The organism is Pseudomonas sp. BTN1, assembly GCF_001907715.1.
GTDB lineage: Bacteria > Pseudomonadota > Gammaproteobacteria > Pseudomonadales > Pseudomonadaceae > Aquipseudomonas > Aquipseudomonas paracarnis.
The window spans coordinates 56,499-108,812 of the sequence record NZ_MPBM01000002.1 but is presented as its reverse complement, the minus strand read 5'-3'; the positions used below and the strand labels follow the sequence as shown (position 1 = coordinate 108,812).

68 protein-coding genes and 5 tRNA genes (2 of these 73 running past the window's edge) are annotated in these 52,314 nt (G+C 59.3%); 37 read left to right on the top strand and 36 right to left on the bottom strand.

The features are described from left to right. The 14 genes from BMH52_RS01160 to BMH52_RS01090 form a co-directional block, all read left to right on the top strand. Positions 1–117, top strand: the 3' portion of a protein-coding gene (locus tag BMH52_RS01160; protein ID WP_069557328.1) for a hypothetical protein. The gene continues 102 nt to the left of window position 1, outside the view; 117 of the gene's 219 nt are visible here — the last part of the coding sequence; its start codon lies beyond the left edge, outside the window; its stop codon occupies positions 115–117. 697 nt (positions 118–814) lie between these two features. After that, complete coding sequence (locus tag BMH52_RS01150) at positions 815–1,018, top strand: hypothetical protein (RefSeq protein ID WP_073842614.1); 204 nt, start codon at positions 815–817, stop codon at positions 1,016–1,018. Between the two features lie 64 nt (positions 1,019–1,082). After that, positions 1,083–1,379, top strand: coding sequence for a hypothetical protein (locus tag BMH52_RS01145; protein WP_073842612.1), 297 nt, complete (start codon positions 1,083–1,085; stop codon positions 1,377–1,379). Positions 1,380–1,910: 531 nt separating this feature from the next. Next, positions 1,911–2,141 (top strand): hypothetical protein, encoded by a 231-nt coding sequence (locus tag BMH52_RS01140; RefSeq protein ID WP_073842610.1) that lies wholly within the window; start codon positions 1,911–1,913, stop codon positions 2,139–2,141. Between the two features lie 21 nt (positions 2,142–2,162). Next, entirely contained in the window at positions 2,163–2,423 is a 261-nt protein-coding gene (locus BMH52_RS01135) for a hypothetical protein (RefSeq protein WP_073842608.1), read from the top strand. A 21-nt stretch (positions 2,424–2,444) separates the two neighbouring features. Further along, a complete protein-coding gene (locus BMH52_RS01130; RefSeq protein ID WP_073842606.1) occupies positions 2,445–2,867 on the top strand; it encodes a hypothetical protein in 423 nt (140 codons plus the stop codon). Next, complete coding sequence (locus BMH52_RS01125; RefSeq protein ID WP_073842603.1) at positions 2,864–3,079, top strand: hypothetical protein; 216 nt, start codon at positions 2,864–2,866, stop codon at positions 3,077–3,079. The genes BMH52_RS01130 and BMH52_RS01125 overlap by 4 nt, the downstream gene beginning before the upstream one ends. Continuing rightward, positions 3,076–3,270 (top strand): hypothetical protein, encoded by a 195-nt coding sequence (locus tag BMH52_RS01120; RefSeq protein WP_073842601.1) that lies wholly within the window; start codon positions 3,076–3,078, stop codon positions 3,268–3,270. Before BMH52_RS01125 ends, BMH52_RS01120 begins: the two co-directional genes overlap by 4 nt. Before the next feature lie 156 nt (positions 3,271–3,426). Continuing rightward, positions 3,427–3,750, top strand: a complete 324-nt coding sequence (locus BMH52_RS01115; RefSeq protein ID WP_073842599.1) for a hypothetical protein — start codon at positions 3,427–3,429, stop codon at positions 3,748–3,750. After that, complete coding sequence (locus BMH52_RS01110) at positions 3,750–4,037, top strand: hypothetical protein (RefSeq protein ID WP_073842596.1); 288 nt, start codon at positions 3,750–3,752, stop codon at positions 4,035–4,037. Before BMH52_RS01115 ends, BMH52_RS01110 begins: the two co-directional genes overlap by 1 nt. A 43-nt stretch (positions 4,038–4,080) precedes the next feature. Then, positions 4,081–4,812 (top strand): hypothetical protein, encoded by a 732-nt coding sequence (locus BMH52_RS01105; RefSeq protein ID WP_073842594.1) that lies wholly within the window; start codon positions 4,081–4,083, stop codon positions 4,810–4,812. After that, positions 4,809–5,306 carry a siphovirus Gp157 family protein gene (locus tag BMH52_RS01100; protein ID WP_073842592.1) on the top strand — a complete coding sequence of 166 codons (498 nt, stop codon included), beginning with the start codon at positions 4,809–4,811 and terminating at the stop codon, positions 5,304–5,306. Before BMH52_RS01105 ends, BMH52_RS01100 begins: the two co-directional genes overlap by 4 nt. A 7-nt stretch (positions 5,307–5,313) precedes the next feature. Continuing rightward, positions 5,314–5,904 (top strand): hypothetical protein, encoded by a 591-nt coding sequence (locus tag BMH52_RS01095; RefSeq protein ID WP_073842589.1) that lies wholly within the window; start codon positions 5,314–5,316, stop codon positions 5,902–5,904. Positions 5,905–5,973: 69 nt separating this feature from the next. Next, positions 5,974–6,285 carry a hypothetical protein gene (locus BMH52_RS01090; protein WP_073842586.1) on the top strand — a complete coding sequence of 104 codons (312 nt, stop codon included), beginning with the start codon at positions 5,974–5,976 and terminating at the stop codon, positions 6,283–6,285. A 46-nt stretch (positions 6,286–6,331) separates the two neighbouring features. Here BMH52_RS01090 and BMH52_RS01085 read toward each other — a convergent pair whose 3' ends face one another. Further along, complete coding sequence (locus BMH52_RS01085; protein WP_073842584.1) at positions 6,332–6,529, bottom strand: hypothetical protein; 198 nt, start codon at positions 6,527–6,529, stop codon at positions 6,332–6,334. 82 nt (positions 6,530–6,611) lie between these two features. On the opposite strand from BMH52_RS01085, the gene BMH52_RS01080 reads away from it, so the two are divergent. The 10 genes from BMH52_RS01080 (at position 6,612) to BMH52_RS01035 (ending at position 13,174) form a co-directional block, all read left to right on the top strand. Further along, a complete protein-coding gene (locus BMH52_RS01080; RefSeq protein ID WP_073842582.1) occupies positions 6,612–8,417 on the top strand; it encodes a DNA cytosine methyltransferase in 1,806 nt (601 codons plus the stop codon). A 44-nt stretch (positions 8,418–8,461) separates the two neighbouring features. Next, positions 8,462–8,737: a hypothetical protein gene (locus BMH52_RS01075; RefSeq protein ID WP_050549412.1), complete on the top strand. Its 276-nt coding sequence runs from the start codon at positions 8,462–8,464 to the stop codon at positions 8,735–8,737. Next, positions 8,734–9,045: a DUF4406 domain-containing protein gene (locus BMH52_RS01070; protein WP_073842580.1), complete on the top strand. Its 312-nt coding sequence runs from the start codon at positions 8,734–8,736 to the stop codon at positions 9,043–9,045. The genes BMH52_RS01075 and BMH52_RS01070 overlap by 4 nt, the downstream gene beginning before the upstream one ends. Then, entirely contained in the window at positions 9,042–9,467 is a 426-nt protein-coding gene (locus BMH52_RS01065) for a hypothetical protein (RefSeq protein ID WP_073842578.1), read from the top strand. The genes BMH52_RS01070 and BMH52_RS01065 overlap by 4 nt, the downstream gene beginning before the upstream one ends. 45 nt (positions 9,468–9,512) lie before the next feature. After that, positions 9,513–10,148, top strand: coding sequence for a hypothetical protein (locus BMH52_RS01060; RefSeq protein WP_073842576.1), 636 nt, complete (start codon positions 9,513–9,515; stop codon positions 10,146–10,148). Next, a complete protein-coding gene (locus BMH52_RS01055; protein WP_073842574.1) occupies positions 10,145–10,357 on the top strand; it encodes a hypothetical protein in 213 nt (70 codons plus the stop codon). The genes BMH52_RS01060 and BMH52_RS01055 overlap by 4 nt, the downstream gene beginning before the upstream one ends. 369 nt (positions 10,358–10,726) lie before the next feature. Beyond that, positions 10,727–11,050, top strand: coding sequence for a hypothetical protein (locus BMH52_RS01050; protein WP_073842572.1), 324 nt, complete (start codon positions 10,727–10,729; stop codon positions 11,048–11,050). Between the two features lie 50 nt (positions 11,051–11,100). Beyond that, positions 11,101–11,481 (top strand): hypothetical protein, encoded by a 381-nt coding sequence (locus BMH52_RS01045; protein WP_073842570.1) that lies wholly within the window; start codon positions 11,101–11,103, stop codon positions 11,479–11,481. A 36-nt stretch (positions 11,482–11,517) separates the two neighbouring features. Beyond that, positions 11,518–11,736 carry a hypothetical protein gene (locus BMH52_RS01040; RefSeq protein WP_073842568.1) on the top strand — a complete coding sequence of 73 codons (219 nt, stop codon included), beginning with the start codon at positions 11,518–11,520 and terminating at the stop codon, positions 11,734–11,736. 259 nt (positions 11,737–11,995) lie between these two features. Then, on the top strand, positions 11,996–13,174 hold the full coding sequence (locus BMH52_RS01035) for a tyrosine-type recombinase/integrase (RefSeq protein WP_032903929.1): 1,179 nt from the start codon (positions 11,996–11,998) through the stop codon (positions 13,172–13,174). 79 nt (positions 13,175–13,253) lie between these two features. Here the strand turns inward: BMH52_RS01035 and BMH52_RS01030 are convergent. The 9 genes from BMH52_RS01030 to thrS all read right to left on the bottom strand — a co-directional run bounded on the left by BMH52_RS01030 (position 13,254) and on the right by thrS (position 20,708). Continuing rightward, positions 13,254–13,330 (bottom strand) — tRNA-Pro (locus tag BMH52_RS01030). A gap of 90 nt (positions 13,331–13,420) precedes the next feature. Then, positions 13,421–13,777 (bottom strand): MerR family transcriptional regulator, encoded by a 357-nt coding sequence (locus BMH52_RS01025; protein WP_003174972.1) that lies wholly within the window; start codon positions 13,775–13,777, stop codon positions 13,421–13,423. After that, complete coding sequence (gene ihfA, locus BMH52_RS01020; RefSeq protein WP_002553164.1) at positions 13,758–14,060, bottom strand: integration host factor subunit alpha; 303 nt, start codon at positions 14,058–14,060, stop codon at positions 13,758–13,760. The genes BMH52_RS01025 and ihfA overlap by 20 nt, the downstream gene beginning before the upstream one ends. Before the next feature lie 3 nt (positions 14,061–14,063). Then, positions 14,064–16,442 (bottom strand): phenylalanine--tRNA ligase subunit beta, encoded by a 2,379-nt coding sequence (gene pheT / locus BMH52_RS01015; RefSeq protein WP_072433806.1) that lies wholly within the window; start codon positions 16,440–16,442, stop codon positions 14,064–14,066. A 26-nt stretch (positions 16,443–16,468) separates the two neighbouring features. After that, complete coding sequence (gene pheS, locus BMH52_RS01010; protein WP_003192486.1) at positions 16,469–17,485, bottom strand: phenylalanine--tRNA ligase subunit alpha; 1,017 nt, start codon at positions 17,483–17,485, stop codon at positions 16,469–16,471. Positions 17,486–17,594: 109 nt separating this feature from the next. Then, a complete protein-coding gene (gene rplT / locus BMH52_RS01005; protein ID WP_003192488.1) occupies positions 17,595–17,951 on the bottom strand; it encodes a 50S ribosomal protein L20 in 357 nt (118 codons plus the stop codon). 29 nt (positions 17,952–17,980) lie between these two features. Further along, on the bottom strand, positions 17,981–18,175 hold the full coding sequence (rpmI, locus tag BMH52_RS01000) for a 50S ribosomal protein L35 (protein ID WP_002553160.1): 195 nt from the start codon (positions 18,173–18,175) through the stop codon (positions 17,981–17,983). Between the two features lie 59 nt (positions 18,176–18,234). Then, complete coding sequence (gene infC / locus BMH52_RS00995) at positions 18,235–18,786, bottom strand: translation initiation factor IF-3 (protein ID WP_015884933.1); 552 nt, start codon at positions 18,784–18,786, stop codon at positions 18,235–18,237. Continuing rightward, a complete protein-coding gene (gene thrS, locus BMH52_RS00990; protein ID WP_073842566.1) occupies positions 18,786–20,708 on the bottom strand; it encodes a threonine--tRNA ligase in 1,923 nt (640 codons plus the stop codon). Before thrS ends, infC begins: the two co-directional genes overlap by 1 nt. Positions 20,709–21,072: 364 nt before the next feature. Between thrS and BMH52_RS00985 the strand changes: the two genes are divergently transcribed. Beyond that, positions 21,073–21,387, top strand: coding sequence for a hypothetical protein (locus tag BMH52_RS00985; RefSeq protein ID WP_019820908.1), 315 nt, complete (start codon positions 21,073–21,075; stop codon positions 21,385–21,387). Positions 21,388–21,676: 289 nt separating this feature from the next. After that, positions 21,677–21,889, top strand: a complete 213-nt coding sequence (locus BMH52_RS00980; RefSeq protein ID WP_003192493.1) for a cold-shock protein — start codon at positions 21,677–21,679, stop codon at positions 21,887–21,889. 67 nt (positions 21,890–21,956) lie between these two features. On the opposite strand, the gene BMH52_RS00975 is transcribed toward BMH52_RS00980, so the two are convergent. Both BMH52_RS00975 and BMH52_RS00970 read right to left on the bottom strand, forming a co-directional pair. Then, positions 21,957–22,277 (bottom strand): I78 family peptidase inhibitor, encoded by a 321-nt coding sequence (locus BMH52_RS00975; protein ID WP_003192494.1) that lies wholly within the window; start codon positions 22,275–22,277, stop codon positions 21,957–21,959. A gap of 144 nt (positions 22,278–22,421) precedes the next feature. Beyond that, positions 22,422–22,727 carry a hypothetical protein gene (locus BMH52_RS00970; protein ID WP_014719123.1) on the bottom strand — a complete coding sequence of 102 codons (306 nt, stop codon included), beginning with the start codon at positions 22,725–22,727 and terminating at the stop codon, positions 22,422–22,424. A gap of 156 nt (positions 22,728–22,883) precedes the next feature. Between BMH52_RS00970 and BMH52_RS00965 the strand changes: the two genes are divergently transcribed. Continuing rightward, positions 22,884–23,090, top strand: a complete 207-nt coding sequence (locus BMH52_RS00965; protein ID WP_014719124.1) for a hypothetical protein — start codon at positions 22,884–22,886, stop codon at positions 23,088–23,090. 29 nt (positions 23,091–23,119) lie between these two features. Here BMH52_RS00965 and BMH52_RS00960 read toward each other — a convergent pair whose 3' ends face one another. From BMH52_RS00960 to BMH52_RS00930, 7 genes are read right to left on the bottom strand one after another with little or no spacing between them, the layout of a single operon-like run. Then, on the bottom strand, positions 23,120–24,148 hold the full coding sequence (locus BMH52_RS00960; RefSeq protein WP_019820906.1) for a nucleoside hydrolase: 1,029 nt from the start codon (positions 24,146–24,148) through the stop codon (positions 23,120–23,122). A 27-nt stretch (positions 24,149–24,175) separates the two neighbouring features. Then, positions 24,176–24,580, bottom strand: a complete 405-nt coding sequence (gene rbsD / locus BMH52_RS00955; protein ID WP_019820905.1) for a D-ribose pyranase — start codon at positions 24,578–24,580, stop codon at positions 24,176–24,178. After that, the gene (gene rbsK, locus BMH52_RS00950) at positions 24,577–25,494 is read right to left on the bottom strand and encodes a ribokinase (RefSeq protein WP_073842564.1); all 918 of its coding nucleotides are present in this window, start codon (positions 25,492–25,494) and stop codon (positions 24,577–24,579) included. The genes rbsD and rbsK overlap by 4 nt, the downstream gene beginning before the upstream one ends. Positions 25,495–25,517: 23 nt before the next feature. Then, positions 25,518–26,540 carry a LacI family DNA-binding transcriptional regulator gene (locus tag BMH52_RS00945; protein WP_073842562.1) on the bottom strand — a complete coding sequence of 341 codons (1,023 nt, stop codon included), beginning with the start codon at positions 26,538–26,540 and terminating at the stop codon, positions 25,518–25,520. Positions 26,541–26,543: 3 nt separating this feature from the next. Then, on the bottom strand, positions 26,544–27,521 hold the full coding sequence (locus BMH52_RS00940; protein ID WP_044275169.1) for an ABC transporter permease: 978 nt from the start codon (positions 27,519–27,521) through the stop codon (positions 26,544–26,546). After that, positions 27,518–29,071: a sugar ABC transporter ATP-binding protein gene (locus BMH52_RS00935; protein ID WP_073842560.1), complete on the bottom strand. Its 1,554-nt coding sequence runs from the start codon at positions 29,069–29,071 to the stop codon at positions 27,518–27,520. The genes BMH52_RS00940 and BMH52_RS00935 overlap by 4 nt, the downstream gene beginning before the upstream one ends. A gap of 57 nt (positions 29,072–29,128) precedes the next feature. Beyond that, positions 29,129–30,088, bottom strand: a complete 960-nt coding sequence (locus BMH52_RS00930; RefSeq protein ID WP_014719130.1) for a sugar ABC transporter substrate-binding protein — start codon at positions 30,086–30,088, stop codon at positions 29,129–29,131. 565 nt (positions 30,089–30,653) lie between these two features. Between BMH52_RS00930 and BMH52_RS00925 the strand changes: the two genes are divergently transcribed. From BMH52_RS00925 to BMH52_RS00915, 3 genes are all read left to right on the top strand, one after another. Further along, positions 30,654–31,742, top strand: a complete 1,089-nt coding sequence (locus tag BMH52_RS00925; protein ID WP_019820900.1) for an asparaginase — start codon at positions 30,654–30,656, stop codon at positions 31,740–31,742. A gap of 192 nt (positions 31,743–31,934) precedes the next feature. Next, positions 31,935–32,186 (top strand): DUF1654 domain-containing protein, encoded by a 252-nt coding sequence (locus tag BMH52_RS00920; protein ID WP_014719132.1) that lies wholly within the window; start codon positions 31,935–31,937, stop codon positions 32,184–32,186. A 4-nt stretch (positions 32,187–32,190) separates the two neighbouring features. Beyond that, positions 32,191–32,880, top strand: coding sequence for an endonuclease (locus tag BMH52_RS00915; RefSeq protein WP_019820898.1), 690 nt, complete (start codon positions 32,191–32,193; stop codon positions 32,878–32,880). A gap of 35 nt (positions 32,881–32,915) precedes the next feature. On the opposite strand, the gene BMH52_RS00910 is transcribed toward BMH52_RS00915, so the two are convergent. Next, the gene (locus BMH52_RS00910) at positions 32,916–33,281 is read right to left on the bottom strand and encodes an SPOR domain-containing protein (protein WP_019820896.1); all 366 of its coding nucleotides are present in this window, start codon (positions 33,279–33,281) and stop codon (positions 32,916–32,918) included. Between the two features lie 264 nt (positions 33,282–33,545). Here BMH52_RS00910 and csrA point away from each other — a divergent pair, with 264 nt between their 5' ends. The 3 genes from csrA to BMH52_RS00895 all read left to right on the top strand — a co-directional run bounded on the left by csrA (position 33,546) and on the right by BMH52_RS00895 (position 34,606). Then, on the top strand, positions 33,546–33,740 hold the full coding sequence (csrA, locus tag BMH52_RS00905; protein ID WP_003192511.1) for a carbon storage regulator CsrA: 195 nt from the start codon (positions 33,546–33,548) through the stop codon (positions 33,738–33,740). A 210-nt stretch (positions 33,741–33,950) separates the two neighbouring features. After that, entirely contained in the window at positions 33,951–34,211 is a 261-nt protein-coding gene (locus tag BMH52_RS00900) for a hypothetical protein (RefSeq protein WP_019820895.1), read from the top strand. Positions 34,212–34,309: 98 nt separating this feature from the next. Beyond that, positions 34,310–34,606, top strand: coding sequence for a hypothetical protein (locus tag BMH52_RS00895; protein ID WP_014719136.1), 297 nt, complete (start codon positions 34,310–34,312; stop codon positions 34,604–34,606). Here the strand turns inward: BMH52_RS00895 and BMH52_RS00890 are convergent. Next, positions 34,568–35,272: an HAD family hydrolase gene (locus BMH52_RS00890; RefSeq protein WP_014719137.1), complete on the bottom strand. Its 705-nt coding sequence runs from the start codon at positions 35,270–35,272 to the stop codon at positions 34,568–34,570. The two genes, BMH52_RS00895 and BMH52_RS00890, sit on opposite strands and share 39 nt — an antisense overlap. A gap of 184 nt (positions 35,273–35,456) precedes the next feature. Here BMH52_RS00890 and BMH52_RS00885 point away from each other — a divergent pair, with 184 nt between their 5' ends. Genes BMH52_RS00885 through BMH52_RS00875 form a run of 3 tightly spaced genes read left to right on the top strand, consistent with a single transcriptional unit; the run spans position 35,457 to position 37,828 of the window. Further along, positions 35,457–35,717 carry a DUF2790 domain-containing protein gene (locus tag BMH52_RS00885; protein WP_014719138.1) on the top strand — a complete coding sequence of 87 codons (261 nt, stop codon included), beginning with the start codon at positions 35,457–35,459 and terminating at the stop codon, positions 35,715–35,717. A gap of 42 nt (positions 35,718–35,759) precedes the next feature. Further along, complete coding sequence (locus tag BMH52_RS00880) at positions 35,760–36,431, top strand: heavy metal response regulator transcription factor (protein WP_003192516.1); 672 nt, start codon at positions 35,760–35,762, stop codon at positions 36,429–36,431. Continuing rightward, positions 36,428–37,828 (top strand): heavy metal sensor histidine kinase, encoded by a 1,401-nt coding sequence (locus BMH52_RS00875; RefSeq protein WP_072433803.1) that lies wholly within the window; start codon positions 36,428–36,430, stop codon positions 37,826–37,828. The genes BMH52_RS00880 and BMH52_RS00875 overlap by 4 nt, the downstream gene beginning before the upstream one ends. 12 nt (positions 37,829–37,840) lie before the next feature. On the opposite strand, the gene BMH52_RS00870 is transcribed toward BMH52_RS00875, so the two are convergent. From BMH52_RS00870 to BMH52_RS00845, 5 genes are all read right to left on the bottom strand, one after another. Next, the gene (locus BMH52_RS00870; protein ID WP_014719140.1) at positions 37,841–38,332 is read right to left on the bottom strand and encodes an anti-virulence regulator CigR family protein; all 492 of its coding nucleotides are present in this window, start codon (positions 38,330–38,332) and stop codon (positions 37,841–37,843) included. A gap of 64 nt (positions 38,333–38,396) precedes the next feature. After that, positions 38,397–39,026 (bottom strand): pyroglutamyl-peptidase I, encoded by a 630-nt coding sequence (gene pcp / locus BMH52_RS00865; protein ID WP_073842558.1) that lies wholly within the window; start codon positions 39,024–39,026, stop codon positions 38,397–38,399. 7 nt (positions 39,027–39,033) lie between these two features. Then, positions 39,034–39,984 carry a DUF979 domain-containing protein gene (locus BMH52_RS00860; protein WP_056785791.1) on the bottom strand — a complete coding sequence of 317 codons (951 nt, stop codon included), beginning with the start codon at positions 39,982–39,984 and terminating at the stop codon, positions 39,034–39,036. Further along, positions 39,981–40,697 (bottom strand): DUF969 domain-containing protein, encoded by a 717-nt coding sequence (locus BMH52_RS00855; RefSeq protein WP_014719143.1) that lies wholly within the window; start codon positions 40,695–40,697, stop codon positions 39,981–39,983. Before BMH52_RS00855 ends, BMH52_RS00860 begins: the two co-directional genes overlap by 4 nt. Before the next feature lie 622 nt (positions 40,698–41,319). Beyond that, positions 41,320–41,396 (bottom strand) — tRNA-Val (locus tag BMH52_RS00845). Positions 41,397–41,580: 184 nt separating this feature from the next. Here BMH52_RS00845 and BMH52_RS00840 point away from each other — a divergent pair. Continuing rightward, positions 41,581–42,864 (top strand): FAD-binding oxidoreductase, encoded by a 1,284-nt coding sequence (locus BMH52_RS00840; RefSeq protein WP_032903795.1) that lies wholly within the window; start codon positions 41,581–41,583, stop codon positions 42,862–42,864. Positions 42,865–42,906: 42 nt separating this feature from the next. On the opposite strand, the gene BMH52_RS00835 is transcribed toward BMH52_RS00840, so the two are convergent. The 10 genes from BMH52_RS00835 to purF form a co-directional block, all read right to left on the bottom strand. Continuing rightward, complete coding sequence (locus BMH52_RS00835; RefSeq protein ID WP_014719145.1) at positions 42,907–43,878, bottom strand: XdhC family protein; 972 nt, start codon at positions 43,876–43,878, stop codon at positions 42,907–42,909. A 1-nt stretch (position 43,879) separates the two neighbouring features. Continuing rightward, positions 43,880–45,115: a cytochrome c gene (locus BMH52_RS00830; RefSeq protein ID WP_073842556.1), complete on the bottom strand. Its 1,236-nt coding sequence runs from the start codon at positions 45,113–45,115 to the stop codon at positions 43,880–43,882. A 2-nt stretch (positions 45,116–45,117) separates the two neighbouring features. After that, positions 45,118–45,657, bottom strand: coding sequence for a (2Fe-2S)-binding protein (locus BMH52_RS00825; RefSeq protein WP_014719147.1), 540 nt, complete (start codon positions 45,655–45,657; stop codon positions 45,118–45,120). Then, positions 45,650–48,481, bottom strand: coding sequence for a xanthine dehydrogenase family protein molybdopterin-binding subunit (locus tag BMH52_RS00820; RefSeq protein ID WP_072433790.1), 2,832 nt, complete (start codon positions 48,479–48,481; stop codon positions 45,650–45,652). The genes BMH52_RS00825 and BMH52_RS00820 overlap by 8 nt, the downstream gene beginning before the upstream one ends. Positions 48,482–48,869: 388 nt before the next feature. Further along, positions 48,870–48,946: transfer RNA gene (locus tag BMH52_RS00815), tRNA-Asp, on the bottom strand. A gap of 105 nt (positions 48,947–49,051) precedes the next feature. Further along, positions 49,052–49,128 (bottom strand) — tRNA-Asp (locus BMH52_RS00810). Positions 49,129–49,184: 56 nt separating this feature from the next. Next, a tRNA-Val gene (locus tag BMH52_RS00805) sits at positions 49,185–49,260 on the bottom strand. Between the two features lie 107 nt (positions 49,261–49,367). After that, positions 49,368–50,132, bottom strand: coding sequence for an SDR family oxidoreductase (locus tag BMH52_RS00800; RefSeq protein WP_072433789.1), 765 nt, complete (start codon positions 50,130–50,132; stop codon positions 49,368–49,370). A gap of 11 nt (positions 50,133–50,143) precedes the next feature. Next, a complete protein-coding gene (locus tag BMH52_RS00795; protein ID WP_014719150.1) occupies positions 50,144–51,355 on the bottom strand; it encodes an O-succinylhomoserine sulfhydrylase in 1,212 nt (403 codons plus the stop codon). Positions 51,356–51,420: 65 nt separating this feature from the next. Then, a protein-coding gene (purF, locus tag BMH52_RS00790; RefSeq protein ID WP_003192537.1) for an amidophosphoribosyltransferase crosses the window boundary here: on the bottom strand, positions 51,421–52,314 show its 3' portion. 612 nt of this gene lie beyond the right edge of the window; the window shows 894 of its 1,506 coding nt (coding positions 613–1,506); the start codon falls outside the window, past its right edge; it ends in the stop codon at positions 51,421–51,423.

Below are 52,314 nucleotides of genomic sequence, written 5' to 3'. Positions count from 1 at the left end.
CAGTGCTTGATCTGCGCCTACGAATGCGCGACCGACATCAAGCAAGCCGACCTGGCGGAGATCGAGAGGCTTCTGGACGATGTCGCAAGGACGCTGTTCTCTCCCGTGCCGCACTGACCTCCCCAAGCCCGGCTGTATCTGTCCTCTCCCGTCTGAATCCGCAGCCCGCCACTGAGCGGGCTTTTTTATGGGTGCCACAATTTAATTACCAATCGGTATTGACTTGATTTATTACCTTACGGTAATGTTCATCCATCGCAGCGACACACAGCCACTGCGAAGCGCTCTTTAACAGCTCAGGACCTTCGCAGATCGATCCCCGGCAACGGGCACAGCGCGAACAATAAATTCGATCTCCACGCCAGCTCTGGAACTGGCCGTACTCACCAGATGTGAGTACGCGAAACCACGCAAGCCAGCCAGGAAGAACACCGGACACGAAATGTGTGACCTGGCCAGAGATATGAATCGGGCGATGCGCGTGGTGGAGATAACAGATTTCCTCGATGACCTTGGCGACAGGGTCATCCGGAAAATCGGACGGAGTAGACGAAATGCCAACGAAGCGCGGAAGCGAAATTCAAATAGGTGACGTGATCTACCTAGGCCTGGGCGATCGCACTGGCAGGGTCGCCGACTTCAAGGCGCACCCAAGGCTTGCGGAGCTGCACCCAGGCTTGACGGCCAGGGTCGCGGTAACTGATCGAGGCTCAATCACGATCATCGACCAGGAGCCGATCAGGGTGCCGGAGTGAAGATTTCACTGGCAGGCCTTCGCAAGAGGGCCTGACGGGAAATCAAACGAGGACGGGCTATGAAATTTACTGCTGTACAGAAACAGTTCTGGGTCCCGCTGGCGACTTTTGTTGTTTCGGCAGGCCTTTACGCATACCTGATCGGAAGTATTTGGGTGCTTCTTGCGGTGCCTCCATTGGCGCTTTCGGTGGGCATTTTCGGTTTTTACAACTTTGATCGCCTGACCAAGCGCTTTCGCGACTGGATGGGCAGAGACGATTGACAGACCTTTTCACTGATGCACCTGGTGACCCGGGTGCATTGGGAAAACAACCGAGGGCAAGACGATGGAAGTTGTATTTCTCGCAGACAGCGCTTCAGTCGAAGCGTGGAAGCTGGACAAGATCCGGGTAGTGGTTGAGGTGGAGCCGCAAGCGTTGCTCGAAGATCTTGATGTTGAAGACCGAATCAAAGGTCTCGACGAGCGCGAAGTAATCACCGCAATGGGGATTAACAAGACGCTCAGCTTGCTCGACGAATCGGAGCTGGCGGATTGGATCAAGAGTAACGACATCGACACTATCGATCTTCTCAACGCAATTGGCGAAGAGTCCATTTACGAATGGATCAACTCGCAAGAGTGACAACCAGCGCCACGACAGCCTGTCGTTAACTGCCCGATCCTCTCTATGAGAGCGCATCGGGGTGTGATCCGAGAGCGACGGAAACCAACTGCGATTGAGAAATCGCGACCCGTTAAATCGGATCACACCCCGATGCGGACGAAACTGCGGCCTATAACCGCCCACCTGCATCAACCGGCGAATAGCTCAACCCGCATTGCGCAGGGTCAGCGCCAACCTGGTATTGGCGAGCTACCTTGATCTGGCACAAGCGCCGTGACAGCCGGGAAAGACCGGCAACCCATTCTCATAGGTGGCAACTGCCTTCCCAGTGAGCGAACAGCGGAGGGTAACCATCATGGACTAATTGATCAGCTGCCCGACGCCACATGCGCCCGGCAGGCTTGTACGTAAAGAGGGAAAAGCCCGGTTTCGACTGGGCTTTTTTGCGCGCCTCTACCCGTCAGCACTCCTCCCCCGCGCCCATCGGCAACCAGTGGGAGGCATGAGTGTTGAACGAATACAGGTGAACCAACCACTGAGGAATCAGAAATGCGCCCAGTAATGACGATGGCCCCTATCTGGGAAGCCAACAAAAAAGTCGGCAATAAAGACCTCCGCGAAGCTCGCTTTCATCAGTGGGGATGCGAGTACGAGGAATTTGAATCCGGGCCCGGCAACTACACCGTTGCAGTGGTTGAGTTTGCTGATGGCTCCATCGGGACGGTGATGCCCGAGTGCATCCGCTTTCTTGATTCAGAGCAGGCCACTGATTCCGCCTAACCCCAAACACTGGAGGTCGCCATGGCCCGCACTTACGAATATTGGACGGTCAAGGACGGCGAAGACGTTGCCATCACCCTGAGCGTCGTTTCCTTTTCCCAGTCGAAAGGGAATTTCAGCTGCCGGGCTGCTGACCCTGAAGAGTACTTCGGTCATTGCGAAATCGAGTGGGAGTCGAAGGACGACACCAGCTTTATGACTGAGTCCGATATCGCCTCGATGGAGGAATGGCTTGTAAGCGAGCATTCCGAGTATCTGGCCGACCAAGACTATTACGACTGACCCGCCACCCTGGAGGCGACCATGAACGCAGCATTGAAGATATGCCAGGAGCGTTACGACGCTCAGTTGCCGCCTCCAGTGAGCGAGTCGGCGGTGGAGATTGCCCGCAAGGAGTGGATAGATAACGCGGTGGAAACGCTAGTGGATCGGCGCAGCGACGTGCAGTTCAAGCGCCGACTGCATTCAGCGCAGGGTGTGACGTTCAAAGCCTTCGCTGCCGAGGTCGAGCAGTTCGCAATTAACAGTGACAGCAAGAGCCCATGCGCCATTGGCGAAATGGTAATTGCTGGGCTGCTTGGTGACCGCTTTCTGGCCCGCGATGGCGCAGAGGGCCTACTGGCGGTAGCCGATCCCAAAGAACAGCTCAGGATCATCGCTCAGGCTCTTGTCGAGCCATTGGCAAATGACGCACTGGCTGCCCAGGCCGAGGACGAAGAACTATGAACACCCCTACCGCCCTCGCCCGCCTGGGCCTGGAAATCGCCAAGATGAAGAAGTCGTGCACGCCGGTACCGGACCGGACCTTCGTGATGGGCATGATCGAAATGGCCGAGTTCGCCGATCTGGTCGACTCCCCTACCGCCAACCGTTACCGCGATGCGCTGGACGCCAAGTTCGTCGAGCGCAATGCAGAGCTTAAGAGGGCAGCAGCATGACTACCGCGCCGGTTAAATCACTGATCGACAGCCAGCTCGACGACATCGAGTCGAAAATCGCAATGCTGGGCTTCGGCATTCCCTTCAATGAACTGATCGGTCGAAAGCGTGAAGACCTGGTGCGGGACCTGCCACAGCGCCTGGCGCCGACAATGAAGGGCGGTCGGATCGCGGTGAGGGTTCGGCCGTGACATCTAGCCAGCGCACCCGGCGCCTACTCATCTGGCGCGGCTCCTTCTCAGCCCTCTCCGTCTGTACCTTTCTGATGTTGCTCGGCGCCCTCGCTGATCGAATCACTCAATAACCAACCCCTTCAATCGCTGCGAGCATCGCGGCAAGGAATCCCCATGACCATTCAAAACGAAGCAGTCGAAGTAATCGTGGCTGAAGGCTTCAAGGTTCAGCTCACGCCAGAAATTCTGGCAAAGGCATTCTGGTCGCTCGGATCGGATGGGCAGGCTGACTTCCTTGACGCGCTCGGAGCAGTGATCGAAGAGGACTTCAAGACCAACCGCAATGCCTACCAATACGGCGAGTTGCAGTGGTGCCACCTCAAAGAGGAACTTCGCCAGCCTGGTCGTGAGCGCGCCAACAACGTTCACATGAGCCTGTCTGCATTCGCCTACGACTACTGGCCGCAAAAGCCTGACGGCGCACGGGAGGGCTTGTGATGAATAAGCACACTCCCGCACCGTGGACCATCCGCGAGGTGCAGCACAGCAACGTTCCCGGCCAGCGCGCTTTCGCCATCGACTTCAACGAGGACCAGGATCAGGTTGTCGACTGGGTTTACGAAGAGGCTGACGCCAAGTTGATCGCCGCTGCGCCTGATCTGCTTGCAGCCCTCCAGCTTGCACTGGAAGCGTTAGCGCACTGTGCGGCTGACAAGGGTTATCAGACCCTCCAGAACAAAGCCGCCCACGTAGCAAGTCGCGCAATCGAGAAAGCCACCCAATAACCCCCTTCACAGCGCCCCTCTCCGGTGGCGCGGAGAGATAGTCATGTCCGATAAAAACATGCAGATCTGGAATCGCGTCGAGAAGACGGATACCCGGTACACCAAAGACGCGAAGGTCGGTGGCCAGCAGATCACCAGCCTGAACGGTACGGCGATGATCATGAAGGCCACCGAGATATTCGGGCCGGTCGGCATTGGGTTTGGCTGGACTGTGCTGGAAGAGCGCTTCGACAAGGGCGCCGAGATCTTCGTCGGCGAGGGCGATAAGCGCGTCACGCTGGGTTTTGAGCTGAACCACACCGTAAAGATCCGCTTCTGGATCAAGCAGGACGGCGAACGCGGCGAGTTCGAACAGTACGGCTGCACACCGTACCTCTACAAGAGCAAGTACGGCACAACGACCGACGGCGAGGCCCCGAAGAAGTCGCTTACCGACGCCATCAAGAAGTCCCTTTCGATGCTTGGTTTCAGCGCTGACGTGTTCCTGGGGATGTTCGACGACAAGGACTACGTAAACGCCTTGGCGGATGAACAGGCCATCGAGCAGGCCGAAGACAAGGTCGCCGAGGAAGAACGCCAAAGGCTGGAGCGCCTTGAATACATCGCGTCAGTCATTGAGTCCCTGAAAAACGCCAAGACGCCGAAGGAACTCAAGTCGTTCCATGACGTGGCCGTGCGCCGCCTGACGCTGCGCAACGACAACAAGGCCGTCACCAGGATCGTGCGCGAGTACGACGAGCAGAAAGGCCGGTTTGAACAGGAGTCAGCAGCATGACCACGCTCTACACCATTGCCGAGCAGTTCAAAGAGCTGGCCGCCCTGGCCGAGACCGCCGACGAAGACCTGGCCGTCGCCCTGCGCGACACCATGGAAGGGATCGAAGGCGAGTTCCAGGAGAAGGGAAAGGCCATCGCAATGATCACCCTGAACATTGACGGCGACCTTGAGGCGATTCAGTCGCAGATCGACAGGCTCACAGAGCGCAAGCGGATCATCAACAACCGCAAGGAAGGCCTGAAAGAGTACCTGCGCACCAACATGGATGCGGCGGGCATCACCAAGATCACCCACCCGCTGTTCACCATCACCTGCGGCAAGGGCAAGCCCATCGTGGTCATCGACGATGAAAAGGCCATCCCCGACGACTTCGTAAACGTCAAAGTACACAGCGCACCGGACAAGGCGGCCATCGCCAAGGCGTTGAAGGATGGTCAGGAAGTCCCAGGTGCCCACTCTGAGATCGGCAAAAGCTCGATCAGCATCAAGTGAGGTAGTCATGATCAGCATCCTACAGAACGAAGTAGAGCGCCTTCGGAAGTCTTCTAACGAGCTGGCCGCCCAGGTCGCTGAGTTTGTGGCGGCCGGCGGTGAGATAGAGGAAATAAAGCCGCCGCCACCACCGAAACCGGTCGTCTACGTACCTCAAGAGCCTCCAGCGCCCAAGCCGTTCGTTCGGCGCAGGGTTGAAGCAGCTCCCCTGCCCTTGGACAGGGAAGATGTTCGGGAGCAGGCCAGGCTAAAGCTGGTGGAGCACATGCGCCAACTGAGCGCCACGCACACCCAAACAGAGGCCGCCGCCGCACTGGGCATCAGTCGCCGCAACGTCTACAAGCACGCCACCATGAACGACATCACGTTCAAGAAGCCGGAGCGAGGCGGTGCGAACAACAACTACCGCCGAGACCAAATGGGCGAGCGCGACGCGAAGTACGCCGAGCGCATCCGTGCATTCCTGGAACTGGGAATAACACGGCGCCAGTGCTGCGGGAAGCTCGCCATCAGCAATAAGGCATTCGAGCGGATCATCACTACCCACGGCATCGACTACCCCAAAGCTCGGCGTGGAATCACTTCATGCGCCGCATAGCCCGCACCCAGCAACGCAAACGTCAAACCTGGCTCGCACTTCCGGCCAGCGGAATAGAAGAGGTAGGCCATGGCTGCCGCGCAGAAAGAACGATCGGCAAAGACTGCGGCGAGGCGAAAGACTCGCGGCGAGGAAGAATTGCGACTCCATACCATGGCCGGCACCCGCCAGGCCTTGGCTGACCTGATGGCCTGGCACAGCATCGAGGAACAGGGCGAGGCCATGACCCTGATGATTCACCACCTGCACGGCCTGGGCCGGGCGGGATCAGCTCAGTTTCTCGCGCCGCCACGACACGAATACGTGATACCCGAAAATGTGTCGGCAAAACTGCAGCTCGCCTACAACCGCGAAGCCCTTCGCATCTGTCACGACGAATAACCCACCCTACTCGCTGCATCCGGTAACCGGGGGCGGGGCAGTTCAGTTACTTGAGCTGTAACCGAAGGTGGGCTAGGTAGTTGACCGCCTGGGTTTTCTCGGTTGTGCCGGGCGGCCCATCGCTACCCATAAGAGCGCCTTTGGCATCCTCAAATGCCCTGGTAGAGACAAAGTTCATTTCTTGCGTGTTCAGCAAAGCCATGAGCAGCTGCTCAACTGCATCGATTTGCGCTTGATTTGTCATCTTCTTCTCCTTGATCCGGCTCCATGCCGGTCACCCGTAATACCCCATATCACTGAACAGCGCCAGCCGGCGAGGATCCCCTATGTCCGCACAACAGAAATTGCCTCAGTTCATCCATGGCCAGCCGAGCATGGGCCTGCCGTTCGAAAAGGAACTGGTGGTCGACCTGTTCGCTGGCGGCGGCGGCGCCAGCACCGGTATCGCCAGGGCATACCGGGAGCCGGACGTAGCGGTGAACCACAATCCAATCGCCCTGGCTGTGCACCGCGCCAACCACCCCAAGACAGCGCACTATGTGGCAGATGTGTTCGAAGTTGATCCGCGTGAAGCCACTGGCGGGCAGCCGGTCGCGATCATCTGGGCATCGCCAGACTGCCGCCATCACAGCAAGGCCAAGGGCGGCGCTCCCCGCGATCGAGGTGTGCGTGGGTTGGCTTGGGTGGTGATTCGCTGGTTGTTCGTCACGAAGTCCCGCCTTCTCTTCCTCGAAAACGTTGAAGAGTTCTGCGACTGGGGCCCGATCGACGATGACGGCCAGCCGATAAAGTCTGAGCGCGGCCGCACTTTCAAAGCGTTCATCGCCGCAATCAGTACCGGGCTACCAGCTGATCACCCTGACATGCCGGAAATTATCGAGGCGATCGGTGAATTCGTGCCAATGGAAGCTCTGGTGCGCGGGCTTGGCTACAACGCCGAGTGGCGGGAGCGGATCGCGGCGAACGCAGGCACCCCGACCATTCGCAAGCGCCTTTACCTGGTGGCCCGCAGCGACGGCAAGCCGATCGTTTGGCCGGCGCCAAAACGCCACAAGCGGCCTGCCGCAAAGCAATTGCCGTGGCGTTCTGCGGCCGAGTGCATCGACTGGAGCAACCTCGGCCGCACGATCTTTCGTGAAAAACCGATGGCCGAGAACACCATGCGCCGCGTGGCCAAGGGCTGCTGGCGGCATGTGCTGACCAGTGCGAAGCCCTTCATCGTCCCTATGCGCGGAACGTCATCGGCGCACACCAGTACCCACGGTGTCGAAGAGGCTCTATCGACCATCAGCGCGGGCGGCACGCATCACGCATTGGTGCAGCCGGTTGCTGCGCCGTTCCTTACCGAGTGCGCCAATGGGTCATCTCAACGTAACTTCGACGCCCAAGAGCCACTGCGCACGCAGGTAGCACAAGTCAAGGGCGGACACTTCGCGATGGTCGCTGCACACATGACTGCATTCGGGCAAAACGCAGCGGGCAGTTCACCTGACGACCCGGCGCAGACAGTTCTGGCCGGAGCTGCGCGCCACGGCATCGTAACGGCGTTCTTCGAACAGGCGAATGGCGGTTTCTACAAAGGCGACGGCCGATCGGCCCACGACCCGATATCGACAATCTGTCAGTCCGGCGCCAACCAGCGCCTGGTGAGCGCTTATCTGGTGAAGTACTACGGCCACGAGAAGGACGGAATATCGCTCAATGAGCCGATGCACACGCTGCCGACAAAAGATCGCGTTGCGGTCGTCGAGACTGTAGAGGTGCCCGATGCGCTTACTCCTGAGCAGATGGAAGGCGCCCGCCGCTGCGCCGCGTTCATGCACAAGTATTTGCCGGAGCACTTCAAAGACCCAGCGGAAATGGTGATGGTCGGCGGCTACGTGCTGATAGACATCACCCTGCGCATGTTGCAACCGCCCGAGCTGAAGGCCGCACAGGGCTTCGACAAGGACTACATCATTGACCGCGGGCTGTTTGTCGACCCGGTTACCGGTGCCGAGGAATGGCGCGACGTCAAGAAGGCCGACCAGGTGCGCCTGATCGGCAACAGCGTCTGCCCAGATGAGGCCGAAGCCCTGGTCAGGGCGAACGCCGCCGACATCATCGAGCTTTACCAACGCCTCGCCGCGTAACGCCCCCACTCCACCGCCCGGGCATGGCCCGGCAAGGACTCCCCATGCCTACAGAAAACAAACCGTCTGATCCTTTCGGACCGCACGGCCGTACCTTTCACATTCACCTGAGCGTGCGCGGCGCAATCCGCGACTTCAGCAAGCGCCAGCTCAAGGGCATGTTCCGCGTGGATGGGCGTGAGTGCACCGCCGACGAGGCGAAGGATCATCTGCTCGAAGCGCTGGCCCAGGGCAAAGAGGTGCTTCCTTTCGGTCCGCCGTGTGAAGGATTCGATTTTTCCGGTGGCGGCTGCCCAGGTCATGACAAGGAGGTCGCATGAAGCGCATCTACCTCAGCGGCCCCATGAGCGGCTTGCCCGGGCTGAACTTCCCCACCTTCCACAGCATGACCGCTAGCCTCCGCGCCAGCGGCCACACAGTCACCAACCCCGCCGAGATAAACCCAGAAGGCGGCACCTGGACCGACTGTATGCGCCGCGACATTGCGGCCCTGATGGACTGCGACACCGTGGCCACCCTGCCCGGCTGGGAGAATTCAAAGGGCGCAAAGCTGGAAGTTCTGATCGCCGAGAAGCTCGGCATGACCGTTGTGGATGCCCATGATCTGGTAACGAGGGAGGCTGTATGAGCGAAGCACAGTCGTACTACGCCGGAAATATCGACAAAGACCGTCTGGTCTATCTCGCTCCAGACTTCGACCGGGTAACCGCCGAGCGTGACGCAATGCAGGTCAGCCTGACCACGGCGGATGAGTGGTCGGAGAATCTGCGTTCAGCTTTGATCAGCGCTAAAGCTGACAAGGAGGCATACGCACAGAACGCGATTGACCTGCGCAAGCGTGTCGACGCCCTGCAAGCCCTGCTGACCGCAGCGGATGAGCGGGCGGATGTGCTGGAGGGGTTGTTGCTCCAGACAAATGAACTGCTCTATGCGATCCAGGGTGATCCGGGGGCGGTGCCGTCTTCGTCGATTGATTCGATGCGCGGAAGAGTATTTGAAGCACTCAAGCGAGATAAGAGTACATCCGTACTCCACCCGCAAAACCTGTAACCCCTCCCCCTTCAAAGTCAGCCGCTATAGCGGCAAGGACGACACATGTCTCAAATAAAGGAACGCCCCATCCTGTTCTCGGCGCCGATGGTGCGCGCCATCCTGGAAGGCCGGAAGACGGTCACGCGGCGGACGGTGAAAGCGACCAAGGCTCACGCCGACGGCTTCATCATGCTCGACCACGGCAAGGGGGGGTGGCCTTACAACGCATTTGGCGACTTCACGTCTGACCATGAAGGTATGGAATACCCAATTGCCTGCCCATACGGCAAGCCCGGAGACCGGCTGTGGGTGCGCGAGACCTGGGCGCGTGTCGGCAATTGCGATCCTGGCTATCTGACATTTGGCGCCACCTACCCCGCCTGCCTGCCGCCGAAACTGGAGAATATCCCCGCCGCCAGCGAAATCCGCTGGAAACCCAGCATCCATATGTTCCGCCGTGACAGCCGCATCCTGCTGGAGATCACCGAAGTGCGCGTCGAGCGGTTGCAGGACATCAGCCGCGCCGATATCAGGGCGGAAGGCCTGCTGTGTCCGCCGGAACTCGCAAGCGATGACGTATCACCGAATTACCGCGACTGGTACCCGGCGGCATGGCGGGAGTTGTGGGAGTCCACTGGCGGCGACTGGAACGCCAACCCGTGGGTCTGGGTTGTCGAGTTCAAGCGGGTGACGCCATGAGCCTGCGCCAACGAATCATCACCTACATGAGCGGCGTACAGGGCGCTGGCGGCTGGTTCTGCACCTGGTGGTTCCGGCTTCACATTGAGCCGTTCACCACCAAGCAGATCCGACGGGAGCTGGAGCTGATGAAGCGCGATGGCCTCGTTGAGTCGGACCACAGCCAGAGCAACAACACCAAATGGAAACTGGTCGAGGTGACGCCATGATCGCCACCCTCTGGTTCGCCTACGTCTTCATCTACAAGGGGCCAAGGCCATGAGAACTGTGACCCGAATCGTTGACGACCCGGCCGCGCGCTGGGGTTTCAGGCGAGATCCAGCGACCTATGAGGACGCAGAGAAGATCACTGGGTTTCGTCTGGATCGCCGGTCAAGCTACTTGATCACTAGGGATGATGTGGTGGAGCAAGAAGCCCGGTGCACTGTGGAGTGCTCTGGTTGCAGCTGTGACTGCTCCAGTTGCAGCTACGGATATAGCGCCCATAAAGCCAGTGGCTGTCGCGAATGCGGCGGCACCGGAAAGCGCCGGATGTACTTCGGCTTTCCACCCTCCCCGCCGGAAAAGGGGCAAAGGCCGTGACGGACCACGAACTGCTAAAGCTATCGGCCAAGGCCATGGGCTTTGAGCTGGAGTACCGCCACGGCAGCGATGCCTTCTACTACGACGATCCGGAATCCGGCCGCGAGCAATGGCAGCCACTCAGTGATGACGTCCAGGCCATGCGCCTGGCGGTAGACCTTCAGCTCAGCATCCTCTGGTTCACCAACCTGCAGTACGTGATGGTCGAGCGTCGCGGCTTTGGCGAGAACATCGGCTGGACCGACGACGCGGATCGAGGTGGCGCGCTCCGCCAGGCAATCACAGTCGTAGCAGCGCAAATCGGCTCCACGCTTCCCTAACCCCAATCCCCCTACATGCCTGCCGGTGAGCGGCGGGCGGAGCTATGCACATGCCTGAAATAAAATGCGAGTTTGGCCACACGCAAAGCATCGGCACCGACGCCTGGGTAGCGACCCTGACCCTGGACCAGATGCGGTACGCCCGCGACCAGATGGCCGAGAAGATCAAGGCGGCCGAGGGTCAGCCAAGGCGCACCGTCTGGCGGGTCAGCAATGGCACCATCTGCGAAGGCAACTATCGAGAAGATCAGTTTGAGAAGGCTGCTGACCATCTGCTGAGGATATTCAAGGCCAAGTTCATGGAGGAGGCTCCTGACTGGATTGAAAAACCGTATGGCTACCTGGTGTTCGAGCGTCGGCTGCCGAGCCTAACGCCAGAGCTGGTAACCCAGCACGAATACGACACCGAGTGGTTCCCCGCCAAACCCTAACCCACCTTCTGCCGCCCAGCGCGGCAAGGACACCCCATGTTTGCTATGAAACTCACCCTGATACTGCTGGGCGCTTTGCTGTACCTGGTAGGAACCATCGGCTGGTTCGGCTGGCTCGGGCTCGACCTGCTGTACACCGGCACCACCGAGGCGCTGCTCTACGCCTTCGCCGGCACATGCGCCTGGCTGCTGATCAGTTTCGGCCTGGCAATCCACATCATCAAGACAGCGCGGCCCACGGCCGGCGGGAGGTAGGTATGGGCGCGCAACAACTGATACCGCGGTTCATTCGAGCAAAGGAAGCGCCTGGATACCTGGGCATGTGCCGGGCAATTTTCGACGAGACCGTCAGGCCCTTCGTCAGCGAGTTCCCCATTGGCGGGCGCGGAGTTGGCTTTGATCGACAGGAGCTGGACGACTGGGCCACGGCGTACGTCGAGGCAAAGGCGATTGATAAAAAAGGCGCAACGGAGCAACAATCGCCCCGCAGCGAGCGCCAGAAAGGAGATAAATCATGGCGCGAAAATCGATCACAGGCCTCTCCCAGAGGAAAGGCATCTGGCATATCGACAAGAAAATCAATGGAGAACGACTTTACGAGAGCACTGGAACTGGTGACCGGGAAGAAGCGGAGCGCTACCTGATCTTCAGGCTGGAGCAGATCCGGCAGCAGAAGGTGTACGGTGTGAAGAAGGTCAGGACCTGGCGGGAGGCAGCGACTCGCTTCCTGCTGGAATTCAAGGATCAGCCTTCAATCAAGCTATCCGCGCACCACCTTTCACAGCTCGACCCATTCATTGGCGACATGCCGCTGACCCACATCGATGACCAGGCCCTGGTGCCTTTCATCAAGGACAGGCTGGCGACAAAGAAGCTGGAATGCGGGAAGGTAAAGAAAGGTGTCAGCAACAGAACGGTGAATATCTCGATCGAGCGCGTGGTTCGGGTTTTGTCGTTGTGTGCCAGGAAGTGGCGAGACGATGAGCGCAGGCCATGGCTGGATAGCGTGCCGATGCTCACGAAACTGGAAGAGAAGAAATCGAGCCGCAAGCCGTACCCAATGTCATGGCCGGAGCAGTCGATTCTTTTTGGCGAGTTGCCGGCTCACCTGCAAACCATGGCGCTGTTCAAAGTGAACACCGGCACGCGGGAGCAGGAGGTCTGCAAGCTGAGATGGGATTGGGAGATTGCGGTACCGGAACTGGGCACCAGCGTTTTTCTGATACCGGCCGACTTTGGTGGCAGGCATGAGCGCTCGGGCGTGAAGAACGGTGACGAGAGGCTGGTGGTGCTGAACAGCGTGGCCAGGTCGATCATCGAAAAGCAGCGCGGTATAAGCAAGGAATGGGTTTTCCCATACAACGGCACCGCGATGCACCGCATGAACGACTCGGCCTGGAAGAAGGCGCGGGTGAGAGCGGCGAAACTCTGGCAGGAGGAAAACCTTCGCCCCGCTCACCCTGGGTATGCATCCATCAGGATCCATGACCTTAAACACACGTTTGGCCGTCGGCTGCGCGCCGCAGGCGTAACCGAGGAAGACCGTAAGGCCCTTTTGGGGCACAAGAACGGCAGCATCACCAGTCACTACTCGGGCGCTGAGCTCGGGCATCTGATTGAAGCTGCGAACATGGTATCAGCAACCGATTCTCGCGGACCGATACTGACAATCTTGAAGAGGAAGCAGGCGTGAAAAAACGAGAAGTCACGCAAATGTCACGCACATGAAAAAGGCCAATGCTGTGAACATTGGCCTAAGTCATTGAATAATATGGTCGGGACGGAGTGATTCGAACACTCGACCCCTAGCACCCCATGCTAGTGCGCTACCGGACTGCGCTACGCCCCGACTAGGCGTGTTACTGGGTTCGCTTCTTAACGAAGCGAACCGGAATATACCGCAAGCTTTTGAAATGTGGAAGTATTTTTAAAGCTTGAATCATTTTTTCAGCACCACCAGTACATCTTCCAATTCGGAGATCATCTGGCGGATCAGTTGCTTGTATTGGGTGGTGTCGTCTTTGGCTTCATCACCGGACATACGCTGACGTGCGCCGCTGATGGTGAACCCCTGGTCGTACAGCAACGCGCGGATCTGTCGGATCATCAGCACGTCCTGGCGCTGATAATACCGACGGTTCCCGGTGCGTTTGACGGGGTTGAGTTGAGGAAACTCCTGCTCCCAATAGCGCAGCACGTGCGGTTTTACCGCACACAGCTCGCTAACTTCACCGATGGTGAAGTAGCGCTTGCCTGGGATGACGGGTAGCTCGTCGTTATGACTTGGTTCCAGCATAAGCCTCAACTCGGGCCTTCAACTTCTGCCCTGGACGAAAGGTGACCACACGGCGAGCCGTGATCGGGATTTCTTCTCCCGTTTTTGGATTGCGGCCAGGCCGCTGGCGTTTGTCTCGCAGGTCAAAATTGCCGAAACCGGACAATTTGACCTGTTCGTTGTCTTCCAGAGCGTGTCTGATCTCTTCAAAAAACAGCTCGACCAATTCCTTGGCCTCGCGCTTGTTCAGACCCAACTCTTCGTACAGACGTTCCGCCATCTCAGCTTTCGTCAAAGCCCCCATACGTCACTTCCTTAACGTGGCGTTCAACCTTTGTTCGAGCGAGGTGAGGATATTTTGCGTCGTGGTATTCACCTCATCGTCATTAAGAGTGCGCGATGGATGCTGCCAGGTCAAGCCAACTGCAAGGCTTTTTCTATGCGGATCAATGCCTTTACCCTGATAGACGTCAAATAGCCTGAGGTCTGTCAGCCATTCCCCTGCATTTTCACGGATTACATCCAGAACTGCAGTGGCAGCGACTTCACGGTCGGCAATCAGGGCCAGGTCGCGACGCACTTCAGGGAAGCGCGACAACTCGCTGAATTTAGGCATCTTGCCCGACGCAACTTCAGCCAAGACTAGCTCAAACACAAAGACTGGACGGTCCAGCCCCAAGGTTTTCGACAGTTCTGGGTGAATGGCGCCCACGAAGCCTACCAAGCGACCTTCACGCTCGATACGTGCAGTCTGGCCTGGATGCAAGGCTGGGTGGCTACCCGGCGCGAACGTAAAGGCGTCCAGCGCACCGGCAAAGCCGAGCACCGCTTCCACGTCTGCCTTGACGTCGAAGAAGTCCACGACCTCACGGCCTTGCGCCCAGCCTTCTGGCAGACGGCTGCCGCAAACGACGCCCGCCAGCATCGGCTCTTGCTTCAAGCCATCAAGCTGGCCGACGAAACGCAAGCCGCTTTCGAACAGACGCACGCGGTCTTGCTGGCGGTTCAGGTTGTGGGAGAGCGCCTTCACCAGGCCCGGCCACAGCGACGAACGCATGGCAGCCATATCGTTGGAGATCGGGTTGGCCAGCAGCAACGGCTCAACGCCAGGGTTGAACAGTTCGAACTGCTTTGGATCGATGAAGCTATAGGTCACAGCTTCCTGATAACCACGGGCAACCAGCAGGCGACGCAGTTCAGGCAAGTGCGCACGCGCTTCGGCCTTGGGTTGCGGTGCCAGGCGTGCTTGCGGATAGCGAACCGGCAGACGGTTGTAGCCGTACAGGCGCGCCAGCTCTTCGATCAGGTCGACTTCCAGGCTGATGTCGAAGCGATGGCTAGGTACTGCAACCTGCCACTGCCCTTCCCCGCCCGCGGAAATACCCAGGCCGAGCGCGGACAGCAGTTGCTCGATTTCAGCCGGCTCGATGACCAGGCCGAGCATCTGCTCAACGCTTTTGGCACGCAAGGTGATCGGCGCAATCGACGGCAGATACTGTTCGCTGACGGTTTCGGTGATCGGGCCGGCTTCGCCACCGGTGATTTCCAGCAGCAGGCCGGTGGCGCGCTCCATGGCTTCACGGGCGAGCTTCCAGTCCACACCACGCTCGTAGCGGTGCGACGCATCGGTGTGCAGGCCGTAGGAACGAGCCTTGCCAGCGATCGCGATCTGGTCGAAGAACGCGCTTTCAAGGAATACATCACGGGTGGTCGCGGATACACCGCTGTGCTCGCCACCCATCACGCCGGCAATTGCCAGGGCGCGAGCGTGGTCGGCGATGACCAGGGTGTCGGCACGCAGGCTGACTTCCTGGCCATCGAGCAGCACCAGTTTTTCACCCTCTTCGGCCATACGCACGCGGATGCCGCCGTTAATTTCGGCGAGATCGAAGGCGTGCAGCGGCTGGCCGAGTTCCAGCATCACATAGTTAGTGATGTCGACGGCGGCGTCGATGCTGCGCACGTCGGCACGACGCAGGCGCTCGACCATCCACAGCGGGGTTGGCTTGGACAGGTCGACGTTACGGATCACACGCCCCAGGTAACGCGGGCAGGCGTTCGGCGCGAGCACTTCGATCGAGCGTACTTCGTCATGCACAGCCGGCACAGCAGCGACCACAGGGCGGGTGACGGGAGCGTTGTACAGCGCACCCACTTCACGGGCCAGGCCAGCCAGGGACAGGCAGTCGCCGCGGTTGGGGGTCAGGTCGACCTCGATGCTGGCGTCTTCCAGCTCCAGGTAAGCACGAATGTCCTGACCCACTGGCGCGTCGGCCGGCAGCTCCATCAGGCCATCATTGCCCTCACCTACTTGCAGCTCGGCCTGGGAGCACAGCATGCCGTTGGATTCAACGCCGCGCAGCTTGGCCTTCTTGATCTTGAAGTCGCCCGGCAACTGGGCGCCGATCATGGCGAACGGGATCTTCAGGCCCGGGCGCACGTTAGGCGCTCCGCACACGACCTGAAAGGTTTCCGAGCCGTTGCTGACCTGGCACACACGCAATTTGTCGGCATCCGGGTGCTGCTCGGTGCTCAACACCTCGCCCACCACCACACCACTGAAAACACCGGCGGCCGGCGTAACGCTATCGACCTCAAGACCGGCCATCGACAGACGAGCAACCAACTCGTCGCGATCTACCTGCGGGCTTACCCAGCCACGCAGCCATTGTTCACTGAATTTCATCCTGCTCTCCTAAAGATTCGTTACGACTAGCGAAATTGCGCGAGGAACCGCAAGTCGTTGTCGAAGAACAGACGCAAGTCGTTCACGCCGTAACGCAGCATGGCCAGACGCTCAACGCCCATGCCGAAGGCAAAGCCCGAGAACTCTTCCGGGTCGATCCCGGACATGCGCAGTACGTTGGGGTGAACCATGCCGCAGCCCATCACTTCCAGCCAGCCGGTCTGCTTGCACACACGGCAGCCTTTACCGCTGCACATCACGCATTCCATGTCGACTTCGGCGGATGGCTCGGTGAACGGGAAGAACGAAGGACGGAAACGTACCGCCAACTCTTTTTCGAAGAACACCCGCAGGAATTCCTCGATGGTGCCTTTGAGGTCGGCGAAATTGATATCGCGATCAACCAGCAGGCCTTCGACCTGGTGGAACATCGGCGAATGGGTGATATCCGAGTCGCTACGGTACACACGGCCTGGGCAGACAATGCGGATCGGCGGCTTGTTCGCTTCCATGGTGCGGACCTGTACCGGCGAGGTATGGGTGCGCAGCAGCATGTTGGCGTTGAAATAGAAGGTGTCGTGCATCGACCGGGCCGGGTGATGGCCTGGGATGTTGAGCGCCTCGAAGTTGTGGTAGTCGTCTTCGACCTCAGGGCCTTCGGCAATGCCGTAGCCGATGTGGGTAAAGAACTGTTCGATACGTTCCAGAGTCCGGGTGATCGGATGCAGACCGCCCGAGGCCTGGCCACGACCAGGCAAGGTCACGTCAATGGACTCGGCGGCGAGCTTGGCCGCAAGATCGGCCTCCTCGAGCGACGCCTTGCGCGCATTGAGAACCTCTGTGACACGCTCCTTGGCGACGTTGATCAGCGCACCGACTTGCGGACGCTCTTCAGCAGGCAGATTTCCCAGGGTCTTCATCACCTGAGTCAATTCACCTTTCTTGCCAAGGTAGTGAACCCGGATTTGCTCCAGGGCATTTACATCTTCAGCGCTTTGCACAGCCTCAAGGGCTTGGGCGACGAGCGCGTCCAGGTTTTCCATGTACAGACTCCAGATACAAAATAGGGGAAGAGCTTGAAGGCTCTTCCCCTATTTATGACGTTTACCACCTTGGGCCACAGGAGTAGCCCAGGGTGACTGTCGGGGGTACTTAAGCCAAGGAGGCTTTAGCTTTCTCGACAATCGCAGCAAACACCGCTTTTTCGTTCACGGCCAGTTCAGCCAGAACCTTACGGTCGATTTCGATGGACGCTTTTTTCAGGCCAGCGATGAAACGGCTGTAGGACAGACCGTTAACACGTGCACCAGCATTGATACGAGCGATCCACAGAGCGCGGAACTGACGTTTTTTCTGACGACGGTCGCGGTAGGCGTATTGGCCTGCCTTGATTACCGCTTGCTTGGCAACACGGAATACGCGTGAACGCGCGCCGTAGTAGCCTTTAGCAAGTTTCAGAATTTTTTTGTGACGCTTACGGGCCATGACGCCACGCTTTACACGAGCCATGAGTTACTTCCTCTATTCTTGAACCAAAATTAACGAAGGCGCAGCATGCGCTCGACTTTTGCCACGTCAGACGGATGCAGCAAGCTGCTACCGCGCAGTTGACGCTTACGCTTGGTCGACATTTTGGTCAGGATGTGGCTCTTGAAAGCGTGCTTGTGCTTGATGCCGTTAGCAGTTTTCAGAAACCGCTTAGCAGCACCACTTTTAGTTTTCATCTTTGGCATGTTCGGTACTCCGCATTCAGTTGATAAACATAATCAGAAGGCCTGCCGTGCCCTGTTGATTACTTCTTCTTTTTCGGGGCGATGACCATAATAAGCTGGCGTCCTTCCATCTTAGGATGCTGTTCGACCGAACCGTACTCGAGCAGGTCAGCTTCAACCCGCTTGAGGAGTTCCATCCCCAGCTCCTGGTGGGCCATCTCACGGCCGCGGAATCGCAAGGATACCTTGGCCCTGTCCCCATCACTCAGGAAACGTACCAGGTTGCGCAGTTTTACCTGGTAATCCCCTTCCTCCGTCCCTGGACGAAACTTGATTTCTTTTACTTGAATCTGCTTCTGGTTCTTCTTCGCTGCGGCAACCTGCTTCTTCTTTTCGAAGATCGATTTGCCGTAGTCCATCACCCGACAAACAGGTGGGATTGCATCGGCGGAGATTTCCACCAGGTCCAGCTTGGACTCTTCTGCAATACGAAGCGCTTCATCAATCGAGACGATGCCAATCTGCTCGCCATCAGCGCCAATTAACCGAACCTCGCGTGCCGAGATATTCTCGTTGATCGGGGCTTTCGGTGCAGCTCGTTTATCTTGTCTCATTTCACGCTTAATAATAATTACTCCGAATCTGGGCGACCACGCCGGGAAACCGCTTGCGCGAGGAACTCAGCGAACTGGGCGACGGGCATCGAGCCCAGGTCAGCACCTTCACGAGTACGCACAGCGACAGTCTGCATCTCGACTTCCCGATCTCCGATAACCAAGAGATAGGGAACCTTGAGCAAGGTATGCTCGCGGATTTTAAAGCCGATCTTTTCATTTCTCAAGTCGGACTTGGCACGAAACCCGCTTTCGTTGAGAGTTTTTTCAACTTCAGCGGCAAAATCTGCCTGTTTATCAGTGATATTCATGATCACTGCCTGAGTCGGAGCCAGCCACGCAGGGAACGCGCCCTCGTAGTGCTCGATCAGGATACCGACGAACCGCTCGAACGAACCGAGGATCGCCCGGTGCAGCATAACCGGGTGTTTACGGCTGTTGTCTTCGGAGACGTATTCGGCTCCCAGACGGATCGGCAGGTTAAAATCGAGCTGCAGGGTACCACACTGCCAGACACGGCCAAGGCAATCTTTGAGCGAGAACTCGATCTTCGGACCGTAGAAGGCGCCCTCACCCGGCTGCAGATCGTACGCAAGGCCCGCACTGTCGAGCGCAGCGGCCAGTGCCGCTTCAGCGCGATCCCACAGCTCGTCGGAACCGACGCGCTTTTCCGGACGAGTGGACAGCTTCATCTCGACTTCGGTAAAGCCGAAATCGCGATAAACGTCCATGGTCAGCTTGATGAACGCTGCGGACTCGGCCTGCATCTGCTCTTCGGTGCAGAAGATGTGGGCGTCGTCCTGGGTGAAGCCACGCACGCGCATGATGCCGTGCAGCGCACCCGATGGCTCGTTACGGTGGCAGGCACCGAATTCGGCCAGGCGCATCGGCAACTCGCGGTAGCTCTTCAGGCCCTGATTGAAGACCTGCACGTGGCACGGGCAGTTCATCGGTTTGATGGCGTAGTCGCGGTTTTCCGACTGGGTGGTGAACATGTTGTCGGCGTAGTTGGCCCAGTGCCCGGATTTCTCCCACAGGCTGCGATCGACCACCTGTGGAGTCTTGATCTCCAGGTAACCGTTTTCGCGCTGCACCTTGCGCATGTACTGCTCAAGCACCTGGTACAGGGTCCAGCCATTCGGGTGCCAGAACACCATGCCCGGCGCTTCTTCCTGAAGGTGGAACAGGTTCAGGCGCTTGCCGATCTTGCGGTGGTCGCGCTTTTCGGCTTCTTCGATGCGCTGGATGTAGGCGGCCAGCTGTTTCTTGTCAGCCCAGGCAGTGCCGTAGATCCGTTGCAGTTGCTCGTTCTTTGCATCGCCGCGCCAGTAGGCACCGGACAGCTTGGTCAGCTTGAACGACTTGAGAAAGCGCGTGTTCGGCACGTGCGGGCCACGGCACATGTCGACGTATTCTTCGTGGTAGTACAGGCCCATGGCCTGCTCGTCCGGCATGTCTTCCACCAGGCGCAGCTTGTAGTCTTCGCCACGCGCGGTAAACACGTCGATCACTTCGGCACGGGGGGTGACTTTCTTGATGACGTCGTAATCTTTTTCGATCAGCGCGTGCATGCGCTGCTCGATGGCCGCCAGGTCGTCCGGAGTAAAAGGACGCTCATAGGCGATGTCGTAATAGAAGCCTTCTTCAATGACCGGCCCGATCACCATCTTGGCGGTTGGATACAGTTGCTTGACCGCATGGCCAATCAAGTGCGCGCAAGAGTGGCGAATGATCTCCAGCCCCTCTTGGTCCTTGGGCGTGATGATTTGCAGGCTGACGTCGCTGGTGATCAGGTCGCTGGCGTCAACCAGCTTGCCGTCGACCTTGCCGGCCACGGTGGCCTTGGCCAGGCCAGCACCAATGGATACGGCGACCTCGGCTACGGAAACCGGATGATCGAATGAACGTTGACTGCCGTCGGGAAGAGTAATAGTTGGCATGGCGCCTCCTCTCCTAGTGGTGACCCCTACCAAAGGTCACGTGGGTTGGGATGAGCCAGTACAAGATCCAACACCAGGCCGTTCAATGAAGAACGCCTGCCTTACAGCGGCAGGAGCCTTTCGGCCAACCGATAATCGAACCAGAGTGACTGGAGTGAACAAAAAGGACCTGGCAAGGCGGCAAATGGCGCGCCCGGAAATAGCCAGGCAAGGATGCTAGCACAGATGAACGGTCATCGCGTCGGCCAAGCGTTGGGTAAAGAGCAATTCATGGCTTTATAGCTGCGAAAGTGAACTTGAGCTGTACGCAGGGCCTCAAAGCCACTGAGAATCGCCGTTCGTCCTCGACCCAAAGGAGCATCCCATGATGCGTTTTACCTCTACCCTCGCTGTCGCCGCTACCCTGAGCCTCCTTTCCCTCGGCGCGCAGGCTGCAGCGCCTTCCAACTGGCCAGCCGGCGCCCGTGACGCCTTCGTCAACGACTGCAGTGCCGCCGCCAGCCAGAACGTGGACGTCAAGACCGCCAAGGCCCACTGCGAATGCGGCGCTGACAAGATCAATGCCGAATTGAGCACTGCCGAGATCAAGGAATTGATGACCAACCAGAACGCCAGCCCGGAGCTTAAAAACAAAGCGGTCGCGGCTATTTCGTCCTGCAAAGTAGTGAAGAAAAAGTAAGATTGGCTGACGATTCGACGGCCATTTCGCTGGAAAAACAGCCTGAAAACTGCCATTTCACACAAATTATGCAGGTTTTACGGCTTTTTTTAACAGCTGATATTTCGTCGCAAAGCCCCGTAAATCGGGGCTTTCAGCCGAATGATGAATCAAACGCAAAGCGATTGATTAGCAAACAGTGCCTTGGGGGGGCTCCCAAGCCGAACATTTCGACTATGATAGCCCAGTGTGCCCAGTTGGCCTGAGCAGCACAGCACTACTGAAAATATATGTTTCTTGGAGATACACCATGTCTAATCGCCAAACCGGCACCGTTAAATGGTTCAACGATGAAAAAGGCTTCGGCTTCATCACTCCTACAGGTGGCGGTGACGACTTGTTCGTACACTTCAAAGCTATCGAAAGCGACGGTTTCAAAAGCCTGAAAGAAGGCCAAACCGTTTCCTTCGTGGCTGAGAAAGGCCAAAAGGGTATGCAAGCTGCACAGGTTCGCGGCGAGTAATTCTCCGCTGAGCTAAAAAAACCCCGTCCATGTGACGGGGTTTTTTATGGGTAATGCAAAAGCCGTATCAGCCGCAGTTAACCCGGTTGATCACCAGATTGTTGTCGGTGTTCAGGTTCAAGCGGTCGGAGCGATATTCCAGCGTGATCATGTCATTGGGCTTGAGAATGCGTGCATTCTGCGCGCCGGCACGTGTGCGAGCTTGCTCCAGCAACTGGGGCGAGGCCTTCTGGCCGATGGCGAACTCTGCAGCCTTCGACTCACAGCGGCTATGACCGGCATCGGTCGCAGTGGCAGCTTTGCCTGGCTCAGAGGCACCCGGGGTGCTGCAACCCGCCAACGCGAGCGCAGCCAACAAAGTACCGAATGATGCGAGCTTCCAAGGCATGAAGCCTCCTATGATAAAAAGTGGAGAGAGATCGTGCGACATCAGTCAAAGCGATTGGTTTCAAGACGTTAACCGCTTGTGGGCAAGTCTGCCTGACTCACTGCTGGCAAGCGCCCTGTCAATCGTGACTAGATATGAACGCACTTAGTAGATGTCGATATAGTCTGACGTCGCTGTAGGCCAATTCTGCTTCAGCGCGTTAAAAATCTGCATGACCCACACTTCATCACTGGCCGCCACGAGGCCGACATAACCGGAACCCTTGGCCCAGGTCTCCAGGCGAAACAGCAGGCCACCGATATCAGCCCCCCCGACTACGCCGGAAGAAATGTAGGCAACGCCTGCCTTGCTCACCCGCAGCTGGGTATGTTCGTCGTCACTGGCGCTGCCAAGCAGTTGGCGCACGGCCTCCAGCGTCAGGTTGTCGGGGTTGCTCAAATCGATTTGCACGCGGTGTTTCCCGGCCATTTAACAGGCCGACAGTGTCGCACAGCCGCTGCTTCATGCCTAAGTAGCAGTGCCAAATGCCGTACAAAATGCTTAACTGCGCCCCTCTGGAACGGCGTTCCAGTGCACTACCCCGCATTTTCAGCCCGTGAGATTTCCATGACCACCGTAACGCTTCAAGCCGACATCAAAGCCAAGTGGCCCCAAGGGCAAAGTTCCTACAGCCCCGGAAGCCCGGAAGAACTGGCGATCATTGGTATCGATCTGTTGGTCAAGGAACTGGGCACCCAGGCGGCGCAAGCGTTCATCGGCCAGATATTCGAGAAATACCCGGCCGACTACAGGGGCGCCCAAGAGCGCGATTAGAACCGGGCGACGAGTGCCGCCCCGCTAACTTACTTCAGACGCGCCAGGCGCTCGGTCAACAGATCGAAGAAGCCCTGGGCGTCGCCATTCTCAACCCAGAACACATTCTTTGGCTGCTTGAGCCCATCGTACCAATCGACGATGGTCTGGCCGAAGGTCGGGCCTTCGCGGCTGTCGACTACCATATTGGCCTCACGACCGCTGAACAGCGAAGGCTTGAGCAGGTACGCCACCACGGTAGCGTCATGGACCGGGCCACCCGGAATGCCGTAGTGCTCCATATCGCCTTTGACGTACTCATTCAGAATACTGCTGACGACCTTGCTCGCGTTGTTGTTCAGGTCCGCAATCTTCTTCAGGCGGGCGTCGCTGGTGAGGACTTTATGGGTCACGTCCAACGGCAGGTAGGTCAACTTCACACCGCTTTTGAGCACGATCTCCGCCGCCACCGGATCGGCGAACAGGTTGAACTCAGCCACTGGGGTGATATTGCCGCCATTGAAGTGGGCGCCGCCCATCACGACCACTTCCTTGATGCCCTGGGTGATTTCGGGCGCTTGAGTCAGTGCCAGTGCCAGGTTGGTCTGCGGGCCGAGCATGGCGATGGTGATGCTGTGCGGCTTGGCGCTGCTCAGGGTGTTGATCAGATAGTCGACCGCATTGCCTTCGGCCAGACCTTTTTTCGGTTCATGCACCGTGACGCCCGAGATGCCTTCCTTGCCATGAATATTCTCGGCGTAGATCGGTTTGCGCAGCAGCGGCGCTGGCGCACCGGCGTACACCGGGATGTCCTCGCGCCCTGCCCACTCGCGCGCCAGGCGTGCGTTGCGGGAGGTCTTGTCCAGGCGCACATTGCCGGCGACGGTGGTCAGCGCACGAATGCTCAACTCCTGCGGCGAGGCCATGGCGAACAGCAAGGCCACCACGTCATCGGCACCCGGGTCGGTATCGATGATCAGGTCGATTTTTTCCGCCGCTTGGGCGCTTGCAGCAGTGAGCGCGGACAAAAGCAGAACACTCCGGAACAGGTTTTTCAGGGTAGGTAGACCACGTTGCATAAAGCACTCCTTGTCATAGGGGGGACGCTAGAACGTTACGCCGGACACCAGCGCGATATTGCAGTACGGCTGGCATTCGCCAGTGCGCACCACGGCGCGGGCATTGCGGCTCAATTGCTTGAATTGGTCATGGCTGAGCAGGCGGCGCTCACCCAGTGCAGCCTGCTCTGTGAGCGCATTTAGCGCGGTCAGCGCGGGCGGTTGCTTCAGCAGGATCTCTTCTGCCAGCACATGGCTTTCCACCTGCATTTCGCTAAGCACGATGCGCAAGGTGCTGATGAAGTCAGGGATGCCCTGAGTCAGTGCCAGGTCGATCAGTTCGACGCCGGGAGGCACCGGCAGGCCGGCATCGCCGATGACCAGGATGTCGCCGTGACCCAGGGACGCGATCACGCGCGACAGGGCGATATTCAGCAAAGGTGTCTTTTTCATGCGGGCACAAAACCTTGTACGTCGTGCAGCGTAGGAATGGAAGGCTGAGCGCCGGCGCGGGTCACTGACAATGCCGCCGCCACCTGGCCAAAACGGATCGCCCGGGCTTCGCTCTGGCCCGCGGCCAGCGCGGCGGCAAAGCCACCGACAAAGGTATCGCCAGCAGCGGTGGTATCCACCGCCTTGACCTTCGGCGCCACCAGGTGCTCAAAGCTCTGGCCGTCGGCAAACAGCGCGCCCTGGGCGCCCAAGGTGATGATGACCTTACCGGCGCCCGCCTGGATCAGCGCGATCGCGGCGACCTTGGCACTGTCGAGGGAGTCGACCGTCACGCCACTCAGAGCGCTGGCCTCGCTTTCATTGGGGATCAGATAATCGATCGAGGCATACCAATCAGCGGGCAACGGCCCGCTTGCCGGGGCCGGGTTGAGAATGACCGTCTTGCCCAGTTCGCGCCCCCGCCGGAGCGCATACCCAACAGTCTCCATCGGCACCTCAAGCTGGCAGATGATCACGTCTGCCGCCTGCAGCACAGCGTCGCACGTTCGCAGCGACGCAGGCGTCAGCTCACCGTTGCTGCCGGCCACAATGACAATGGCGTTCTGGCTGCTGTCATCGACCACGATCAATGCCACACCACTGGAGCCGTCCACCGTGCTGACGGCCTGGCAATCGATCCCTTCCACCAACAGCGCATCGCGCAATTGGCTGCCATAGGCGTCGGTACCGATGCATCCCACCATGGCGACACTCGCCCCCAGGCGTGCCGAGGCGACGGCCTGGTTGGCGCCCTTGCCGCCGGGCACAGTGGAGAACGTCTGGCCGATCAGGGTTTCACCGGCACGCGGCAAGCGACTGGCGCGAGTGACCAGGTCCATGTTCAAGCTGCCTATTACCACTACTTTTGCTGGCATACATCAGTACTCATCAATTCGGTTCAGCGGTATTGGGCGAACACATCAGCCAATGGCGCAGTCGACTCACGCAAAACAATACTGGGCGTCACGATACGTTGATCGATCGGCAGTTGGGGTGTTGCTATTCGTTGCAGTAATAATTCGGCCGCAGTCTCGCCCAATTGCAGGATTGACTGGCCGACCGTCGTCAGCGCCGGGTAGACGTAGCGCCCCATCTGGATGTCATCGAAACCGATGACCGACAGCTCGCCCGGCACCCGCACATTGCGCTCGGCGGCGGCGCGCAGCACGCCAAAACCAATCATATCGTTGCTGGCGAAAATCGCGCTGGGTGGGTGTTGCGATAATAACTCTACGGCTGCGGCATACCCGCCCGTGCTGGTGAAATCGCTTTCCAGGGTACGACTGGCCAGCACCTCGATGCCCGCCTCGCGCAATGCACGCTGGTAACCCGCCAGGCGCATCTGCGCCACGCGGGTATGCCCAGGGCCGCCGATACAGGCGATGTCCCGGTGCCCCAGTTCAAGCAAGTGCCGGGTCGCCAGGTAAGCGCCCTCTTCGTGATCGATGCGCACCAGGTCCACATCAATCCCATCCAGCGCCCGGTCGACAATCACCATGGGCGTGCGCACTGCATTCAAGCCCGCGGCAAGGCCACTGTCATCGCCGCCCACGGATGTCACGATCAAGCCATCGACGCGCTTTTCCAGCAACACGCGCAAGTAACTGCGCTGTTTCTCTGCGTCGTCATCCGAGTTGCAGAGGATCACGCAATAGCCATTACGCTCGCAGTAATCCTCGATACCCCGAGCCAGTTCGGCAAAATACGGGTTGAGGCTATTGGGCACCAGCAGGCCGATGGTGGCCGTGGTCTTGGCCTTGAGCGAGCGTGCGACGGCACTGGGCACGTAGTCCAACTGCTTGATCGCCGCCTCGACCTTGATGCGTACCGGCTCGCTGACTGGGCGCGTCTTGTTCACCACATGGGACACGGTGGTGTAGGAAATACCTGCAAGCGCTGCCACATCCTTGATCGTTGCCATGGTTCAGCCCCGCCGACTGGCGCGCTGGCTGCGGTAAGTATCGAGGACCACGGCAATCACGATCACGGCGCCGGTAATGATACGTTTAGTCGGTTCCGTCGCGCCGATCTGTGCCAGCCCAGCGGCCAAGACCGAAATAATCAACACCCCGAAGAACGTACTGATGACCGAACCACGCCCGCCCATCAGGCTGGTACCACCGATCACCACGGCGGCGATCACTTGCAGCTCCAGGCCCGAACCGGCATTCGGGTCCGCCGCTTCCAGGCGCGAAATCTGGAACAGCGCCGCCACACCGGCCAACAGGCCCATCAGGCTGAACACCAGAATCTTGTATGGCTTGGGGTTAATACCCGCCAGGCGCACCGCTTCTTCGTTGGTACCGATGCCGATCAGGTAACGCCCGAACACAGTACGGGTCAGCACCAACTGGGCCGCAATAATCACCAGCAGCGCAATGATGAACGACGGGGAAATACCAAAAGCAATCGGGTTGGACAGCCAGGCAAATGAGTCACCGATATAAGCGGTGCGCGAGCCCGTCATCTGGTAGGCCACGCCGCGGGCCATCTCCAGCACGCCGAGGGATACGATAAATGACGGAATGCGCCAGGCCACCGTGATGGAACCGGTGATGGTGCCGGCCAACGCCGCGCAGCCCATACCCAACAGGGCGGCGGGCAACACGCTCCAGCCCCAGCCCAGGATCGCCACGCTGACCGCCGAGGCCGCCAATGCCAACACCGAGCCCACGGACAGGTCGATGCCGCCAATGATCAGGATGAAGGTCATGCCCACCGCGAGCACCATCAGGTCAGGAATCTGGTTGGCCAGGGTGCTGAAGGTGTCATAGGACAGGAAGTGATCGCTGAGCACCGAGAACAGCGCAATCATCGCCAGCAAGGCACCTGCCAGCCCCAGGTAAGTACCCAGGCCATAGAAGTTGCCGCCAGTTTTACCGGGGGAAATGTTTGTTTTCATAGGGTATTCCTAGGCGCGGCTTCGTTGAGCAGCGCATCACGTTTCTGATAGCCGGCAAAGGCGGCGGCGAGCAATTCGTCCTGGGTCCAGCTGTCACGCTCGAAGGTCTCGATCAGCCGCCCGGCGGACAACACACCGATGCGGTCACAGATCAGCATCAGCTCACGCAGGTCACTGGACACCACTACCAGCGCTTTGCCCTGACGGGTCAATTCACCGAGCAAAGCGTAGATGTCGAACTTGGCACCGACGTCGATACCACGGGTGGGCTCATCGAACAGCATCACCGCGCAATCGCGCTCCAGCCAGCGGCCAATCACCACCTTCTGCTGGTTACCACCCGACAGCTCGGACACCAGTTGCGTCGGACTGGAACTGCGGATACGCATGGCGTCGATCTGGCGCTTGGCCAGAGCGGTTTCGTTGCGACTGTTGACGACGCCACCGCCGGAAATTTCCGGCATGTTGCCCAGGGCGATGTTGGCGCTGATGGACTGGGTCAGCAGCAGGCCTTCGCCCTTGCGGTCTTCGGTGATCAAGGCAATACCATGACCGACCGCGTCGACCGGCGAGCGAATGCTCACCACCTTGGCCGGCGAACCCAAGGCCACGGTGCCGCTGTCAGCCGGGTCGGCGCCGAAGATCAGGCGCAGCAATTCGGTGCGGCCGGCGCCGATCAGGCCGGAAATGCCATAGATTTCACCGGCGCGCACTTCAAAGGACACATCGCGGACCTTGTCCGAACGGGTCAGGCCCGTCACGGTCAAGGCCGGGCCTCCGATGGTGCGCGGGCCTAAATCGATGTGTTCACCCAGTTCGCGACCGACCATCAAGGTCACCAACTGCTCACTGTTGTAATTGGCCATCGGCTCGACGCAGACCAGCTTGCCGTCGCGCAATACCGCAATGCGCTGGGCGACACGGGCCAACTCTTCGAGCCGGTGAGAAATATAAATGATCGCCACGCCTCGAGCCTGCAGGCGCGTGATTTGTTCGAACAGCATCTCGACTTCACGAGCAGTAAGCATCGCCGTGGGCTCGTCGAGGATCAGTACATGGCAGTCGCCGATCAGGTTACGGGCGATCTCGACCATTTGCTGGTGACCGATGCCCAGGCTGCCCACCAGCGTGTCCGGGTCGATCGCGTCCAGGCCGACTTGGGCCATGGCTTCGATCGCGGCTTTGCGCAGTTGTTTGCGGCTGATCCAGCCACAGCGGCTCGGCAGGCTATCCAGGAACAGGTTTTCAGCCACGGTCAGCGTCGGCAGCAGGTTGAGTTCCTGCATGACCATGCGCACGCCCAAGGCTTCGGCCTGGGTGCGGCTGGCGGGGCGGTAATCCTGACCATTGAATTGCATGTGCCCGGTAGTGGGCGTGACCAAGCCACCGATGATCTTCGACAAGGTGCTTTTGCCTGCGCCGTTCTCACCGGTCAGCGCCAACACTTCCCCGCGATTGAGCGTCAGGGTGATGTCGGACAGAACCGGTTGGGCATAGGTCTTACCGATACCGCTGACCGAGAGGACAGCGTTCGGGGCGGAAGATGACATAGGAAAATCTCCAGGCGCCCGCTCAGGACGAGCAGGCGCTGTTGGGTACTGCCAGGATTACTGCTTGATGACGAGCTCGACCGGGGTTTCGATCACGCCATCTTTGGCATCGACTTTCTCACCCTTGACCAGCTTCAGCGCGTTCTGGATACCAAACACGGCTTGCTGGGCAGCGGCCTGGTCAGCGGTGGCCAACACACGACCGTCCTTGAGCATTGGTTTGATCGCGTCAATGTTGTCATAACCCACAACCAGCACCTTGCCGGCCTTGCCTGCCGCACGCACGGCGGAAACAGCGCCCAGGGCCATGTTGTCGTTACCGGCCAACAGCGCCTTGATATCCGGCGTTTCGCTCAGCATCGCTGCCGCGATCTTGTTGCCTTGGTCGATTTCCCAGTTACCGGATTGGGTGGAAACAATCTTCATGCCTGCCGCGTCCATCGCATCCTTGAAGCCTGCGGTGCGCTGCTGGGCATTAGTGGTAGTGGGTACGCCCTCGATGATGCCAACCTTGTCACCGGCGGCCAGTTGCTTGGCCAGGTAGTCGCCCACCAGCTTGGAGCCTTTGCGGTTATCCGGGCCTACGAACGGGATATTGAGGTTTTTGCTTTTGAGTACTTCCGGGTCCAGGCGGTTGTCGATGTTGACGACTTTGATACCGGCATCGGAAGCTTTCTTCAGCACACTGGCGAGTGCCTTGGAGTCGGCGGGAGCGATGACAAGCGCATCGACCTTGGCGTTGATCATTTCGTTGACAATGGCGATCTGCGCGCTGGTATCGGTTTCGTTCTTGATGCCGTTGGAGATCAACTTGAATTCTGTTGGGTGCGCTTTCTGGTAGTCCTTCGCACCGTCGGTCATGGTGACGAAAAACTCATTGGCAAGGGACTTCATCACCAAACCCACGGTAGGCGTTTTGGCAGCGTCATCGGCAAATGCAGAAGAGAGAGGCAAAGCGGCGGATGCGGCAGCAAGCACAGCAACAGCAAGAAGACGTCCAGCAAATGGCAGCTTCATGGGTTCACTCCGATCTTATGATTATTGTGAGCAACGCTTGCACCGAAGACCCCTTCGGCAGCCCTCCCACTTGGGCGGCTGATACGAGCTGTCACGATGTGCCAAGGGCGCAGTGAAACATCTCGCAAACGTTTGCGTTGAGCAAACTATGAGAACCTTGTCGAGATTTGTCAACGGTAACAGCAAGGCTTTCACGGACGCCCTCCAGGCCCTCCCTTCAGCTATCGGCCGCTGATACGTTTAAGCAAGCTCGCCCTCTCTGACCTTCGCTGAAACGACAGCCTTGGTGGCGAATGATCACGCAGGGTGCCCGGACAAATCGTGAACGCTTTTCGGACAACCGAACACCACAGCCCTTCTCGTTCGGAAAGCCGGACAGCACCGACCCCCACCAAACCGAAATCTTGCTTTAAGTTGTTTTAAATCAATAAGTTAATTTAAAAAAACCAACATGCTCAGCCTGGTACAAATCCTGCTCTTTCTCAGCACCTCGCGGCGTTCAGAACCGCCCGGGTGTTCTAGATGAACCTGCTACAGCACTCATCAAAAACCAGAGAGAAAAATAATGAAATCTGCATTGAAGAACGTTATTCCGGGCGCATTGGCCCTTCTGCTGCTGTTCCCCGTTGCCGCCCAGGCAAAGGAAGTTGAAAGCAAGACCAAACTGTCCAACGTGGTCATCCTCGCCACCGGCGGCACCATCGCTGGCGCCGGCGCCAGCGCGGCCAACAGCGCCACCTACCAGGCAGCCAAAGTCGGCATCGAACAACTGATCGCCGGCGTTCCTGAGCTTAGCCAGATCGCCAATGTTCGCGGCGAACAAGTAATGCAAATTGCGTCGGAAAGCATCAATAACGAAAACCTGCTGCAATTGGGTCGCCGTGTCGCCGAATTGGCCGACAGCAAGGACGTGGATGGCATCGTGATCACCCACGGCACCGACACCCTTGAAGAAACCGCCTACTTCCTGAACCTTGTGGAAAAAACCGACAAGCCTATCGTGGTCGTCGGCTCCATGCGCCCAGGCACCGCGATGTCGGCAGACGGCATGCTCAACCTGTACAACGCCGTTGCGGTCGCAGGCAGCAAGGAAGCCCGCGGCAAAGGCGTGCTGGTGACCATGAACGACGAGATCCAATCGGGTCGCGACGTCAGCAAGATGATCAACATCAAAACCGAAGCCTTCAAGAGCCCATGGGGGCCAATGGGCATGGTCGTTGAAGGCAAATCCTACTGGTTCCGCCTGCCGGCCAAGCGTCACACCATGGATTCTGAGTTCGACATCAAGACCATCAAAAGCCTGCCTGACGTTGAAATTGCCTACGGCTACGGCAACGTGAGCGACACCGCTTACAAAGCATTGGCCCAAGCGGGCGCCAAAGCGATCATTCACGCCGGTACCGGCAATGGCTCGGTATCGTCCAAGGTCGTTCCAGCATTGGTGGAATTGCGCAAGCAAGGCGTGCAGATCATTCGTTCTTCCCACGTCAACGCCGGTGGCATGGTTCTGCGTAACGCCGAACAGCCAGACGACAAATACGACTGGGTCGCCGCCCTTGACCTGAACCCGCAGAAAGCCCGCATCCTGGCCATGGTCGCACTGACCAAGACCCAGGACAGCAAGGAACTGCAACGGATCTTCTGGGAATACTGATCCCTGCTGATTCACCTGTAGATGCTTTTGTGGCGAGGGAGCTTGCTCCCTCGCCATATTCAACCCCTCCCCCCCCCGCACCTCAACAAACTTCCTGATTCGCTGTCAGACGAACTTCTTGAAATTTAAGCAGTTGCGAAATTGCCTACAGTTAAATACTGTATGTGCGTACAGCCAATTAAGGAATGTTCTGTGGCAAAGCCCTCTTCCGCAGCCCCTGCATCGCCTGACGCCTACCAGCGCCTGGCTATCCGCGTGCAAAAAATCATCAATTCGACCAACGCCCAAAAAGCCAAGGCAGCGTTGATCTTCCGTTTACCCGATGAACCGGAGACCGATTGGCAACGTTTACTGGAAGAGATTTCGGAAAACGACAACGTCACCCTCGCCTATCGAGATGACGGTGGCGTGCAGATTTTCTGGGTTGTGCCGAAGGAAGATTGATTCAATGAGTGCCCGTTTTATTGCTGTGTGCTGTCTGTTTTTAACCGTCACCGCCAACGCCCAAGCCCCTCGAACCTTCAGCGAAGCCAAGAAAATCGCCTGGAAGCTCTACGCGCCGCAATCCACCGAATTTTATTGCGGCTGCAAATACACCGGTAACCGGGTCAACCTGAAAGCCTGCGGTTACATCCCCCGCAAAAACGCCAACCGCGCCGCGCGCATTGAGTGGGAACACATCGTACCGGCCTGGCAAATCGGGCATCTGCGCCAATGCTGGCAAAATGGCGGGCGAAAAAACTGCACGCGCCATGATGAGGTGTTCAAGCGCGCCGAGGCAGACCTGCACAATCTGGTGCCGAGCATCGGCGAAGTGAATGGCGACCGTAACAACTTCAGCTTTGGCTGGCTGCCGGTGCAAAGCGGGCAGTATGGCTCATGCCTGACCCAGGTGGACTTCAAGGCAAAGAAAGTCATGCCGCGCCCGTCCATTCGCGGAATGATCGCGCGCACGTATTTCTACATGAGCAAGCAATATGGCCTACGCCTGTCGAAGCAGGACCGGCAATTGTATGAAGCCTGGAACAAGACCTATCCGGTGCAAATCTGGGAGCGCCAGCGCAACCAGACCGTGGCTTGCGTGATGGGGCGCGGCAATGAGTTCGTCGGCCCGGTCAACCTGAAGGCCTGCGGCTGAACGTGGGCGGGGCTGCCCGCCCACCTGGCCTGCTGCTACTGCGCAGCCTTGTGTTCGATGATCTCCGACACGGTGTCGTTTTTCTTGGCCCGTGCCATTTTTTCGTTTAGCAGCGCCTGCTTGGCTTCGGCCTCGGCTTTGGTCGCGAACGGCCCCAATAGCACCTCATCCTTGCCGTCGACTTTGACGATATAGAAATTGAAGCCGTGTTCCAGCAACCAGGCGGTCAGGTCGGTGATCGCCTGCAGCTTGTGGTCCGGCGGGCCGACCCGTATATCCCACTCCTGAGCGGCAATCGCACCGGTTTGCGGCAGGCTTTCGGTCACGGCAGGCTTGGCCTTGGGGGCATCGACCGACTTACCTTCACCGCATCCGGCCAACGCCAACACCACAATTGCCATCGCTACTTTACGCACTGCCCTGCTCCTTTGAGGATCAAAGAGGCAACTTTACCATTCACTGTCTATTCTGGCCGTCATAAACGTTGGCTTAAACAATGCGAATCATGTATCGCGACCTGTATGATACCGCCATGGGAATTAATGTCGCCTCTATGCGTCCTAGAAAGAGGCAGTCACAGGGAAGCGCTTCGCAGTAAGCTACACACATCCGACACCTACCCTGTCTGAAACATGTGTCCTTAAAAGTAATTCAAGGAGAAGTCCATGCTTATACTCACCCGCAAAGTCGGTGAAAGCATAAACATCGGTGATGACATTACGATCACCATCCTGGGCGTTAGCGGCCAGCAAGTACGAATCGGCATCAACGCCCCTAAGGATGTTGCCGTGCATCGCGAGGAGATTTACCAGCGTATCCAGGCCGGCCTGACTGCACCCGATAAAAACCAGACGCCTTGAAACGCCTCCAGTAGCCAGCCTTTTCGTTCACTGTAACGGCTGGCGAAAACCCAATTGGCCTGCTCGCGTTTCCCCGCGTGACCAACGCGCCTTGAGCTTTCCCTTCGCTGCAAGATGAAACTGTCAGGGTATCCGGAACTTGTCGCGCTATTGGCAGCCCAATTTCTGACACTTTATCCTGCCATCCGAGTGCATTTCAGGAACACGTCGATGAGGCCAGCCGCGTCGCAATCCCTTGTTTCCAGATCCTGGATGATTGCCCTGTTGATAGGGCTGACCTTCGTGGCACTCGGGTGTGGCCTGAGAATGGAAGTTGAAGGGGCCGATCCCGGCACCCATTCCTGGGTGGATCTGGCGCTTCTACTCTGTGGTTACCTGCTTGTGTTCTGCCTCAAGCCCATCCAGAAGGTGATCTTGCGCAAGCTGTGTCAGCGCGCCGCTCATCGCGCCCATGAAAAAGCCGCACGCTGAGGGCGTTTAGCGGTTATCGGATCGCCGGTATTTACACCGCCGCACCACCACCTATCATTGGGCTTGCGTTGCGCAGCTAATCAAAGGTGCAAAAGCAGATGGACACCCTCAACAAATCCCAAATCGAAAAAGCCTTGGCAGAACGCCTGCCGAGCTACAGGGTTGAGTGCACGCTGCATGCCGACGGCACCCTGTCAGCCGTGCTCAGCGGCCCAGAGACCGATCACTTCGCGATTACTGGCATCGTGCGTGCGCACTATCACGGTACAGAGGCCATCAACCAGCTCGCCACCGAGATACTCAGGGAAATGGTGATGTCGCGCCAAGGCATGAAAAACAGCCGGTTGCAGGCGCTATCAGACTCCCTCGACTGCCTGGAAGGCCGAGACCGGTAACGGACTTAAGGACAGCAAGCCATCAGCCCCACGCTCGGCTTTCAACGCACTATATTCCTCGATGCAAGCATGGGCAGTCACCATCGGCGCCATGTGTGTCGAGGTCACCACCATGATATCCGCCCCCGCCGCTTCCCCAGCCTGAATCCCCACTGTGGCGTCCTCGAACACCAGGCAGTCTTGCACCGGCACGCCCAGGCGCTGGGCACCCAGCACATAACAGGCCGGATCGGGCTTGCCCGTCTTTACATCTTCGGCTGTCACCAGTACCGCCGGCACCGGAATGCCCGCCGCTTGCAGCCGGCGCACGGCCAACGCTTTTGGCGCAGAGGTGACCAACGCCCATTGATCGACGGGCAGGCTGGCCAAAAACGCCACCGCGCCGGGAACTGCCACGATGCCTTCGACATCGTCCAGCTCAGCCTCGGTGATCCATTGGGCTTCTACCTGTGGATCGACACCCGGCAACGCCTGGCGGGTGATCGTATCAATTGCGCGGGCACCATGAATGGTGTGCAGGAACGCTTCCACATCCAAGCCATGCCGTGCAGCCCAGATGCCCCACACGCGCTCCGCAGCCGCAATGGAGTTGAGCAGGGTCCCGTCCATATCGAACAGAAAGGCGCGGTAACGCCGGGTAAATACGTTTGGAGTTGGGCTGGACACTGCACGGCTTCCTCATGGGCTGGGCCCCTGCAATCTACGGATCACCTTGACGCTTGTAAACGCCGAGATCTGGCCCGTCAGTTCCGAGGCAAAAATGACGAACTTGTCATAATCCTGTTGGTTGGCTGTTGGGGTCGCCTGGTTACCGTGAGCTCACTACCCACCCGGAACGTGAGACACCACCATGAAACTGATTGCCCTGGGCTTCGCCGCTTTGCTCGTCACTGGCTCGGTATTCGCTGCCGACGCCGCCCCTGCCGCCAACGTGATCCATGACAAGACCGGCTTCTTCGTGCACCTGGATGTCGCCAAGGTGCTGTCGAGCACCGACACCTACGGCCAATGCGGGGTTGTGCCGGCGCAACTGCGCTACCTGGACCACCAAGACCGCGAACATGTGCTGGATTACCAAGTCCAGGGCACCGGTTGCGCCAATGACAATTGATCGGGCTACACTGGCGCAACTTATTGAAGCAGAGCACTTCCCATGAACATCCTTGTAGTCGAAGACGAACCCAAGGCCGGCAATTATCTGCTCAATGGCCTGCAGGAACTGGGGCATTGTGTGAGCCTGGCCCGCGATGGCGTGGACGGTTTGCACCAGGCCCTTGAAACGCCCTTCGACGTGATCGTACTCGACGTGATGATGCCGAAAATGGATGGCTGGGAAGTGCTGCGTCGCCTGCGCAAAGAGGCCGATACGCCGGTGCTGTTCCTCACCGCCCGCGATGACATCGCCGACCGCATCAAAGGCCTTGAACTGGGTGCCGATGACTACCTGATCAAGCCCTTTTCGTTCGCCGAACTGGTGGCGCGCCTGCGTACCCTCAACCGTCGTGGCCCGAGCCGGGATGAAGAGCAACTGCACATCGCCGACCTGCACATTGACGTACTCAAACGTCGGGTCACCCGCGCCGGCACGCGCATTACCCTGACCAACAAAGAGTTCGCCCTTCTGCACCTGTTTGCCACGCACCAGGACCAAGTGCTGTCCCGCTCGCTGATTGCTTCGCGGGTATGGGACATGAACTTCGACAGCGACACTAATGTGGTGGATGTCGCCGTGCGCCGCCTGCGCCTGAAAATCGACGACCCGTTCCAGCTCAAGCTGATCCACAGCGTGCGGGGCATTGGCTACCGCTTCGATACCCAGCCATGAGCCGCCAGCACCCTTACTCCCTGACCCTGCGCCTGGCATTGATCTTCGCCCTGCTCGCCTTCGCCCTGCTGGCCACCCTGGGCGTGGCGCTGTACCGGGAGCTGGAGCGCGAACTGATCCGCCGCGATGACGCCGCGCTGATATCGCGAGTGGATCAGTTGCGCAACCTGCTTAACGACAGCAATACCTTGGACTTGATCAAGACCAAGCCAGAGCTGTTCCAGAACATGTTGGGCAACCGCGAATCGGTGCTGAGTATCGCCGCACCCGGCCAGCAGCCGCTGCTGCTGGTAAACCCGGGAAATATTGAGTTGCCGTCGATCCAGCCGCTGCCCAAGGATCACCGGCTCATATTGAGCGACGTGCAACATTTGCCAGGCCTGAACGGCATTCCCTTCTCGCTGGTGGCCGTGGACATCGACTCCGGCGACCTGGGCAGCTTGCAAATCACCAGCGGCCGCCTGATGACCGAGCGCACCGCCGTGCTCGCCAGTTATCGACTCAGCGTCTACATCCAGGCGAGTATCGCCGCGATCATCCTGGCGCTGGTGGGTTACCTGCTGGTTCATCGCGGCTTGCTGCCGTTGCGCCGCCTGGCCCGGCATGCCCAAGGGATCGGCGTCAGCAACCTGGCCGAACGCCTCGACAGCCACGGCGCGCCGAAAGAATTGCTGCCCATGATCGACTCGTTCAACACCATGCTTGAGCGCCTGGCCAAAGGCTTTGTACAACTGGGCCAAGTGTCCACCGATATGGCCCATGAACTGCGCACCCCGATCAACAACCTGCTCGGCGAAACCCAGGTGGCCCTGCAGCAGCAGCGCAGCATCGAGAGCTACCAGCAACTGCTGGCCTCCAATGTCGAAGAGCTGGAGCGCCTGGCGCGGATGCTCGACAACATGCTGTTCCTGGCCCGCACCGACCCCGCCAGCGCACTGCGCCAACGCCAGGCGCTGGACGCGGCGGATGAAGTGGAACGCATCGCGGATTACTTCGAGGGGCTGGCCGGTGATGTGGACATGCACATCACGGCCTTGGGCGAAGGGGTGATCTGGGCTGAACCAATGCTGCTGCGCCGTGCCTTGGCCAACCTGTGTGCCAACGCCATCAAGTATGGCGCGCCGGGCTCGGAGCTGAGTATCCAGGCAGTGCCGGATGGCGCGGGCATCAACCTGAAAGTCAGCAACCAAGGCCAGACGATCCCGGCTGAGCACCTGCCGCGGCTGTTCGAACGGTTCTACCGGGTCGATGAATCCCGCGAGCGGTCATCCCAGTCCAACGGCCTGGGACTCTCGATCGTGGCGACCATCATGCAGCTGCATAACGGGCGGTACCGTGTAAGCAGTGAAGATGGCGTGACCTGTTTTGAGTTGTTTTTCCCCGGCCGTGAAGCCTGAGGGCGCTACACCTCAATCAAACGCCCCGTTCAGAACTTCGTAGATGATACCGGTCGCAATGGCCACCAATATCAAGTCGGTTCCCGCTTGCTGCCATTCGTAACCATCATAACGAGGCAACTGCCCCAGCAAGCGGCCGTCCAGCTTCTTGGCAATACCAGGCGGCAGGGGCTTGCCGCGTGCCAGGTTTTTCTGAATGCCAGGCGGTAAGGCTGGCCCTGGGCGCCAATAATCGCGGTGACCGCCCAGCACGTTCAGTACAAGACCGCGATCAACGCTGAAGTCATTTCTGGATTGGCCGCCCTTGTCTTTGGCCTTACCCGGCCCGCCCTGGGCATTACCTTTGTTATTACCGTGACCTTTGCCGTTGTCCTGCCCACCATAGGCGTCACCCTTGTTATTGCCTTGGCCTTTGCCATTACCTGGATCTGCAAGGGCAAGGCCACTGGTGACGGACAGTGCAAGCGACAACGCAGCCGATACAAGTTTCGTACGCTTTAACATGGCGACTTTCCGAGGCAAGGGTGTGCTGGAACTGTAGTTGAAATTGCAACACAGCGTACAGCTGTCAGCTGATCTGGCCACCGGCAAGGACGACATCCGCCTGGGTTTGCCAGGCTGCCAGCGCCGCAACCCGCAGCCCTTCCACGGTTGTCGATAGCACCATCGACGGCTCGCTCGATCCGGGCAAGCCGGGAACGTGAATAAACCCACTGCGCACCCCAGTCCCCACCAAGGCGTGCTGCAAACGATAAAACACCTGGTTGCACACAAACGTCCCCGCCGTCTGCGATACCGAGGCCGCAATACCCGCCTCACGCACCGCCTTGACCATGCCCTTGATCGGCAACGTCGAGAAGTACGCCGCCGGGCCGCCCTCCACCACTGAGGTATCAATTGGCTGAGCGCCCAGATTGTCGGGAATACGCGCATCGTTAACGTTGATCGCAACGCGCTCGATGGAAATATCACTGCGCCCAGGCCCCAGGCCCGTGGCGATGACCATTGCCGGCTGCAGTTCGTTGATCAACTGCAGCAAGGTCTCGGCGGCGGTGGCAAATGCGCAGGGCAAGCAACGCGCAACTATCTTCACGCCCTCGCTCAACGGCACACCGTCCAACTGGCGCACGGCCTCCCAAGAAGGGTTTACCGCCGCCTTATCAAAGGGCTCGAAGCCCGTCAGCAATACGTTTTGCACAATGACCTCACATCAACAGGTAAAGCAGCACGATATTGACCACCAGCATCATCAGCGCCGTGGGTATCTGGGCCTTGATCACCGCATTTTTGTCCGGCAGTTCCAGTAGCGCCGCCGGTACGATATTGAAGTTGGCCGCCATGGGCGTCATCAACGTACCGCAATAGCCCGAGAACATACCAATGGCCGCCATCACCGCAGGGTTGCCACCGTAAATCCCCACCAGCACCGGCACGCCGACGCCACCGGTCATCACCGGAAAGGCCGCAAAACCATTGCCCATGATCACGGTAAACAAGGCCATGCCCAACACATAGACCATCACCGCCACCAACTTGTAGTCCAGGTTGATGTAGGTGGTGGTGACATGAGCGACCGCCGTGCCCACCCCGGCCTCATTGAACAACAGCCCGAGCATCGCCAGCATTTGCGGGAGCACCATGGCCCAGCCCAGGGCTTCGGTCAGGCGACGAGATTCGCGTAACGCTTGTACCGGCGTATCCCGGGTCAGCCAGCAGGCCAGGCCAAGGGCGATCAGGCAACCGATGCCGAGGGAGACAAAGGTGGTGTTCTTCGGGTCCAGCAGCGGTACACCACCGATTTCGGTGTGTTTGAGCAACACTGAGCCAATCACCGTGGTCAGCGGAATCGCCAACGCCGGGATGAACAGTTTGTGGCCCAGGCGCCCGGCACTGGCGCGGGACGCCTTGTCGTGCAATTCGGCATGCTGGCCACGACCAACGCCGCCCAAGCCCGCAATCAATGCCATCACCACCACACCCACTCCGATGACCACCGAAGGCAAGCGCTCGCCTATAAGGAACGGTACGGCGAACAACAACCAGAACAGCGCACTGGACCAGCGCTTGGGGTGGGAACGGTCGAGCAGGATCATGCCGGCGGTGATCAGCAACAGCACGCCCGCCAGCCAGTACAGGTATTGAATGGAAATAATCATTGAGCAGCCTCCACTGGAGCGGTGGCCGAGCTCATTTCGCGGGTCAAGCGCCGGTCGAAACGATGCAACCGGATAGCGTGAATGATGAAGGCGCAGATCGCCGTCGGGATGCCCCACACCGCAATGTGCAGCGGCTCCACATCAATCCCCGAGCCAAGCAGGAAGGTGTGCATCAACGCAATCGCACCAAAGGCCACGAAGATGTCCTCACCAAAGAACAACCCGACGTTGTCGGTGGCAGCGCACATGGCCAGTACCTTGTGGCGTAGCTTGTCAGGCAGCTTGCCATAACGTTTTTCTGCGGCGCCCTCGGCCATCGGCGCCAGCAGCGGCCGCACCATCTGCGGATGCCCACCCAGGCTCGTCAACCCCATGGCCGCCGTGGACTCACGCACAAACAGATAGATGATCAACAAACGCCCGACCGTGGCGCGTTCGAAGCGTGCAATCCAGTTCTGCGCATGCAGGCGCAGGCCATGGCGTTCCAGCAGGCCAATCACCGCCAGCGGCAATAACAGAATCAGTTGCAAGGCACGGGTCTGAAGGAAGCCATCGCCCATGGTGGCGAGAATTTTTTCCAGCGGGAACTGGGCGGCAAGCCCGGTGGCGATGGCGGCCGCGGTGACCACCAACAGCGGATTGAAGCGCAATACAAAGCCGACCACGATGACAAGTACGCCGATCAACGGCCATAAGTTCACAACAGTTTGCATGGCGAAGAGGTCCTTTAGTGCGCGCTGCGGCGCCATAACAGCAGGATGTGGGCCGAGGGCTCACAGCTTGAAAGTGGCGTGCAATCGGCTCGGTTTTTTATTGTTGACCTGGAAGGTCGAGCGTCAGTGGCGGCAACTTTGCTGCCTGGGGACGGGGGTGTCCAACAAGAAAAATTGTTGCTGCAAACCAATAATTTTTGTGGGGGGATGGCATCGGGGGTACGGCACCATGGAGAGATTCAGCGCAGTTTTTTTGGAAAAGACGTGAGGATGAACTCGCTATGGCGTCGGCAGGGAAAATTCCTGATCTGCACCTATACTCCACGGTGCAGCTGTGTGTACTTGCAGTTCATTCACGGTGTCACGCCGACAATGAGGGTTCCCGCTATGTATGCCGGACAAATGAGTAATATGGCGACCACACTTGGCGAAATACGCTGCCAGCTGTTCGCCCAGGTAATTTGCCTGCTGGCGGTGGCGACGCTTTTCGCCTGATTGGACATACAAGCCCTGAAAGGACGCCGCCGGCGTCTTGATGTTCCTTTGCCCAAATTTCAGGCAACAAAAAAGGGCCCACCTTTCGGTGAGCCCTTCCAGACCGCCCAGCAGAGCGGATTTTGTTTGGTAGGCGCGATTGGACTCGAACCAACGACCCCCACCATGTCAAGGTGGTGCTCTAACCAACTGAGCTACGTGCCTGCTGTGAGGCGGCATTCTACGGAATTCCGGAGGGGTGTCAACATCTTTTTTGCAGCTAACCCTATGAATATGCGAATTTTTTATTTGCGCCGGGTACACCCGTGATTTTCGGGTGGCTGGCAGGCAATTTTCAACTCAGGTAGGATCGGCGCACTCGTAAAAAATATAAAACAGAGGTTCCAGGATGGCGAACACCCCCTACCCCCAGTCGTATTACGCCGCTTCTGCGAATGCAGTTCCGCCCCGTCCTGAGTTGCAAGGTGAGGTCGAGACCGATGTGTGCGTGATCGGGGCCGGCTATACCGGGCTTTCCAGTGCGCTGTTTCTGCTGGAGAACGGCTTTCGCGTTACGGTGCTGGAAGCCGCCAAGGTCGGTTTTGGTGCCTCGGGTCGCAACGGTGGGCAGATCGTCAATAGTTACAGCCGCGATATCGACGTGATCGAGCGCAGCGTCGGGCCTCAGCAGGCGCAGTTGTTGGGGCAGATGGCGTTTGAAGGCGGCAGAATCATCCGTGAGCGCGTGGCCAAGTACCAGATCCAGTGCGACTTGAAGGACGGTGGCGTGTTCGCCGCCCTCAACAGCAAGCACATGGGCCACTTGGAATCGCAGAAGCGTCTGTGGGAGCGCTACGGCCATACGCAACTGGAGTTGCTGGACGAGCGACGCATCCGCGAAGTGGTGGCCTGTGACAACTATGTGGGCGGCTTGCTGGACATGAGCGGCGGCCATATCCACCCGCTCAACCTGGCGCTCGGTGAAGCCGCGGCTGTGGAATCCCTGGGCGGCACGATCTATGAGCAATCGGCAGCGGTGCGCATCGAGCGCGGCGCTAATCCGGTGGTGCATACCGCCGAAGGCAAGGTCAGGGCCAAATTCATTATCGTCGCGGGGAACGCTTACCTGGGCAATCTGGTGCCGGAGCTGGCGGCCAAGTCGATGCCGTGTGGCACCCAAGTGATCACCACGGCGCCACTGGGCGATGAAGTAGCCAAGACTTTATTGCCACAAGATTACTGTGTCGAGGACTGCAACTACCTGCTCGACTACTACCGCCTCACCAGCGACAAGCGCCTGATCTTCGGCGGCGGCGTGGTGTATGGCGCACGAGACCCGGCGAATATCGAAGCGATCATCCGGCCGAAAATGCTCAAGGCATTTCCGCAACTGAAGAACGTGAAGATCGACTACGCCTGGACTGGCAATTTCCTGCTGACCCTGTCGCGTTTGCCGCAGGTCGGTCGCCTAGGTGACAACATCTATTACTCCCAGGGCTGTAGCGGCCATGGCGTGACGTACACGCACCTGGCAGGCAAAGTACTGGCAGAGGCCTTGCGGGGTCAGGCAGAGCGTTTTGATGCGTTTGCGGGTTTGCCGCATTACCCGTTCCCGGGTGGGCAAATGTTGCGCACGCCGTTTGCGGCGCTGGGGGCTTGGTACTACGGGTTGCGAGATAAATTCGGGATGTAAACACTGTAGGAGCGAGCTTGCTCGCTCCTACAGGGCTGCGCTTCAGAGCCGGTCGCGAGCAATCCCGCTGCGAATCCGCACGATATCCGCCAATACCGCCAACGCAATTTCCGACGGCGTCCTGCTCCCCAGGTTAAGCCCGATGGGCGCGTGTATCCGCGCCAGTTCAGGCTCCCCCAACCCACCGATGCGGCGCAGTCGCTCAAAGCGCTTCTGCGAGGTCTGCAACGACCCCATCACGCCAATGTAGAACGCGTCGGTACGCACCGCTTCCATCATCGCCAGATCGTCGATACGCGGGTCATGCGTCAGCGCAACCACCGCCGTATCACGGTGACAGCCGCCATCGGCAATAAACACCGACGGCAACTGGCGACGAATCTCCACGCCATTGAGCACCACGCCTTCGAGCACTTCATCGCGTGGGTCGCAGAGAATCACTTCGAACCCGAGGCCGACTGCAAACTCGGCACACGCCTGCGCCACGCTGGAGTACCCGGCCAGCAATAGACGCTGAGCCGCACCGACGCGGAGGCGCACCCGCTCACTGTCACGCTCGATGCGCGCGCCCTGCTCACAATCAGCGACCAGGCGGCGCGCCCCGCTGGCCAGGTCGACCTGGCGAATCAAGCGCCGCTGCCCGAGCAGCGCCGACTCCACTTCACGCAGGTGCGCCTGCACCTCGCAGTCAGGCTCGAACTTCTCAACCAATACTTCGAGAATGCCGCCGCAGGGCAGGCTGACCCGCGAGCGCGGATCGTCCCCTGCGCCGTAGCGCACCACGTTGACCGCATCGAGAAACGCACCGTCAGCGACGCGTTCGAGAAAGTCTTCCTCGACGCAACCACCCGACAACGACCCAATCCACTGCCCTGCGGCGTTCACTGCCAGCAACGAACCCGGCGCACGCGGCGCCGAGCCGTAGGTGGCCAGTACCGTACAGAGCCAGATGCGTTGCCCGGCCACCGACCACTCCAGCGCCCGTCGTATCACCTGCAGGTCCAGATGCTGCATGTCAGTGCGCCTTGTACTCGATGGACGGCGCCTCAGCCTGCAACTTCTGCACATCGCTCACCGCCAGCTCCGCCGATTGCCCGCCCCAGCCTTGGCGCAGGTAATTGATCAGATCGGTGAGTTGCGCCGGGCTGAGTTTTCCAGCGAAGCCCGGCATCGGTTGCATGTGCTCGAACCCGGAGAACTTCTGCTCACCGATCCCGTCCTCGATCACCCGCACCAGGTTGCGCGGGTCTTCCAGACGCAGCGTGGTGTTGCCGCGCATCGCCACCGCGATGTGCGGCTTGCCTTCACCACCGGCGGCATGGCAACCGGCACAGACGTTCAGGTATTCCTGGCGGCCGCGCTGAGCGCTCGGGCCGAGCTTGTCCACCGGCACTTCGACCAACGCCTTGACTGCCGGCGGTTTATCGCCGAGCAGGAAGGTCGCCATCGCGGCCAGGTCCGCATCGCTCAGGCCCTGGGTGCTGTTGTGGAACACCGGGAACATCTCGTTGAACATCGTCCCTTGTGCGCTCATGCCGTGCTTGAGGAACGTGGCCAGGTCCTGCTCATTCCAGCCGCGTGCGGCCAGGTCCGTGGCGAGCAGGCTGGGCGCCAGATAGCCATTGAGGATGCCGCCGGTCAGGCGCTTGTCCAGCTCCATCGCACCGGGCAGGCCACGTGGCGTGTGGCATTCGCCGCAGTGGCCGAGCACTTCGACCATGTACTGGCCGCGCTTCCAGGCTTCGCTCTTGCCTTCGGCCGGTTCCAGTTTCAGCGCTTTGCCGTACAACACGTTCCAGCCCATCAAGCCCAGGCGCACGTTGAAGGGAAAGCTCAGGCTCGTGACCGGCGCTGCGCGCTCGATCGGCTCGATGGTTTTGAGGTACGCATGAATGGCGTCCGAGTCTTCACGCGGCATCAGATGGTACGAGGTGTAGGGCATCGCCGGATACAAGTACGCACCGTCGCGACGCTTGCCTTCGGTCAACGCAGCGAAGAACTCGTCATCGCTGTACAAGCCGATGCCGTGTTCTTTGCTTGGCGTGATATTGGTGCCATAGATGGTGCCAAACGGCGAGACAATCGGCAGCCCGCCGGCAAACGGCGCACCGCCCGGTGCAGTGTGGCAGGCCATGCAGTCAGCGGCGCGGGCGAGGTATTCGCCGCGCTTGGCTTGATCATCAGCGTGGGCAAACAATACCGGCGCGGCCAGGCCGACCGCCAAGGCCAGGCGGGTCAGAAAAAGCTTCATGCTTAACCCTCCTTGACCAGGCCGAGATCGGTCAGCACGTTGCGGGTGGCGTTGTAATAACGCACGTACCCGGTACAACGGCAGACGTGATGACCGAGGCTGTCCTCGATGATTTGTTCCAGCTTGCTGTACACGGTCGGCTGGCGTTGCAGTTTCTCCACCAACACGGTCGCCGCATTGACGAAGCCCGGCGCGCAATAGCTGCACTGAAAGGCGAACTCATCCACGAAGCGCTGCTGGATCGGGTTGAGCTCAGTGACCTGGCCCGACTCATCGCGCTTGGCGTGGCCTTCGATAGTGCGCACTTGCTTGCCTTCAAAGTAATGCGCGCCGGTGATGCAGGTGCGCACTTCTTCGCTGGTGCCGTCCGGGTTGTCGACGATCACCACACAGGCGTGGCAAATGCCTTGGCCGCAGCCCAGCCGCGAGCCCGTGAGGTTTTTGTATTCGTGCAGGTAGTCGATCATCGGCAGGTCATCAGGGATGTCCACCGGGCCGACGGGTTGACCATTGAGGGTCAGTTGAAGCGGACGGTTAGCCATTGAGGGCCTCCTTGATGCGTGCAGCCGTGATTGGCAGGTCGCGAACACGTTTACCGATGGCGTGTGCCACCGCATTACCAATGGCCCCGACAATCGGGATCATCACCACTTCAGCGATACCTTTGGACGGGTCGCTTGGCGACAGCGCCGGCAGAATCTCCGAGGTCTGTTTCCATACGGCAACGTGACGCGCCATCGGCAGACGGTAGCGGTTGAAGTTCCAGTCGCCCTCCCCCGGCCCGCCTTCGTACAACGGCATTTCCTCCATCAACGCGTGACCGATACCCATGGCCACTCCACCTTCGAGCTGGCCTTTGACCAACTCTTCAACCAGCACACGCCCGCACTCGACCCATGAATGGTGATTGAGCACTTCGACCTGCGCCGAACCCTTGTTGACCTTCAACTCGACCAACGTGGCGACGGGGCTGTAGTACGTCACCGCAGCGTTATTCAACTGGGTGGCGGGATAGCTGACGTTCTGGCGATCGAGCAGGTGGAAACCGGCAGTGCTCATCAGCGCCTGCTTGGCTTTCGGTGCGCCATCGCCGTATTTCACCGCCAGACCGTCGAGCGGCAGGCGCTCGCGCACACCGTCGATGCTGTACTCAGCCTCGGCCCAGCTCCAGCGGTTGAACCCGTGGACCGTGGCAGCGGTGACCAGGCCGCGCTCATGAGCGCGCTTGGCCAGTTCTTCAAAGCTCAATGGCTGCATGCCGTTGGCAGTGAGCTTGCCGTCCACCCAATGTGCGTCTTCGCGGCGCACCACATAGGGGTTGGCCTGGCCGCCGAACGGGCCCTGGCGCCAGATCTCCAGCGCTGCCGGCCACAAGCCGTGGTTGAACAGCACACGCGCCGCTTCACGGGTGGCGTGGCTGAAGTAGTACGCCGAGTTGGTCGCGGACGACGCCGACGCGAGCTTGCCCACCCAACGCGGGTTGCGCAGCAGGTTGTCCTGCTCGGCCTGGCTCATGGTGTAGGGGTTGCCGCCGGTGACCAGTTGCATTTCCTGCCATTGTGTTTCGCCGGTTTTCACTTCGTGGGCCGGGCTGCCAAGGAAGTCGGCGACCACCAGCGATTGCGAAGTGGACATGCCGGTGCCGATTTCGATCCCGATGTGGCGCAGGCTGATGCGGCCGTCAGCGCTGAATTCAACACTGGCCATCGGCGCTTCGGAACCGGTGCCGAAGTCTTTCTGGCAGATGGCAAAACCGACGCCATACCAGTTATCCGGGTCTGCGGCTTCGCGCTGTTGCTTGATCGCGTCGCGGTTTTTCCATACGTCGTGCGCAGCGGCCTTGTCGAGAATTTCGTGCAGCCGCAACGCACCGGCAGGGATCGCGCCCTGGGTGTTCTTCATGCCCGAACGCAGTGCGTTCTTGCGTCGCAATTCAATGGCATCCACACCGAGGCGACCGGCGATTTCGTCGACCATCATTTCGGTCGCCGCCATGCTTTGCAGGGTGCCGTAGCCCCGCATCGAACCGGCTTCAACGCCACGGGAATGGTACGCGGTGACTTGCAGGTCGTTCTGCGGCATGTAGTAGATCGACTGCGCCGCCGTGGCGCCGACCGCAGCCACCGACGGGCTGTAGTTGATCCGGCCACCGCCGTCGACGCTCATGTCGGCGAGGAAGATTTTGAAGCTGTGGTCGTTCTTGTCGACCGCCAACTGATAGCGGATATCGAACGGGTGACGCTTGATGCCGCTCTGGAATTGCTCGTAACGATCATTGGCCAGACGCACCGGTACACCGGCGCCATACAACGCAGCGAGGGCGGCGTAGTAGACGAAAATGTTGTGGTCTTTGGAACCGTAACCCACGGTATAACCCGGATGCATGTTCAGGTGGGCCAGGCCGAAGCGCGACGGCGAGATCATCTTGGCGGTCTCGGTCGCCACTTCCAATGGGCACTGGGTGGCCACCACAAAGTGCAGGGTCTTGGTTGCTGGATCGTACCAACCGTTGCCGTTGTCCGGCTCCATGGCGGCCGGTTCGATCGATGGGGTTTTGTAGCGCTCGTCAAACACCAGCCAGTTGTCCGGTGGCGTGTTGATCTGGCTCTTCATGCGCTCGGCGTAGAACAGCCCGCGCTCGGTCAGGTTGCCGTGCAGGTTTGGCTGGGAATTCCACACCGGGCGACGGTTTTTCAGCATCGGGAACAGGATCGAATCCTTGAGGCTGGCGAATTCGTCTTCGTCGGCCGAGGTCGGGCCACCCACGCGCACGTAGCGGAAGCTACCGTAGGGGTCACCTTCGTAATACGGCACTTTGGCGCCGTAACGAATCGCCTTGTCATTGAACTTGAGTTTGTTCTTGGCCTGACGGAAACGCTCGAAGTCGTTCCAGATCAGGATCGCCACCGGGTGACCGATGAACATCGGCACTTTGCCCTCGGGCAACAACGGGTCCGGCGCATGTTCTTCCGGGAAGACGATACCGTCCTTGTCCAGGTCGGCAGCGGTGACGATACGGTCCGGCTGCAGCTCGGCGCCAAGCCACGACAGGTCGTAGCCCGCGTAGATGTGGTCGGCCTTGATGGTTTTGAGCAACATGGCGTGACCTTGCTGCGCAGGCCAGCCGGGCATGTCCTTGGAGCGGATGTCGCGGGCAAACACCTTGCTGCCGCAGACTTTCGACAAGGCATCGTTACGCTGGCGCGCCTTGCCGTTATGGCCGAGCCACTTTTCAGACGGCACGGTCACGCTGTTTTCCATCAAGGCAGCCAGCGCCTGGGTGCTGAGCGGCGTGAGCGTGACACTCACACCCGCCACCAGCCCGCCCTGAAGGAACGAGCGCCGGGTTATTTCACGGTTGGACATGGATCATCCTCTGAGCGGTTATAAATCCGCCCTTATGGTTAAGTACACCGAATCTGGAGACTTGCAGAAGCCTTTCTCGACGAATCAAAAGGCCATGATGACAGTGCAAAGTTGACCGAAGGGTTAACTTTAAAGGTTTCTGCGCCTGCGGCAAATAACCACATTGAAATTTTTTGACACAAGAACGCAAAAACGGCCGACAGAATCGAAATGATCTGTCGGCCGTTTGCCGATAATGAGCGCTGGTGGTAGCGAAGAAGATGAGGTTTTTTCCAAACCCCAGACACAAAAAACCCCGGTCTTTCGACCAGGGTCTTTGCTATCGGATCAAGGTGAGCCAGTGGCTTTCCTTGTGCTTCAAGGCGTTCAGTGGGCCTTGAGGCAGATATGGCGCAGCGGACGGGACTCGAACCCGCGACCCCCGGCGTGACAGGCCGGTATTCTAACCGACTGAACTACCGCTGCGTATCGCTTGGCTGATTGAGCATGAACCCTCAACCACCTTTAAACATCTGATCGATCAGCCTTGGCTGTTCAATCTCAAGCCCGACAGATCGAACCTGGAAAATATGGCGCAGCGGACGGGACTCGAACCCGCGACCCCCGGCGTGACAGGCCGGTATTCTAACCGACTGAACTACCGCTGCGCGTCGGTGCAACCTTTAACGTTGCGTCTTGCCCTAGGGGCAAAACTCTCAAGAAGTGGTGGGTGATGACGGGATCGAACCGCCGACCCTCTGCTTGTAAGGCAGATGCTCTCCCAGCTGAGCTAATCACCCTTTGCTTCGTTGAGGCCGCGAAATTTACGCAGGTAGCGGACCTAAGTCAATAGCCTGCTTGAAGTTTTTCTGAAAAAGACAAAATAACTTCAAGGCGGCTACCCGCCCTACTCGCTGTAAATCATCTTCTTGCTCATGCCGCCGTCCACCACGAACTCTTGCCCGGTGACGAACCCGGCCTGGCGTGACAGCAACCAGGCCACCATCGCCGCCACGTCCTCCACCGTCCCCACCCTGCCCGCCGGATGCTGGGCATGATCGGAGTCGGTGAGCGGCTCTGCACGCCGCGCAGCCGGGTCACGTGCGTCGATCCAGCCAGGGCTGACCGCATTGACCCGCACTTCGGGCCCCAGGCTCATGGCCAACGCGTGGGTCAGGGCCAACAGCCCACCTTTGCTGGCCGCATAGGCTTCGGTGTCGGGCTCGGATTGACGCGCCCGGGTCGAGGCCAGGTTGACGATAGCGCCGCCGTGGGCACGCAGGTAAGGCGCGCAGTGCTTGGCCAACAGCATCGGCCCGCTGAGGTTGACCGCCAGCACCCGATTCCAATACGTCAGATCGAGGCTTTCCAGGGTGATATTGCGCGGGTCGGCCACCGCCGCGTTGCACACCAACGCATCCAGGCGCCCGAACTGCCCCAGCACCTCGGCGACACCCTGGGCCACTTGCTTCTCGTCGGCCACGTCCATGGTGATAAACCAGGCATTGTCGCCCAGCACCTTGGACACCTTGGCACCGCGCTCGCGGTCCAGGTCGGTCAGCACCACCTGCCAACCTTCACTGATCAGCCACGCGGCAATCCCGAGGCCAATGCCCCGCGCCGCGCCCGTCACCAGCGCCACGCGCCCGTTACTGGCCGCCGCAGCCTCCATGGACCACTCGATCACAAGGCCGCCAGCCCGCGGGCCAGGTCTGCCTGCAAATCAGCAACATCTTCCAGGCCCACCGCGATGCGGATCAGGCTGTCACGAATGCCGGCCGCTTCACGCTCCTGCGGCGCCAGGCGCCCGTGGGAGGTGGTGCTCGGGTGGGTGATGGTGGTCTTGCTGTCACCCAGGTTGGCGGTAATGGAGATCAAGCGTGTCGCGTCGATGAAGCGCCAGGCGCCGTCTTTGCCGCCCTTCACTTCAAAACTCACCACCGCCCCGAAACCACGCTGCTGGCGCTGGGCCAAGGCGTGTTGCGGGTGGCTCTTGAGGCCGGCGTAATGCACTTTCTCGATACCGTCCTGCTGCTCCAGCCACTCGGCCAGGGCCTGGGCGTTGGCGCAATGGGCTTTCATGCGCAGGCTGAGGGTTTCCAGGCCTTTGAGGAAGATCCAGGCGTTGAACGGGCTGAGGGTCGGGCCGGCGGTGCGCAGGAAGCCCACCACTTCCTTCATCTGCTCGCTGCGACCGGCCACCACGCCGCCCATGCAACGGCCCTGGCCGTCGATGAACTTGGTTGCCGAGTGCACCACGATGTCCGCACCCAGCTTCAGCGGTTGCTGCAAGGCCGGGGTGCAGAAGCAGTTGTCCACCACCAGCATCGCGCCCTTGGCATGGGCGACTTCGGACAGCGCGGCGATGTCCACCAGCTCAGCGAGCGGGTTGGACGGCGATTCGACGAACAACAGCTTGGTATTGGCCTTGATGGCCGCCTCCCAACCGGACAGGTCCGCCAGGGGCACGTAATCGACTTCAATACCGAAACGCTTGAAGTACTTTTCGAACAGGCTGATGGTCGAGCCGAACACGCTGCGCGATACCAGCACATGGTCGCCGGCGCTGCACAGGCTCATCACCACCGCCAGGATGGCCGCCATTCCGGTGGCAGTCGCCACGGCCTGCTCGGCACCTTCCAGGGCCGCGATGCGCTCTTCAAACGCACGCACGGTCGGGTTGGTGTAGCGCGAATACACGTTGCCCGGCACTTCGCCAGCAAACCGCGCAGCGGCGTCGGCGGCAGTACGGAACACGTAGCTGGAGGTGAAGAACATCGGGTCGCCGTGCTCACCTTCCGGGGTACGGTGCTGGCCGGCGCGCACAGCCAGGGTATCGAAAGCTACGCCATCGAGGTCGCTGTCCAACCGACCGGCATCCCATTCCTGACTCATGCTGCGACTCCTTATTCAATTCTTTGTTTAAGATACAAAACCGGCCCCTCAGGGCCGGTGTTTACTCAGTTGTTATACAGGTCGATGATCGCGCTGACCGCCTGGGTCTTGATCTTCGACGAGTCGTTGCGCGCCTGCTCGATCTTGTTCAGGTAGGCCTCGTCGACATCGCCGGTGACGTACTTGCCGTCGAACACGGCGCAGTCGAACTGCTCGATCTTGATCTTGCCACCGCCAACCGCTTCGATCAGGTCCGGCAGGTCCTGGTAGATCAGCCAGTCGGCGCCGATCAGGTCGGCCACGTCCTGGGTCGAACGGTTATGCGCGATCAGCTCATGGGCGCTCGGCATGTCGATACCGTACACGTTCGGGTAACGCACCGCGGGCGCCGCAGAGCAGAAGTACACGTTCTTCGCCCCGGCTTCGCGGGCCATCTGGATAATCTGCTTGCAAGTGGTGCCGCGCACGATGGAGTCATCCACCAGCATCACGTTCTTGCCGCGGAACTCAAGTTCAATGGCGTTGAGCTTCTGACGAACCGACTTCTTGCGCGCAGCCTGGCCGGGCATGATGAAAGTACGGCCGATGTAGCGGTTCTTCACGAAGCCTTCGCGGAATTTGACGCCCAGATGGTTGGCCAGCTCCAGCGCGGCAGTACGGCTGGTGTCCGGAATCGGGATGACCACATCGATATCGTGCTCGGGACGCTCGCGCAGGATCTTCTCGGCCAGCTTCTCGCCCATGCGCAGGCGCGCCTTGTAGACCGAGACGCCGTCGATGATCGAATCCGGACGCGCCAGGTAGACGTGTTCGAAGATGCACGGGGTGAGTTTCGGCGCTACGGCGCACTGACGGGTGTGCAGCTTGCCGTCTTCAGTGATGTAGACAGCCTCGCCCGGCGCCAGGTCGCGGATCAGGGTGAAGCCCAGCACGTCCAGGGACACGCTTTCGGAGGCGAT

Coding starts and splice junctions, on each gene's coding strand:
- BMH52_RS01150 (WP_073842614.1), top strand. CDS start 815: ATGAAATTTACTGCTGTACAGAAACAGTTCTGGGTCCCGCTGGCGACT.
- BMH52_RS01145 (WP_073842612.1), top strand. CDS start 1,083: ATGGAAGTTGTATTTCTCGCAGACAGCGCTTCAGTCGAAGCGTGGAAG.
- BMH52_RS01140 (WP_073842610.1), top strand. CDS start 1,911: ATGCGCCCAGTAATGACGATGGCCCCTATCTGGGAAGCCAACAAAAAA.
- BMH52_RS01135 (WP_073842608.1), top strand. CDS start 2,163: ATGGCCCGCACTTACGAATATTGGACGGTCAAGGACGGCGAAGACGTT.
- BMH52_RS01130 (WP_073842606.1), top strand. CDS start 2,445: ATGAACGCAGCATTGAAGATATGCCAGGAGCGTTACGACGCTCAGTTG.
- BMH52_RS01125 (WP_073842603.1), top strand. CDS start 2,864: ATGAACACCCCTACCGCCCTCGCCCGCCTGGGCCTGGAAATCGCCAAG.
- BMH52_RS01120 (WP_073842601.1), top strand. CDS start 3,076: ATGACTACCGCGCCGGTTAAATCACTGATCGACAGCCAGCTCGACGAC.
- BMH52_RS01115 (WP_073842599.1), top strand. CDS start 3,427: ATGACCATTCAAAACGAAGCAGTCGAAGTAATCGTGGCTGAAGGCTTC.
- BMH52_RS01110 (WP_073842596.1), top strand. CDS start 3,750: ATGAATAAGCACACTCCCGCACCGTGGACCATCCGCGAGGTGCAGCAC.
- BMH52_RS01105 (WP_073842594.1), top strand. CDS start 4,081: ATGTCCGATAAAAACATGCAGATCTGGAATCGCGTCGAGAAGACGGAT.
- BMH52_RS01100 (WP_073842592.1), top strand. CDS start 4,809: ATGACCACGCTCTACACCATTGCCGAGCAGTTCAAAGAGCTGGCCGCC.
- BMH52_RS01095 (WP_073842589.1), top strand. CDS start 5,314: ATGATCAGCATCCTACAGAACGAAGTAGAGCGCCTTCGGAAGTCTTCT.
- BMH52_RS01090 (WP_073842586.1), top strand. CDS start 5,974: ATGGCTGCCGCGCAGAAAGAACGATCGGCAAAGACTGCGGCGAGGCGA.
- BMH52_RS01085 (WP_073842584.1), bottom strand. CDS start 6,529: ATGACAAATCAAGCGCAAATCGATGCAGTTGAGCAGCTGCTCATGGCT.
- BMH52_RS01080 (WP_073842582.1), top strand. CDS start 6,612: ATGTCCGCACAACAGAAATTGCCTCAGTTCATCCATGGCCAGCCGAGC.
- BMH52_RS01075 (WP_050549412.1), top strand. CDS start 8,462: ATGCCTACAGAAAACAAACCGTCTGATCCTTTCGGACCGCACGGCCGT.
- BMH52_RS01070 (WP_073842580.1), top strand. CDS start 8,734: ATGAAGCGCATCTACCTCAGCGGCCCCATGAGCGGCTTGCCCGGGCTG.
- BMH52_RS01065 (WP_073842578.1), top strand. CDS start 9,042: ATGAGCGAAGCACAGTCGTACTACGCCGGAAATATCGACAAAGACCGT.
- BMH52_RS01060 (WP_073842576.1), top strand. CDS start 9,513: ATGTCTCAAATAAAGGAACGCCCCATCCTGTTCTCGGCGCCGATGGTG.
- BMH52_RS01055 (WP_073842574.1), top strand. CDS start 10,145: ATGAGCCTGCGCCAACGAATCATCACCTACATGAGCGGCGTACAGGGC.
- BMH52_RS01045 (WP_073842570.1), top strand. CDS start 11,101: ATGCCTGAAATAAAATGCGAGTTTGGCCACACGCAAAGCATCGGCACC.
- BMH52_RS01040 (WP_073842568.1), top strand. CDS start 11,518: ATGTTTGCTATGAAACTCACCCTGATACTGCTGGGCGCTTTGCTGTAC.
- BMH52_RS01035 (WP_032903929.1), top strand. CDS start 11,996: ATGGCGCGAAAATCGATCACAGGCCTCTCCCAGAGGAAAGGCATCTGG.
- BMH52_RS01025 (WP_003174972.1), bottom strand. CDS start 13,777: ATGCTGGAACCAAGTCATAACGACGAGCTACCCGTCATCCCAGGCAAG.
- ihfA (WP_002553164.1), bottom strand. CDS start 14,060: ATGGGGGCTTTGACGAAAGCTGAGATGGCGGAACGTCTGTACGAAGAG.
- pheT (WP_072433806.1), bottom strand. CDS start 16,442: ATGAAATTCAGTGAACAATGGCTGCGTGGCTGGGTAAGCCCGCAGGTA.
- pheS (WP_003192486.1), bottom strand. CDS start 17,485: ATGGAAAACCTGGACGCGCTCGTCGCCCAAGCCCTTGAGGCTGTGCAA.
- rplT (WP_003192488.1), bottom strand. CDS start 17,951: ATGGCTCGTGTAAAGCGTGGCGTCATGGCCCGTAAGCGTCACAAAAAA.
- rpmI (WP_002553160.1), bottom strand. CDS start 18,175: ATGCCAAAGATGAAAACTAAAAGTGGTGCTGCTAAGCGGTTTCTGAAA.
- thrS (WP_073842566.1), bottom strand. CDS start 20,708: ATGCCAACTATTACTCTTCCCGACGGCAGTCAACGTTCATTCGATCAT.
- BMH52_RS00985 (WP_019820908.1), top strand. CDS start 21,073: ATGATGCGTTTTACCTCTACCCTCGCTGTCGCCGCTACCCTGAGCCTC.
- BMH52_RS00980 (WP_003192493.1), top strand. CDS start 21,677: ATGTCTAATCGCCAAACCGGCACCGTTAAATGGTTCAACGATGAAAAA.
- BMH52_RS00975 (WP_003192494.1), bottom strand. CDS start 22,277: ATGCCTTGGAAGCTCGCATCATTCGGTACTTTGTTGGCTGCGCTCGCG.
- BMH52_RS00965 (WP_014719124.1), top strand. CDS start 22,884: ATGACCACCGTAACGCTTCAAGCCGACATCAAAGCCAAGTGGCCCCAA.
- BMH52_RS00960 (WP_019820906.1), bottom strand. CDS start 24,148: ATGCAACGTGGTCTACCTACCCTGAAAAACCTGTTCCGGAGTGTTCTG.
- rbsD (WP_019820905.1), bottom strand. CDS start 24,580: ATGAAAAAGACACCTTTGCTGAATATCGCCCTGTCGCGCGTGATCGCG.
- rbsK (WP_073842564.1), bottom strand. CDS start 25,494: ATGCCAGCAAAAGTAGTGGTAATAGGCAGCTTGAACATGGACCTGGTC.
- BMH52_RS00945 (WP_073842562.1), bottom strand. CDS start 26,540: ATGGCAACGATCAAGGATGTGGCAGCGCTTGCAGGTATTTCCTACACC.
- BMH52_RS00940 (WP_044275169.1), bottom strand. CDS start 27,521: ATGAAAACAAACATTTCCCCCGGTAAAACTGGCGGCAACTTCTATGGC.
- BMH52_RS00935 (WP_073842560.1), bottom strand. CDS start 29,071: ATGTCATCTTCCGCCCCGAACGCTGTCCTCTCGGTCAGCGGTATCGGT.
- BMH52_RS00930 (WP_014719130.1), bottom strand. CDS start 30,088: ATGAAGCTGCCATTTGCTGGACGTCTTCTTGCTGTTGCTGTGCTTGCT.
- BMH52_RS00925 (WP_019820900.1), top strand. CDS start 30,654: ATGAAATCTGCATTGAAGAACGTTATTCCGGGCGCATTGGCCCTTCTG.
- BMH52_RS00915 (WP_019820898.1), top strand. CDS start 32,191: ATGAGTGCCCGTTTTATTGCTGTGTGCTGTCTGTTTTTAACCGTCACC.
- BMH52_RS00910 (WP_019820896.1), bottom strand. CDS start 33,281: ATGGCAATTGTGGTGTTGGCGTTGGCCGGATGCGGTGAAGGTAAGTCG.
- csrA (WP_003192511.1), top strand. CDS start 33,546: ATGCTTATACTCACCCGCAAAGTCGGTGAAAGCATAAACATCGGTGAT.
- BMH52_RS00900 (WP_019820895.1), top strand. CDS start 33,951: ATGAGGCCAGCCGCGTCGCAATCCCTTGTTTCCAGATCCTGGATGATT.
- BMH52_RS00895 (WP_014719136.1), top strand. CDS start 34,310: ATGGACACCCTCAACAAATCCCAAATCGAAAAAGCCTTGGCAGAACGC.
- BMH52_RS00885 (WP_014719138.1), top strand. CDS start 35,457: ATGAAACTGATTGCCCTGGGCTTCGCCGCTTTGCTCGTCACTGGCTCG.
- BMH52_RS00880 (WP_003192516.1), top strand. CDS start 35,760: ATGAACATCCTTGTAGTCGAAGACGAACCCAAGGCCGGCAATTATCTG.
- BMH52_RS00875 (WP_072433803.1), top strand. CDS start 36,428: ATGAGCCGCCAGCACCCTTACTCCCTGACCCTGCGCCTGGCATTGATC.
- BMH52_RS00870 (WP_014719140.1), bottom strand. CDS start 38,332: ATGTTAAAGCGTACGAAACTTGTATCGGCTGCGTTGTCGCTTGCACTG.
- BMH52_RS00860 (WP_056785791.1), bottom strand. CDS start 39,984: ATGATTATTTCCATTCAATACCTGTACTGGCTGGCGGGCGTGCTGTTG.
- BMH52_RS00855 (WP_014719143.1), bottom strand. CDS start 40,697: ATGCAAACTGTTGTGAACTTATGGCCGTTGATCGGCGTACTTGTCATC.
- BMH52_RS00840 (WP_032903795.1), top strand. CDS start 41,581: ATGGCGAACACCCCCTACCCCCAGTCGTATTACGCCGCTTCTGCGAAT.
- BMH52_RS00835 (WP_014719145.1), bottom strand. CDS start 43,878: ATGCAGCATCTGGACCTGCAGGTGATACGACGGGCGCTGGAGTGGTCG.
- BMH52_RS00830 (WP_073842556.1), bottom strand. CDS start 45,115: ATGAAGCTTTTTCTGACCCGCCTGGCCTTGGCGGTCGGCCTGGCCGCG.
- BMH52_RS00825 (WP_014719147.1), bottom strand. CDS start 45,657: ATGGCTAACCGTCCGCTTCAACTGACCCTCAATGGTCAACCCGTCGGC.
- BMH52_RS00820 (WP_072433790.1), bottom strand. CDS start 48,481: ATGTCCAACCGTGAAATAACCCGGCGCTCGTTCCTTCAGGGCGGGCTG.
- BMH52_RS00800 (WP_072433789.1), bottom strand. CDS start 50,132: ATGGAGGCTGCGGCGGCCAGTAACGGGCGCGTGGCGCTGGTGACGGGC.
- BMH52_RS00795 (WP_014719150.1), bottom strand. CDS start 51,355: ATGAGTCAGGAATGGGATGCCGGTCGGTTGGACAGCGACCTCGATGGC.